Raw genomic sequence first — 56949 nt, 5'->3', positions numbered from 1 at the left:
CATGGCATTGGTTGTAAATGGCGCAGGTGCGGGCAGCGCATCGCCGTCTGTGTTGCCAAGCTTGTCGGCCACAAGGTAAGGCATCGGCGTGCGCATATGCACGATCAATCCATCTTGAACATGCTCAATGTGATAAATGCGGACATTGAGGTTTAGCAGGAAATGCGCACCGACCTTTGTTGTCATGCCAAAGGCCACCATTAGGGCGGTTGAAAGCACGAAAACCGCAAACCAACGGCGTGTCATGCGCATTTGTAGGAACTTAAGCATCTGGGAGTTTTGCCTCAAGGACTGTGATGCCGCTGAGGGACCAGAAGCCGTCAACGTCTTGAATTTCGATCAATGCGCGATACTCAATTGCGCGGTGATGAGTGTGCCCCCAATGCCCTGCTTTGGCACGGGCAGACCACTCAGCCAAGGCGCGGAAGCCAAATCCACTTTCAAGCGGGCCAATGTCGCTGAGGCGCACATCGTTTACATCTGTGACGCGCGCCACACCGCCGCCGGGCACGCGCACGGCAAGCGCCCGGTCGAGTTCCGCGGCAACCTCTGCCTGCGCTGCCTCGACAACAATTGGACTAAGCGCAATTTCACGTGAGGGGGCATCAACTTCGAGGTTGGCGGCATTTACTGCAGCCAAAACCAAGGAGAACGCTTCGGTGGCCTGAGCCGCCTCCGGCACGCGGCTCAAAGGGTTGCGCACATCAATTGTCATACGGTCCACACCAACAACTGCGCCGCCGATTGATACCACAGAGAAACCGACCGCCAAGAGCCGAGGCATTCCGTGTGTTCGCGTCGCGACAAAACCTGCCCCCAAAGCCGTTGCAACAAGCAGAATAGACAAGATTGGCAGCGCGACCTGACCAATCGCTCCAACCGGAAGCGGCGTGACCGTCGGATTTTGATAGGTCCGCAAATGGTTGCGCCACGCAATCTTCGGATCCTCAACTGTTGCACCGCTTAGGAAGGGCCCTGCCGGATCAGTTGACGTTGCCGGGACTTTGGCTATGACCTCGTTGAACATATCCCACTGCACCGAAACGTTCTCTGGCAACGTTTGCCAAGGGAAAGACAGGATAACCCCCAGAAAGGCTTCGTCTGCACCAATGTCTTGCTCTGGCCCAACGACCTGAAGGCCAGTTGTATTCAACGTTAGAAGTTCCGTGCGGTAACTTTCGGGGACGACGTTGTCGCCATCAATCGATACGGGATTGCGCCCCGCTAGAAACGATCCAGCTTTGGCTTTCAGCTCGGATTGCTGTTGTGGCGACAAATGTTGGCCCGACGTCAGGTTCAGGTCTAACCAAGGATCAATGTCGCGCACTCGAATGAGGGTCTCATGGCGCAATTCCCGAGGCTCAATGTAGAGGTAGGTGGTGACGCCCGATTTATGATGCCGGCGCAAGTTTACGCTGTCGAATTTTGAATACCATGGATCATCCCAATCCATGCCCAGACGCGCAGGGCCAGACAGATAAGCAAAATTGGCAACCGGCACACCGCGATCAAAAGTTATAAACCCAATGGTGGCACGGGGCGCCCCATGCGCGTCAACAGGCGGCGCGATTTCGATGACCTCGGGCTGCGCTGCCTCAAAGTCATAAAACAGCTCAACATAGACAACGCGCGGGTCATCCGGGGGGGATGGGAAAAATCGCCCGGTAATGGGCTCGCGCAATCCGGTTAAGGGTGTTGTACGATCCACCCGCATCCGCTGCTCAACGCGCGTTATGCGGACTGGCAACGCGCGTCCGCCCCCTCGCCGTACGGACAGACCCGTTTCGGAAAAATTTGAAAGCCTCTCCGCTGCGCTGGGACGGGCGGACACATCAGCCGCAAACCATTGATCCGGTATCAGGTCTTCAAATTGCTTCGCGTCGTCGATGAAGATCTCAAGCTGAACCCGCACTCCGTCATCGGTGATGTGGATTTCGGCAATGTTGTTAGCCACTTCCGCACCGTTCAAAGGCAGGTAGTCAGCCCAAGCATTTGACGAGAGAGAGAAGAGTAAGACAACGCAAAAACTCAGGGTTTTATGCCAAGCTAATAGCGACGCAGATGGTGTCACGCAGTTTCACTTCCAAAAAACGTTAAGGTGTATGTGCAGCCTACGATGAGTGCTGCAATCTAAGCATACAATCTTTGCACTCATCTGCTTGGTGAATTCGGCGACATCGTAGTAGGCCAACTGTCCCTTGTGAGAGGCTCAGAACAAACCGTAATTGGGATGGCTGTTCACCACCCCAATCAACCGTTTTGTTACTCGCTTGGTTCATACCAAGGCTTGGTTGGGCGCCAGTCAATCTCGCCAAGGTCATTTTCATCGCGGAAGTCGTCCAGCATCTCATTTTGTGCGTTAAATCCAGGCCCCCATTCACCGGAGCGAATAAAGTCGCTTGTCGGGTTGGGCACAGTTGGATCGGGCGGCGGTTGGCGATTTGGACCGGCTACAGCGCTGGCCCGATCCGGGGAAACGGCCATACGTTCGGTGACGCCATCCGCTGTGATGTTCCACGTCATCATATCAACGGCAATGGAAAGCGGACCGTCGTAAGTGGAGCGAATCTCGACCAAAAGCTCGTCATGTGCTTCTGCCATTGTGTGGTACCCCACTGCATGACCCGGATCGATTTCACTCATGATCTTCCCAAAAGCCGGGCCAGACGTGTGGAACTCACAACATGCGCGCCACGCAAGCTGCGCGGGCTGGCCGTAGTCGTTCATAAAATACTCAGGGTTGGCAAAGGCTTCGTGGATCACGAAATCCGCACCCTTGGCATATTCGGCAAACCATTTGTTGGGTGAACTGTCCCCACCAAACACCAGTTTCAGACCGGCGTATTCGATGATGTAGCTCACCGGACCATCGCCAGCGTGGATGGCCGGAATGGACCGAATGACAACCCCGTCTTGATCGTAGACCACGGCGTTTTCCGCTTTGTAGTCGAACTCATGCACTGTGATCCCGCCAGGGATCGGGCTGATGGCGAAGGATCGGGTTTCAAAATCCCAGTTGTAGGCGCGCTTGAAACCGTCGATGGCATAAGCAGTGCCCATGTCTTCTTCCCGACCGCTTGGCCCCCAGACCTCCAAAGGAACCGGGCGTCCAGCCGTCCACCCACCAGCCCAGAGCGCATCCAAATCGCCCCAGTGGTCTGTGTGTAGGTGGCTGATGAAGACTTTTGTCAAAAACTCTGAGGGGATCATCAGGGAATTGATGTTACGCATCGAGCCGGTACCAATGTCAAAGATGATTTTCTCGCCATTGCCAAACTCAAACAGGAAACATGCTGACGCCTGACCACGACGTTGGTCCGGCATACCTGTCCCACAGGCCACAACCCGAACTTCGCCTTCGGAAAGTGCTTCGGTACCTGGGTAATACACATACCGATCAGGAGCCGTTCCTGTCCGTTCCGTGACCACCCCGCCAGCGGCGGATGCCGACACCGGGCTTAGCGCAGCCCAAAGTCCAGCAGCTGCGACAACTGCAACTGAAGCTAACCTGCCCAACATGCAACGCGACAAATCTAAAGACATTATCTTGCCCCCAATCCACTTGATGTAATTGGGTCAATCGTAATTTGAGTGTACGGTAGCGTCCACTCAATTATTCGGAATTTTCATTTTTGTGCGCCGGTATTCGAGGTCTCTTCGCGATCAATCCCGGCGAATCAACATATTGACACGCAGCTCTCTAAGCCGTTTTCTTTCGGACACCTTCATATCCGTGAACAGCTGCGCCTCTGTTGTTGTGGTCGCCACAAAGGTGCGGGTGCGCATCTCTAGGTCATCGCCTTCAAAACCAAGGCTCTCAAAAATTCCGCGAATATGACTGACCCGTCGCCGCATTTCTTTTTGGTAGGCTTTGTGAACTTCAGCGTCTGACTTTGCCCATTGACGCATCGCGAAATCCAGCTTGCCAAGGTCAAATTTCTCAACAATATCAATAATTTGAATCAGAGCCTTGGTCGGACTTGAATTTCGCAACTTCTTTTGCACCGCAAACGGGATGGCATCTTCATTTACCCAGTGAGCGATCAAGGATCGCTGGAGGTGATCACGATCTTCGAAGTGATAATAGAAGCCACTTTTGGCAACCCTCAGATCCTTGGCGAGCCGTTCAACTCGTACTGCTTGGATCCCATGCTCTTTGAGCACATCCAAAGCGGCATTCAACCAATCTTGTTTGCTTCGTCTTGGACGCGCGCGGCTGTTGGGGCGGTTAGATTCATTCATGCCGTATATTTATAGCGCAACAGTTTTTGCTGCAATCGAGCATGGGCTCGGATTTTTGGTAGACGGCACCGTATACTTTTCTCTAAAAATCGAGGGGCGAAATTCAATCCGCGAGGCGCGCTTGGAGACCTCATCTTCACGTGCTGAGGTCAAGCGTAGCTTCTGCAGTGGGTAAAAAGCCGGGAGGGCAACCAGCATGCCAACAGACATTTTCCGACGCCTCGCCGTTGGCGCGACACTTCTTGCAGCAACTGTTGCAGGCGCCGCAGCAGAGCCGATTTCCCGCACGGGCCAGCCAGACGATGATTGGCGATACACAGCGGCGATCTATGCGTTTTTACCCGCTCGCACAAATGGGACGTCAACTGTGGCAGGCTCGAGCGTACCTCTGGACCTAAACCTGTCTGATGCAGCCGGACTACTCGAATACGCCGCTGCGGGCCGCTTTGAGGCCTGGCGCGGGGACTTTGGCGTTATCTTCGACGCCAACTATGTCCAACTTGATGCCAATGGCACGTTGCCGACTCCCGCGGGGGCAACATTCAATGCTGACATCCGGCAGAAATGGTTCGGGATATTGGGTGCCTACAAGGCCGTTGATACCATCAATGCCAATGGCCAACGCGTGGCTTTGGACCTTCAGGCTGGCGCGCGCTACAATAAGCTACGCCAAGAGATCACGCTCAACACGCCCGCACCGACGCCAACACTTGGTGGGGACCCCGGATGGTGGGAGCCTGTTGTTGGCGCGCGCGGCATGCTGGAGATCAATGACCGCTGGGCTGCAGTTGCCACAATTGACTTGGGTGGGTTCGGCGCGGGAGGAAACGACCTGCAAGTCGGCGCAAATATCGGATTTGATTGGAAACCCTGGGACAAAACGTCCCTCTTCTTTGGGTATCGCTACTACAGCATCGACTATAGCGCAACGTTGTCGACCGGCCCATTTGCTTATGACGTACGTCAGCATGGTCCTGTCTTTGGCGTCAAATTCCGCCTTTGATGAATCACCCGCCCCATTAGAAGTGATGGCCGTTTGGATGCGATTCCATACGGGCTTTAAAAATCGCCCCCTCCGTTAAGCGGATATTGGTTTGAAGCGCATCATAGGTCTGCTTTCCGCCCATTCTAACAGGCAGCACCGGCTAGTGACATCGATACAAGCAGGACGCGCTTGAAGTTTCCCGTATATTCCGGGCTGAAGTAGTCACGTGAAGTAAGTGAGCTTACCTCACTGCTCTCCATGCAGAGTTTACGCTTCACTTTGGCGGCTTACCTAGGACGAGGTTTGGCAGCTCAGAAGGCAATGGCTGCCAAAAACCTACAAGCCGGGCGGCAACGAGCATACCACTACCAATTTGAAGGTCCCAGATGTGGAGGGATTGTTTGAAGAAGCCTGATCCTAGCGAAAGCCGAGTGTGGGGTAAAATGTGGGGCAAAGTCGAAAGGCTTTGTCTTTTTTCTTTGTTTTAAAAATACTTAATGCGGATATGTGGTGCCCAAGGAGAGACTCGAACTCTCACGCCCGTGAAGGCGGGGGATTTTGAATCCCCTGCGTCTACCATTCCGCCACTTGGGCCACGGGTGTGATTTAGCCAAGGTTTTGAGGAAGGTCCAGACACAAAACGAATTCTTTTTCATTCGCGGAAATTTGCGGACCAAGACGTGATCACATTTTATTTGCTTGCACTCCAGAGGCAAATGCCTACGCAGGATGGAGCAAAACTATACGGCCACAGAGACACTTTATGCTGCATCGCCTCTACAATTGGACTATGCGCCTGGCGGATCATCCACGAGCGTTGTGGGCCCTCGCTATTGTCAGCTTTGCCGAAAGCTCCTTCTTTCCGATCCCGCCGGACGTGTTGATGATTCCAATGATTCTGGCCCGTCCCAACCGCGCCTGGTTGATCGCTCTTGTGGCGCTGGTGTCGTCGGTGGTCGGCGGGCTGTTTGGGTACGCCATTGGTTACTTTGCCTTTGAGCAAATTGGAGAGCCAATTCTGCAGTCGCTTGGAAAAGCTGATGCCGTGGCAGAGTTCTCCACACGCTTCAACGATTTTGGTTTCTGGGCGGTTTTGGGCGCTGGCGTGACGCCATTCCCGTACAAAGTCATCACCATCATGTCAGGCTTTACCCACATGCCACTTTTGACTTTTATGGCCACGTCTGTGCTGGCGCGCGGCATTCGTTTTTTCCTTGTCGCTGCCCTGCTGCGAAAGTTTGGCGAACCGGTGCGCGACTTCACTGAACAGCGCCTGGGCTTAGTCTCTGCTCTGTTCCTCATCCTGCTCTTTGGCGGCTTCCTTGCGGTGAAATACCTATGAAACTGACACAAAAATTGGCGTTTATCGCGCTGACCGGATTTTCCGTGGCCATGATTCTTGGCGCGTGGGGGTTTGAATTCATTGGCGAAATGCCACCTTGCAAGCTGTGTTACTACCAACGATACCCGCATTGGCTCGCCACTGGTGCGGGGCTGCTGGCCATCTTCACGGGCATCGGTGTGTTTGCCTATTTGGCCGCTGCGAGTGCAGTTACGTCCGGGATTGTTGGGCTGTACCACACCGGGGTGGAGCGCAAATGGTGGGAAGGTCCGTCGACTTGTACCAGCTCTGATGTGTCCAACATGAGCGCCGACGATCTGTTCAACCAAATCATGCAAGCCCCACTGGTTCGGTGTGATGAAATTCCTTGGGAATTGTTCGGCTTGTCGATGGCCAATTACAACGCGCTATTGTCCATCGGCGCAGGCCTGCTTTGGGTCTACGCGATCAAAAAACTGACCTGAAACACCATGCAGCGCGCAGATCTCTACCCGGATTTGCGCGTTGACAACAAAAGGTTGGTTTCACTGGTGGCAATCCCGTCCAACCGGCGGATTTGGGTCAGCACCTCATCCAAATGATCAAGGGTATCGGTGCCAAGTTCCAGAATCAGATCCCAGCGCCCATTGGTGCTGTGGATCGCCCGCACGGCGGTAAGGCCGGTCAGTTGGCGCACGATCCGATCCGTGCCACGGCCTTCAATGCCCAGCATCATCAAGCCGCGCACCGGGTCGCTTTTGGCATCCTCTTGAAGTACAACTGTAAAACCAACAATGTCACCACGTTGACGCAGGCGCTCGATCCGACCGCGCACTGTTGTGCGAGACACGCCTAGGTCAATCGCAAGGTCTGACAGCGACGCGCGTGCGTCATGGCGCAGAGCCGATATCAGCTTTCGATCAATATCGTCCATTTTGCTCACCCCTCATAGCCATTTTGTAAAGTCGCTGCTCGTTATGTGCAAATTGAGGGGTGTAAATCAACCCATTTCGGAAGGATTTTGCCTAAATAGCGGAACATGAGACATAACATGACACAGAAAAACTGCCTATTGGTGGGCGCTCCAGTCGACAGTGGGAAACGCCGTCGCGGTTGTTTAATGGGGCCGGATGCCTACCGGACCGCCCGGCTAGGTGAAACTTTACTTAACCTGGGCCATACCGTTCAGGATCTGGGCAATCTGCGCCCTGCCCCGTTTGAGCCAGATGCGCAAGACGATGAACTGCATGCGCTAAACGAAACCGTTGCCTGGACCGAAGCCCTGACGGAGGCTGCTGAATCTGCTATGGCGACGGGTTTTCCAATATTTCTCGGCGGCGACCACAGCTTGTCCGCTGGAACCGTGGCAGGGGTTGCCAACCACGCCGCCACTTTAGACCGGCCACAGTTTGTTCTGTGGCTCGACGCGCACACAGATTTTCACACGCCGCAGAGCACAGGCAGTGGCAACCTCCACGGGACACCGGTTGCGTATTTTGCCGGTCGCAGCGGATTTGACGCCTTCCCAGCAGTGCAAAACCCGGTCCCGGAAGAAAACATCTGTATGATTGGACTGCGCTCAGTCGACGATGCGGAACGGGAAACCCTGCAAGCCACTAAGATTCGACGCCACGACATGCGTGAGATCGATGAGAACGGCATTGCCCGCCCTTTGGCGGTCTTTCTGAAAGAAGTGGCCGCACAGAATGGGATGTTACATGTCTCGCTCGATGTCGACTTCCTGGACCCGTCCGTGGCGCCAGCCGTCGGCACCACTGTTCCAGGTGGCGCAACCGTCCGGGAAGCGCATCTGGTAATGGAGATGCTGCATGACAGCGGGCTGATGACATCGCTGGATCTGGTCGAACTCAACCCATTCCTGGATGAGCGCGGACGCACCGCAAAACTGATGGTCGACCTGGCCGCCTCTGCCCTGGGTCGCCGCGTATTTGACCGCCCAACCCGGAGCTTCTCATGAGCTTGGTTCAAGCGCCTGAAGCGGTAGTGATGATCCGTCCTCACCACTTCCACTCCAATCCGGAAACTCGCAGTGACAACGCGTTTCAAACGCAAGCGGACGGTCAAAACGTAGCCGAGCAGGCCCGAAACGAATTTGACGCGGCAGTGACAAAGCTGCTCAGTGTTGGCGTGCGGGTACATGTATTCGAAGACGAAACCGACCAAACACCGGACAGCATTTTCCCAAACAACTGGTTTTCCACCCATGCAGGCGGTCATGTTGCAATCTATCCGATGTTTGCCAAAAACCGGCAGGCGGAACGTCGTGCGGATGTGATCGAGATGCTTAAGCGCGACTATCGCGTGCAGGATGTCATCGATTTTTCCGGACTGGAAGAAGACGGGCTCGCACTGGAAGGGACTGGCGCCATGGTTCTCGATCACATCGAGCGCGTCGCCTACACGGTGGAATCCAATCGTGCTGATCCGGTTATACTCGAACGGTTCTGCACGCACTTTGGCTATGAGCCACTTGCCTTTGAGGCCCGCGACCGATTTGGAAAGCGCGTGTACCATACCAATGTTTTGATGGGGATCGGAACGCACTTTGCACTGGTGTGTTTGGATATGATTGTTGACCCCACCCGCCGGGCCATGGTTCGTGAGCGCTTGGAACTCTCCGGGCGGCAAGTGATTGAACTATCCGAAGCACAGATCGAGGCTTTTGCGGGAAACGCCATTGAATTGACCGGGACCACGCGAGTGTTGGCTTTGTCACAAACTGCAATCGACGCCCTTCAACCGGATCAAATCAAAGTCATCGAAAAGACGGCAAAGCTTGTGCCTCTCTCTATACCAACCATTGAGACAGCAGGTGGCTCGGTTCGCTGCATGCTGGCAGGCGTGCACCTGGCTCGCCGAAAATCTAGGATCAACTAAATGACACAACCCTCTGAAAAAGCTCTCGTTCCCTTCGTTTCAGTCGACAATATGATGCGGCTTGTGCATCACGTTGGTGTCGAGCAAATGCTGAAAGATTTGACCACTTATGTGGAAGAGGACTTCCGCCGTTGGGAGTTGTTTGACAAAACCCCACGGGTTGCAAGCCACTCAGATGTGGGCGTGATCGAACTGATGCCGACGTCCGATGGTGAAGCCTATGGTTTCAAATATGTAAACGGCCACCCAAAAAACACGGCAGAAGGGCTGCAGACCGTCACCGCTTTTGGTCTCTTAGCGGATGTTTATACCGGCTATCCTGTCCTGCTCACCGAGATGACCATTTTGACCGCGCTGCGCACGGCAGCAACATCTGCAATGGTCGCCAAATACTTGGCCCCAAAAAACGCAGACACGATGGCAATGATCGGAAACGGAGCCCAATCTGAGTTCCAAACCCTTGCGATGAAAGCCATCCTCGGGCTCAAGTCGGTGCGGTTGTATGACAAAGATCCGGCGGCCACTGCCAAATGCGCGGCCAACCTTGCAGGCTTAGGCATCGATTTGGTGATCTGTAAAACACCCGAAGAGGCCATCGAGGGTGCGCAGATTTTGACCACCTGCACCGCCGATAAGCAAAATGCCACCATCCTGAGCGACAACATGGTGGGAGCCGGTGTGCACATCAACGCAATAGGCGGCGACTGCCCTGGCAAAACCGAGCTGGCGAAAGCCATTCTGGAACGCTCCGACGTGTTTGTTGAGTTCCCGGAACAGACCCGCATTGAGGGTGAAATTCAGCAGATGGACCCCGACTTTGCTGTCACCGAACTCTGGCAGGTGATCACGGGCGAGAAACAAGGCCGTCGCGACGCGCGACAGATCACCCTGTTTGACAGTGTTGGCTTTGCCATCGAGGATTTCTCAGCACTGCGCTACATTCGCGACAAAGTGGCGGAAACCCCATTCCACGAAGATCTCGATATGCTGGCCGACCCGGACGATCCACGCGATCTGTTTGGCATGTTGCAGCGGGCCAAAGCCTAAATCTCTGTGTCGCCTGCTGCTCTATTGGGCTGCGGGCGCTTTCATTACCAGTTCTCTTCGCACCATGAATGTGTGGATCGAGAACACCACGGCATCTGTTTTCGGCAAGCGCAGTATGCATTGCTTTTCGGAACGCAAATACGCTCCGGTCATTGCGGGCACAGGATCACGTGGCGCATCTTCCGAGCGCGGTGTAAACAGCGATGGATTGTCGTACCAAAGCGCGTTTTTGCGCCACAGCGGGCGCCTTGCCCGCACGCCATCAAACAGCCGCTGGACACGTTTGGCGATGTTGTTGTCATACTCTGCAACGGGCACATGAATGCCGATCAAAGGCCGCATGAATTTCTCTGACAAGGTCCAACTGGCCGGAAAGCACAGCACGGCGCCTGTGAGCACATGTTCGTCGCCGACTTTTTGCATCAGGCAAATGTCTTCCTGAATGATTTGTCCGAGTGTCCGCAGCGGCTGTTCTCGATCGAGAACAACAACGCGGTTACCCGGACAGCGCACCGTTTGTGGCCCTACTTCAAAATCAGGCCGTGCCACCAACTGCATCAACGCCAAGTCCAACACTTCTTGCGCCGCAGGCAGCGCTTTTTCCGACAAGGCAGAAACCAGATCAGGAGTCTCCGATAACAACCTGAAGCGTAACAACATTTGCGCCTCGTAGGCGTCATCAACAATCAACCAGTCGTCGATATTGAGCGGCGCAATGCCTGGTAACGGTCGCTCTTCCAAGGCGTCGTATGGAATAGAGGTCTGCAAGATTTCTGTCATGACAACAGGCGTAACGCAGCCAATCCGCCATAGCATCAACAATTTCATGTGCCGCAGCGTTCCGCAGTTCTCTCATCAAGTCACCATACCGTGAGATTGTGTAGCAGTGGCTTTGCTCCCCCGCCTTTCCAGCCCACATTGAGACAGCCACGAAAGAGGAGCGCATTATGCCCACCAAACGCATCACCTTTGCCGGTCACGCCGGAGACAGTTTGGCCGCACGCCTGGACATGCCAGAAGGGCCACATCTGGCCACCGCCGTATTTGCCCATTGCTTCACCTGCTCCAAGGACATTCCCGCCGCGCGGCGGATTGCGGCGCGCCTGGCGACCATGGGTATTGCGGTCCTTAGGTTTGATTTCACGGGGCTTGGTCATTCCGAAGGGGAATTTGCCAACACACATTTTTCTAGCAACGTTGCGGATTTGGTGGCAGCCGCGAAGTACCTTGAGGGTGAGGGCATGGCCCCTGACCTGCTGATTGGGCATAGTCTCGGCGGTGCGGCGGTGTTGCGCGCGGCGAGGCACATCCCTTCCGCCAAAGCCGTGGTCACTTTAGGCGCGCCCTCAGATCCCGCCCACGTGGCGCATCAATTTCATGCGCACACCGACCAGATAGCTTCCGAAGGCCAAGCCACGGTGTCCCTTGGTGGGCGGCCGTTTGAGATCAGAAAGGCCTTTCTGGATGACATCTCCAATCAAAATCTGAGTAAGTGTATTGCCAATCTGAACAAAGCGCTCTTGGTGCTGCATGCACCACGTGACAGCACCGTTGGCATCGAAAATGCTGCGCAGATTTTTGAAGCCGCCAAACATCCCAAAAGCTTTGTCACGCTGGACGACGCAGACCACCTGATCACCAATCCCAAAGACGCAGAATACGCCGCCGAAGTGATCTCTGGCTGGGTAGGTCGATATCTCAACCTGACCCCACCTGCCCCACCGCCCGGTGCGCCAGAGGGGGTTATCCGCGTGTCAGAAGCCAATCCGAAAGGTTTCTTGCAAGACGTAAACGCAGGTCCATTTCATCATGCGGTTGCGGATGAGCCGCTCGCTTATGGAGGCAGCAACCGAGGCATGACGCCCTATGGGTTTCTGTCAGCAGGTTTGGGCGCCTGCACCTCCATGACAATACGCATGTATGCGCGGCGCAAAAACTGGCCACTGGAACATGTGTGGGTGGATGTGTGTCACGACAAGATCCACGCAGCAGATGCGGAGGCCCCAGCAGGACAAAAGGTGGATCAATTCCGCCGCAAGATCCACCTTGAAGGCGCGCTCACCCAGGAGCAGCGCGCCCGATTGTTGGAGATTGCCGACCGTTGTCCCGTGCATCGGACGTTGGAGCAATCAAGCGAAGTGGTCACGCAACTGGCGTGACCACTCCCCTTACCGTCGCGGCGACGGACGTGGCGCGGGCCGAGGTGTCGGTCGTGGCGCAGGCGTCGGGCGCGTAACCGGTGGGCGCGGTGCAATCGGGTGCACCGGACGTTCCGGCGGGCGTTCAATGGGGTGTTCCGGACGAGGCGGACGCTCCGGGCGCGGCGGATATGGACGGTAATAATAGTCGTTCCACATCATCGAGTCGTAATAGGCCGAAGAGCCACTGCCGCCTGGATTCTCACAGGCGCTCAGCAACGTCACACCAGTTGCCAAAGCGGCCAGAAGTTTTAAAGGTCTCTGAAAAGACATCATAATCCGGCCTCCCTAGCGCGCTTTGATCGAGGTGAGAATGGCGTTCACGTCAGCCAAGGCGCTATGGTCAAAGCCCTGCGACATGATGGTCAACGCCACCACCACCCGACCGTTTTTGATGTCGAGCAGAGTCACGTTGAACGACACAGGCCGGCCATCCCGCCGACCAGTTCCGGTGATCACCGTGGCCGCGTAGTTGCCAATGCGACGGTCTTCGGCACTCAGGATCTCGGTGGTTTTCGCCAGTTGCCCACTCAATCCACGCGCGTATTCTTTGGCATCCTCCAGAGTGCGGAATTTCGGCGGTGAAATAAGCCCAATCCAAACACCGTGGTCGCTTTCCGGTTCCAGCCCGAAAACCCGCTCAACCGCGCGAATTTCATCGCCATTTGTTGGCGCAAGGTCACGTGGGCCACCCACGCGCAACTTCCAAAAATCAGGCACATCCACCTGAAACACACTGCGGGATTGGTCGCGATAGACCACCTGTGTGTCGGCCTGCGCCAGCATGGGCGCTACACAGAGCGCTGCACTTAAGAGCAGGCTGCCAAGCCTCAACGTCTTTTTCATAAATGCCTCCTGTCAAAATTCCTAGTAATAGGACACGCAATCTAAGCGGTTGTATAGGGATTTCTGGGGGAAATCGCCGCATTGCAGCGTGAAAACCTTGCTGTTTTGGGTTGCACGGTCTAAACGGGCCGCGACCCCAATATCTAACAATGCAAGGCTGAGATTATGATCCCGCGCTATGCCCGCCCCGATATGGTTGCCGTTTGGTCGCCTGAAACCAAATTCAAAATCTGGTACGAGATCGAGGCGCACGCCTGTGACGCACAGGCCAAGTTGGGTGTCATCCCGCAGGAAAACGCAGACGCCGTCTGGAAAGCCAAAGACGTTGAGTTTGATGTGGCGCGCATCGACGAGATCGAAGCTGTGACCAAGCACGACGTGATCGCGTTCTTGACCCACCTGGCCGAGCATGTTGGCTCTGAGGAAGCGCGTTTTGTACACCAAGGCATGACCTCTTCTGATGTTCTGGACACCTGTCTGAACGTGCAGCTGGTTCGCGCGGCCGACATCCTTATGACTGGATTGGATCGCTTGCTTGCCGCGTTGAAAACACGCGCAATCGAACACAAAGACACCCTGCGTGTTGGCCGCTCCCACGGCATCCACGCGGAACCAACCACTATGGGCCTGACGTTTGCGCGCTTCTACGCGGAAATGGACCGCAACAAGACACGCCTGCAACAAGCTCGTGAAGAGATTGCAACGGGTGCTATCTCCGGCGCGGTTGGCACTTTTGCCAATATCGACCCAGCTGTTGAAGAACACGTGTGTGAGCAGCTTGGCCTGACTCCAGAACCGATCTCCACACAGGTGATCCCACGTGACCGCCATGCGATGTTCTTTGCCGTTTTGGGTGTGATTGCGTCCTCGATCGAAAACGTCGCCATCGAAATCCGCCACATGCAGCGCACCGAAGTGCTGGAAGGCGCAGAATTCTTCTCCATGGGCCAAAAAGGCTCTTCGGCGATGCCGCACAAGAAGAACCCGGTTCTGACCGAGAACCTGACCGGCCTCGCGCGCCTGGTGCGCATGACTGTGATCCCAGCGATGGAGAACGTCGCCCTATGGCACGAGCGCGATATCTCACACTCCTCCGTAGAGCGCGGCATTGGCCCAGACGCCACAGTGACGCTCGACTTCGCCCTGAACCGTCTGGCCGGTGTGGTCGAGAAAATGTTGATCTTCCCTGAGAACATGCTCGACAACATGAACAAGTTCCCGGGTTTGGTGATGTCGCAGCGTGTGCTGCTGTCCCTGACCCAAGCGGGTGTGTCACGCGAAGATGCTTATTCCATGGTGCAGCGCAATGCGCTGAAGGTCTGGGAAGAGCGCGTGGATTTTCAAGAACAGCTTCTGGCAGACGCGGACGTGGTCGCGGCATTGGGTGTTGATGGCATTAATGAAAAGTTCAACATGGATTACCACACCAAACACGTCGATACGATTTTTGCACGCGTCTTCAAAGACTAAGGCGCCGCAATGAAAGTAAAGGAAGGCGTGCCGAACCGGCGCGCCTTTTTTGTTATCTCCACTGACGGCTCCGTGATTTTTGCATTCGGCCTGCCCGTGATACTCTGCCACCAAAGAGTGTTCTTTTGGTGGAGTTCTTCATGACTATTACGCGCGGATTGATTTCAATTGCTTTGGCAACCTCCTTGGCCAGCCCCCTCTTTGCAGCGGGCAGCGGATCATCCGAACCCAAGCCGAAAACCGTGACCTGCACCAAGGGCAATGTCTTTAGCGAAAGCAAAGGCAAGTGTGTGCCACAGCAGGACAGCTCTTTGACGGATGAAGATCGTATCGAAGAGTTGCGCGCGCTGGCCTACGCTGGCCGCACAGCCGAAGCGCAGGCGTTGTTGGCCGCCCTGTCTGACCAAACCTCAGATCAGGCTTTGACTTACTGGGGCTTTACACACCGCAAGCTTGGCAACGTGGATGTCAGTTTGATTTTCTACGACAAGGCGTTGACACAAAACCCAAATAACCTTCTGGCGCGATCTTACCTTGGGCAAGCGCATGTGGAGTCAGGCCGCTTGGATTTGGCACGTTTGCAGCTCCAGGAAATTCGAGATCGCGGCGGTGACGGCGGATGGCCGGAACTGGCGCTGTCTGAAGCCATACGCACCGGCACAACTTTCAATTATTAACCATCTTATTCAGGGTTTCTTTAGGCTTGAGTGATTGATTGGCGCTTAAGACAAATGGAGACCTTAATGGACAATGCGATTCCTTTGGCGCCACTGGGTGGCGTCGATGACATGCCCAGTTTTGGTGGCATGGGCAAAACCACTCTCTCCCGCCCGCAGAAAGCGGCAATTATCGTGCGTTTCCTGTTGAACGAAGGAGCGGAACTGGCGCTTGCAGAGCTGTCTGACAACCATCAGGCAGACCTGACCTATATGATGGGTGACATGGGCTATATCGACCGGGAAACACTCGGCGATGTATTGATGGAATTTGCGCAAGAACTTGAGTCGATTGGACTTTCTTTCCCCAATGGCATTTCCGGCGCTCTCAGCGTGCTGCAAGGGCAGATCAGCCCAATGACCGAAGCACGGCTTCGAAAAGAAGCTGGTGTGCGCATGATCGGCAACCCATGGGCACGGATCAAAGAGCTTTCAACCCAAGAGCTAATCGAGATGGTTGATGGCGAAAGTATTGAAGTCTCCGCAGTCCTCATTTCCAAATTGCCCGTGGACAAGGCCGCCGAGGTTTTGGCCAAGCTGCCGGGAGACAAAGCGCGTCGCATCACCTTCGCCATGTCCATGACGGAAAGCATCACGCCTGAGGCGGTGGATCGTATTGGCCTGACTCTGGCCTGCCAAATTGAAGACCGACCACCAAAAGCCTTCAAGACCGGTCCGGAAGATCGATTGGGTGCCATCCTCAACAGCGCGTCCACAGCGACCCGAGAAGAAGTCCTTGGCTCATTGGATGAAAAAGACGCCGCCTTTGCTGATGCTGTGCGCCGCCGCATTTTCACCTATGCGCATATCGCAACCCGCGTGAAACCGCTGGATGTGCCAAAGCTGACCAAAGACATCGACGAAGCCGCTCTGGTCACGGCCATGGCATATGCCACCGAAGGCGACTTTGGCATGTCGACCGAGTTTATCTTGTCCAACATGTCCGGCCGTATGGCTGACCAGCTGCGCGAAGCTGTAACCGACCGTGGCAAAGTGAAGACCAAAGAGGCAGAAGCCGCCATGTCAGAAGTCACCAAAGCGGTGCGGGAATTGGTGGAACTTGGCGAGATCGAGCTTGTCTCCGAAGATGACGACGAAGACGAATAACTCCCGACTTCAGTTACTTAATACGCGCGGCGGTCTCGATGGGGCCGCCGTTTTTCTGTTGGATCAAGACCACAATAGGCGCATCACCTTTGACGCGTACGTTGGTTGAAAGATCGCCACGCCCGTTCCAGTCTTTCACCGTCTCCCATTCGGATACGATGTTGGCATAAGTGAGCAAACGGCCAGCATTTTCTCCGCGCTTGATCGATACTTTCTCAGCCTGCTTGTAGCGGATCACATGTACCTGCATCGGCTTGGGCTGAGCCGTCTTCGCGTTGATCCGCAGTTGGTTACCGTCTCGTGTTATGGCGAGCTCAACCAGCCCTGCGTTTTTCTTGTGAGCTTTGATAAAGCCCTCAACCTTGTCCGGATGGGCGCCGACCACATGATCCCTACCGTTAACGATCATCTGAGGCGTATAAACGGATCGATGTCCGGCGGCGCGGGCATAACTGTGCTGTCGCTGCGTATAGGCGGGATCGGCATGGATATCTTTCCAACCAATATAGTCCCAATAATCCACATGAAATGCCAAAGCGATCACGTCGTCCCGCCCGGCCAATTCCTTATGAAAGTAGTCATCCGCGGGCGGACAACTGGAACAGCCTTGAGACGTGTAAAGCTCCACCACCACAGGGGCTGTATCTGCAGCCAGCGGCGATGCCAGGCTAAGCCACAGCGCAGCAATTGCGCCCGTCATACGGATGCCCATCTGTCCGATCATTCTCTGGTCCATTCCATTGAGTGTGTCCCCGACACCGTTGTATTCGGATAGGATGTGACATGCCAATCAAGGTTTCGCGAGAAAGAGTGAGCGTCGCTTCACGATCACAGGCGTTGGGCGAAAGTGGCCAATTGCACTTGTGTCCCTTTGCCCCTATGGACGGGCCAACACTCACAAGAAGGTCTGCCACCTATGTCTGACACCAAACGCATCGTGCTTTCCAGCGACCACGCCGCCATTGACCTGCGCCAAGCGGTTGCCACCCATGTGGCTGCCAAAGGTTATGAGGTGATCGACATCGGCCCCACCACCACCGAGAGCACCCACTATCCGCTACACGGCAAGGCCGCTGCTGAGCGCGTGGCATCCGGCGATTGCGATCTGGGCATCATCCTGTGCGGCACCGGCCAGGGCATCATGATGGCGGCCAATAAGGTTCCAGGGATCCGCTGTGGCGTGTGTTCCGACACGTTTTCCGCTGCGATGATCCGCGCCCACAACAACGCCAACATGCTATCGATTGGGGCGCGTGTCGTGGGCGAAGGTGTCGCGCTGGAGATTGTGGACGCATATCTCGACGCAGAGTTCGAAGGGGGCCGCCACGGCACTCGTGTGGACATGATTGAGGGCTAAGCGTCAACCAGTCAAAAAAGGCCTCGGCGCATCGCTGAGCCGAGGCCATTTTGTTTCTGATATTTGAGCGCGTTAGTTGAGCGCTTCCAGCGCAGGGCGAATGCGGCCTTCCACTTCTCGCTCGGTCACCGGACCCGCAATGCGCAAAAGAATGTTGCCTTCGCCATCCACCAGGTAGGTTTCCGGCACGCCATAGACACCCCAGTTCAGCGCCATCCGTCCTGTGGTATCCGCCCCGCCAGCAGTATAGGGGTCGCCCAATTCACTAAGGAAACTCAATGCGTTGTTCGGTGAATCTTTATAGTTCACGCCAAGAATGGTCAGGCCTTCGGCTCGGAGATCCATCAAGTTTGGATGCTCCACACGGCATGGACCACACCAGCTTGCCCAAAAGTTCACCAGCGTTGGTTTGCCAGTGCGCAGCGCTGTGGCATCCCACATGTCTTTGTCACCCAACATGGTGATCTGCACGTCAGGGGCTTGTTCGCCCACAAGCGCGCTTGGCAATTCATTGGGGTTTTCTCGCTGCATTCCCAACAGGAACATTGCCGCCAACCCTGCGAATAGCAGTGGTGGCAGGAACATCAGCGGCGAGACCTTCTTTTTGGCTGGCGAGTCGCTCATTTGCGGCGCTCCTCAACATCGTCTAGGTCCGCGCGTGCTTTGCGCGCTGCCCGCAGGCTCCACCAAATCAAGCCGCCAATCAGCAGCAATGACACCGCGTAAGACGACAGAACCGTGTCGGCGTATTTTCCCAGATCAGGCATCATGCCAAACGCTCCCGTGCCAGCAACGCACGGGTGCGTCGCTTGTGAATTTCCGTGCGGGTGCGCAACAGCACCAACGCGACAAAAAACAAGACAAAGCCAATGATGCACATCATCAGTGGATAGAAGAACACGTTTGAAACCTTCTCTTCTGTGTCAGCGCCGGTCACGGCCCCTGCCCGCATGATGGAGGCACCTTGATGCAGGCCCTGGTTCCAGAAGTTCACCGCATAGCGGCTGAGCATGGCAAAGACCGAACCAACGATACAAAGCACGGCGGTAAGGTCCGCGGCGGTGTCCGGGTTATCAATCGCTTCCCAAAGCGCGATGTAGCCGAGATAAAATAGGAACAGGATCAGGAACGATGTCAGGCGCGGATCCCAGGCCCACCAAGTGCCCCACATCGGCTGGCCCCAGACCGCACCAGTCCAGAGTGCGATCAGGGTCATGACCACTCCCACTGGTGCCGCGGCTTTGGCGGCCAGAGCGCTCACATGATGGCGGCGTACAAGCCAGATCAGCGAGGTGACCAGCATCATGAACCAGATGTTGATCGCCATCAGGGCTGATGGCACGTGCAGATAGATGATTTTTACGGTGGAACCTTGGCGATAGTCATCCGGCGTGAAGAAAAACCCCCAGACCAACCCCACAATCGTTGCGATTGCGGCTAAAACGGCTACCGGCATCAGAAACCGCGAGACGGTTTGGCTGAACTTTACCGGATTGGCATATTCCCAGATCGATCCCATGAGGGTGTCCTATCTTGTCGTCGTTGTTTGTGCACTTCACTTCCATGAGAGCAACACAGGTGCCTTGATATGGATTAAGTCGGCCGCACGCTACCGCAGATTCATCCGCAACACCAAAGCACTGGCAAATGGCAAAAGCGCGATCACGCCAAAGGTTATGCCCGCGAGCATCAGCAGCGGTGTGGCCACATCCTGACCTTCCGCACCTCGACGGGCAAGCTCCGCGCCGAAGATCAGCGTTGGCACGTAAAGCGGTAAAATCAAAAGAGAAAGCAGCAATCCGCCGCGTTTGATCCCCACAGTCAAGGCTGCGCCAAAGGTGCCAATCACGCTGAGTGCAGGTGTGCCAAGCGCCAGCGATGTCACCAGCCAGACAAAGCCCTGCGGCGGCAGGTTGAGCAGCACACCAAAGACCGGAGCTGCGACCACAAGCGGCACGCCAGTGGTGAGCCAATGGGCCAGCGCTTTGACTGAGACGACGCCTTCGAGTGGCAGTGGCGATGTGGCGACCAAATCCAGTGTGCCATCTTCCCAATCCAGCGCCAGAATCCGGTCCAGCGACAGAAGACAAGCGAGCAGAGCACCGAGCCACAAAACACCGGGCGCAATCTTGGTCAGAAGGCCGCTTTCCGGCCCAACCGAGAACGGCACAAGTATCACAACAATAAGGAAAAATGCGATGCCAAGACCAAAGCCGCCACCAGCCCGGAAGGCGAGTTTCAAGTCGCGAAAGAGCAATGCTTTCATAGGAACGCCTCGTCATAGCCGCTGATCGGCGCGGCGCCTTGTTTAGCGCGGAACGGCCCAACATCAAGCACGGTCACGTCCAAGCCTAGGTCAATGTGCGTGGCCAGCAGCGCGCTGCCACCATCCGCCAAATGAGCCCGCACGGCGTCGGCAAAAAGCGCAACTGACGCCACATCCAGCGACACCGTAGGCTCGTCCAGGACCCAGATTGGGCGGCCCGTTACCAGCAGCCGCGCAAGGCCGAGACGGCGTTTTTGACCGGCCGACAAACTGCCCGCGAGACGGTTGCGCAAGTCAAAAAGATCAAAGGCTTGAATAGCTTCTTCGATGTCTGACTGACCAAAGACATCTGCCCAGAAGCGTAGGTTCTCCTCAACGCTCAGCATGGTTTTTAAGCCATCGCTGTGCGCGGCATAGGCCACGGCCTCTTCTGGGGCCTCAACGGCGCCTTTGAACGGCGGCTGAAGGCCAGCCACCGTGCGCAACAGTGTGGTTTTGCCAACCCCATTTGGACCTTTTACGATCAACGCCTGCCCCGGGTTGATCTCAAAGCTGAGCCCTTCCAGAACCGCTACGCCGCCGCGGGCCACGCTGACATCTTTGACACGTAAAATCATGTTCTGAGGCTTACCCCATCCCCTTGGCTGGCAAAAGGATTAACCTTTTGAACCCGCTGAATTTCGACGTCGGTATCACGTCTGTATTGTGGCTGTATCGCGGAGGTGGGGATGTGCACCTTAACCTAAATCAAACACTGTGATCGCACCGACCGTTGCGCAACACTTTTGCCTTAGCTTTCCTCTGGCACCGGTAACATCACCGCCGCCACTCGACGGCCTTCGCTGACCAGCACGTTGTAGGTGCGGCACGCCGTTGGCGATGCCATCGGCTCGACACCTATGCCCGCCGCTTCCAAAGCCTGTCGGAACGCAGATTGCACCGGAGCCATTTGTGCGCCCGTGCCCATCAGGATGAAGTCAATCTCGTCCTTAAGGGCCAACACGGCGTCCACATCCTCATATCCGGTCCAGCTGCGCGCGCCTTTGGCGTGGATGATCGCCGCGCCTTTTATGACGTCTCCACCAATGCGAAAAAAACCCGGACCGTAGCTATCGATGGGAATCGCGTCAGCATAGGTTACTTCGGTCATCTGCATGGGGTCATCCTCCGCCGCTTAGGAAAGGCAATCCGGACACCGCCGCGCAGGCGATGATCAGATAGGCCACACCTCGGTATAGCCGCTCATAACGCGGATGGAAGAGCCAGCCGCCCAAAAGATTGCCCGCCATGGCCGGGATCGAGAGCATGAGACCCAGAACAAAAGGCGCCGGATCAAATTGGCCGAGGATCAACAGGACAACCACCAGCAGTATGTCATAGAAAAACAGATAGGCAGAGGTGTTGGCACGGATCACGGACGGCCCATGGGGGCTGGCCATGTAGAATAGGATCACCGGCGGACCGGGCAGACCTGCGGCACCACCGAGCAAGCCACCTGCCCCGCCAATACCATAGACCATTGGGCCGGTGACAGTGCCGCGATAGCGAAACCCCAACAGCAGCACAGCCAACATGCCAATGGACAGCACAGACACGAGATAGCGAAAAATGCTGGGGTCCGTGCGCGTCAGCAGCCAAAGGCCCACGGGCAGCATGAGCACCACACCAATCATCAGACGCAGCAGGTCACGTTTGTGGCCATTGCGCAGGGCTGCGGGGATATGAACCGAGGGGGCAATGATGTCTAAGCCAGCCAAGGAAACAATCGCCCAGAGGGGCGGCATGACTTGTGCGGCGATGGGGAGATAGATCAGCGCGGTGCCAAATCCGGAGAAACCACGCACAATGCCAGCCACAAAGGCGGCCAAAGCAACCCAGGCAAGGCCATCAATAGCCAGTGCCTGGGTCAGGAGATCAGGCGTCGATATCGGCAAACTTGTTGCCGGCGGTGTTGGCCTGCTTGGACCAATCGCGTTTGACGCCAAATTTCAGAAGCGCTGCAGAGGCGATGAAGACCGAGGAATAGGTCCCGACAATCACACCCCAAATCATCGCAAAGACAAAGCCACGGATCACGTCGCCGCCCAGCACAAACAGGGAAATCAGCGCCAGCAATGTGGTGGCGGAGGTCATCACCGTCCGGCTCAAGGTTTCGTTGATCGAGAGGTTCAGCACCTCTTTCAGATCCATCTTTTTGTACTTGCGCAGGTTTTCGCGGACGCGGTCGAACACCACAACCGTATCGTTGAGCGAGTAGCCCACGATGGTCAGCAGCGCCGCGATAATGGCGAGGTCAAACTTGATCTGCAACTCGGAGAATACGCCAATGGTCAGCACCACATCGTGCACCAATGCCATCACAGCGCCCACAGCAAACTGCCACTCAAAGCGCAGCCAGATGTAGACAAGAACAGCGCCAATCGCCAGCAAAACCGCAATCACCGCAGTGTTGATCAACTCGCCGGACACCTTTGGACCAACCGACTCGACCGACACAAAGGTGATATCCGGTGCCACGGTTTGCAGCTGCACCTCCACCTTCTTGATCATGTCTGCGGTCACCGCCTCTTCGCCCTCTTGGGCCTGGATGCGGATCATGGTGACATGTTGGTCTTCTTCAAAGGTCACATCAAACACCTCGGTGATCGAAATGTCCCCCAGTTCCAGCGGCTCAATCGCTTGGCGGTAATCTGCGATCACCACCTCCTGCGCGCTTTCAGTCCGGATGGTTGTACCACCCCGGAAGTCGATGCCGAAGTTCAGACCCTGAATAAAGAAGCTCACCAGAGCCGCCACCATCAGTGCGCCAGAAATACCAAGCCACAGCGTTGGGCGGGCGAAGAAATCCCATTTGGTCTCTTGTGGAACAAGTCTCAAACGCATGGCTTATACCTCTACTGTCTTGGGACGGCGGCGTTCAAACCACATCACGATCAGCACACGCGTCACAAAGATCGCGGTAAAGACGGATGTGAGAATGCCAAGGCCGAGCGTGATGGCAAAGCCGCGCACTGGGCCGGAGCCCACGGCGAACAGGATCACAGCGGTGATGAAGGTGGTGATGTTGGCGTCAAGGATTGCAGAGAGAGCCTTTTCATAGCCAAGCTCAATTGCGCGGGCTGGTCCTTTGGCCGATTTCAGCTCTTCTCGGATGCGTTCAAACACCAGCACGTTGGCGTCCACCGCCATACCGATGGTCAAAACGATACCAGCAATACCCGGCAAAGTCAGCGTGGCACCGATTAGGCTCAACAGGCCAAAGATCAGGCCAACGTTGATGATCAGCGCAATGTTGGCAAAGACACCAAAAGTGCCGTAGCTCAGGAACATGAAGATCAGCACACCCACAAAAGCCACGATACAGGCAATGCGGCCGGCTTCGATGCTGTCCTGGCCCAGCTCTGGACCAATGGTGCGTTCTTCAAGGAAGGTCAGCTCCGCAGGCAGGGCACCAGCGCGCAGCAGAACAGCCAAGTTGGTGCTTTCCTCAACCGAGAAACGACCGGTGATGATGCCGGAGCCGCCCGCGATGTGGGCCTGAATAACCGGTGCGGAGATGACTTCGTCATCCAGCACAATGGCAAACGGGCTGCCGATGTTTTGCGCCGTGTAGTCGCCAAACTTGCGCGCACCAGTTGGGTTGAACCGGAAAGACACCGCAGGTCGGTTGTTTTGATCAAAGCTTGGCTGCGCGTCGACCAGTTCTTCGCCGGTCACAACAGGGGCCGCTTCAACGATGTAATACACACCTTCTTCATCTAGCGACGGCAGCACTTTGTTGCCAACACCTGCGGAGGCGTCTGGATCAGAGGCACGGCCAACAACCGGATTGAAGGTCAGCTGCGCCGTGGTGCCGATGATTTCCTTCAATTCCGACGCAGAGCCAATGCCCGGCACCTGAATAAGAATACGGTCCGCACCTTGACGTTGGATGGTTGGCTCACGTGTGCCCACTTCGTCGATCCGGCGACGGATGATTTCCAGCGCTTGCTGTACGGTGCGTTGATCAGAGGCGAGTTTCTCCGCGTCAGACAGTTCCACAATGATGGTGTCGCCATCGGTGCTAACCACAATGTCGCTGGCCCCTGCCCCGGTGATCGAGGTCACCGGACGCGACAGACCACGCACAAGGCTTGCAGCCTCCTGAATGGCCTCCGGCTTGGAGATTTTGAAGCGCAGTTCGGTGTCTGGACCCGGCTGCTGGCGGATGGTGCCAACGGTGGCCCGTTCGCCGCGTAGCAAGTCGCGCACCTCTGGCCACATTGATGTCATGCGCGCGGCATAGACATCTTCCACCTTCACTTCGGCCAGAAGATGTGCACCACCGCGCAGATCAAGACCAAGGTTCACCAAGCGCGACGGCAGGAAGGATGGCCATCCCGCAATCAGCGCCTCAGTGTTTTCGTTCACAATGCCAACCGCTTGGTCAGCAACAGCATCATTATGGGCCTCAACCCTCGGATAAAACGCGTTTGGCATGGCCAGAAGCAGGCCCACCACGCAGGTGAGCCAGATCAGGACCCGTTTCCAAAGGTCAATTTGCAGCATGTTAGATGCCCTGTTGGTCTTGTTGTTGGGTTTACTCGGCTTTGGCCGGTTCGGTCTTGGACGTCACGTTGGCAATGGTGGATTTCACCACGCGCACTTTCACGCCTTCGGCCAGCTCAACTTCAACTTCGTTGTCGTCTTTGACCTTGCTCACCTTACCAATCAGACCACCCTGGGTCACAACCTGGTCACCGCGACGCACAGCCGCCACCATGGCTTGGTGTTCTTTTACTTTTTTCTGCTGCGGACGGATCAGCAGGAAATACATGATCGCAAAGATCAGAATGAGCGGCAGAAACTGGCCGAGTTGGTCCATGATGTCAGGTCCTCTGTAAGTGCGGGATTGCCCCGTAAAAGTCGCAGGGAACCTATGGGGCCTTGGCGCCACTTGCAAGGTGTCAAAGCCCTTGACGGAGCGCCTTGTTCCCTTAAGAGGCTGTGGGACGCGCTGTTAACATCGGATGGTTACGATTAACCAAGATTTCCGGCATAAGCAGAGACGTGAAACGACTCATCTCAAGCATGAAGGATAAGAGAGATGCATGACATTAAAGCGATCCGCGAAAACCCGGCCGCTTTTGACGCCGCCTTGACCCGCCGTGGGGATGAGGCCATGTCATCCTCCCTGTTGGCTTTGGATGAAGAGCGGCGTGCCAAAATCGGTGCGGCTGAGGCGGCACAAGCGGCGCAAAAGGTCGCTGCCAAAGAGGTTGGCGCCGCCAAAGCCAAAGGCGACGAAGCAGAGTTTGAGCGTCTGCGCGCGCTGGTCGGCGAGAAAAAATCCGAAGTGGCGGCGATGCAAAACGAGGCCAAAGAGATTGACGCCAAGCTGACGGACGCGCTGGCGCGGATTGCCAACCTGCCAGCTGACGATGTGCCAAACGGTGCCGATGAGGATGACAACGTTGAGATCAAGCAGTGGGGCACGCCCAAAGCCTTTGATTTCACACCGGTTGAACACTTCGAAATTGGCGGCGTGGCTGCGAGCATGGATTTTGAGACCGCCGCCAAAATCTCTGGCGCGCGGTTTGTGATGCTGAAAGGCGCTGTGGCCCGCATCCACCGGGCGCTGGCGCAGTTCATGATCGATGTGCATGTTGATGAAAACGGGCTGACCGAGGTCAACACACCGGTTCTGGTGCGCGATGAGGCGATGTATGGCACCGACAAGCTGCCAAAATTTGCCGAGGACAGTTATCAGACCACCAACGGCTGGTGGTTGATCTCGACCTCTGAAATCCCGCTCACCTATTCGGTTGCTGCCGATATTCTCGAGGAAAGCGCCCTGCCGATCCGCATGACCGCGCATTCGCTGTGTTTCCGCAGCGAAGCCGGCAGCGCCGGCAAAGACACCTCCGGCATGCTGCGTCAGCACCAGTTTGAAAAGGTGGAGATGGTCTCAATCACCCACCCGGACGAGTCTGACACTGAGCAGAAACGCATGTTGGGCTGCGCCGAAGGCATTCTGGAAAAACTGGGCATTCCCTATCGCACTGTGGTGCTCTGCACCGGTGACATGGGCTTTGGCGCACGCCGCACCTTTGACATCGAGGCGTGGATTCCAGGCCAAGCCACCTATCGCGAGATCAGTTCTGTTTCCACCACCGGCGATTTCCAGGCACGGCGCATGAACGCACGCTTCCGTCCAACGGATGGCGGCAAGCCGGAATATGTACACACGTTAAATGGGTCCGGCCTGGCGGTGGGACGCTGCCTGATTGCGGTTCTGGAAAACGGTCAGCAAGCGGATGGGTCCGTGATGCTGCCAGAAGTGCTGGTGCCCTATCTGGGTGGCAAGTCCACGCTGACCGCAGATGGTAAGCTGGCCTAACCCCAGACCAAGACACAAAAACAAGCGCGGCCCAAATGGAGCCGCGCTTTTTCATTTGTCCACAAATATCCCGGGGGTCCGGGGGCTGGCCCCCGGCCTACTCCGCCGGCACCGCGCCTTGCGGTTGGTTCTTGGGAAACGGCACCAACCTCTCCTGCTCCTCATCCCAAAGCTTTAACGAAAACGAGCGGATCGCCTCCGGCCACTCGATGGTGGGCAGATCGTATTCAGCGCGGATCATCTGGTGACATTTTCGCAAGTTGTAATGCGGGATACGGGCGTTGAAGTGATGGATATCGTGATAAGCGATGTTCGCGGAGGCCAAATCCATCCACCAGCCAAGGTCCAAAGCGGAGGAGCCTTGCAGCGCCGCCAAACGCGGGTCCAAATCAGGACGTCGATCCCAATAGGTGTCCTCAAAATTATGCTGCAGGTAAACCATAAAAACGCCTACCATGCCGCCAAAGAAGGACGCCAAGAACCAGATCAACACGCCGTTCCAACCTGCCAGCCCATAGAGCACGCCCATGTATGCAAAGATCGCTAGATTGTGCAGCAGCACCGATTTCCACATGGTGTGGGCATTTTTGGGCCAGCGGTAGCGAATGAAATAGGTGAACAGGCTGCCCAACGGGATCAGCACAAAGGGGTTGCGGTAGAGCCGGTATTGCAGGCGCTGCCAGAACCCCGCCTCATTCCATTCCCGCACAGTCATGGTGTGGATTTCGCCGGTCTCACGGTGTTCCAAGTTGCCGAGGTGGCTGTGGTGCATGTTGTGATTGTGGCGCATGGCCGCGTAGGGCGCAAAAGTCACCACCGACAGCGCTTCGCCCGCCCAGTCGTTGTGTTTGCGGCTTTTGAACAGAGAGGCATGCCCGGTGTCATGCTGCAAAACATAAAGCCGCACCGCGGACAACCCATTCAGCACCATCATCGGGATCAGGATGTACCATGTGCTTTGATTGGCAACCGCCAAGGCAAGCGTGGCAAAATAGAAAGTAAAAGTGCCAAAAAAGCTGAGCGCACCAAGGCGGTCATCCTGCACTGTAAATTCTTTCAAGCGCTCGCGAATCTCCATCGCAAACCTCTCTGATTAAATCAATATTTCCGCCAGAGTCTTCACAGACCTGGGTATCTAGTCACACGCAGTCCCAGAATATTCGGACCACTCAACAAGACTATAGCGCGAATTTTTAAACCCACAATGCACAGTCGCCGCGCAGAAAACTACGCGGCGACCAAAATCAAAAAATGGATCCTGTGACAGCCTAGAAACCGGCGTCACGGCCTTTAATGTGTTTACGCAGGCGCGACGGCGTGGACTTCTTCTTACCCTTATAGGGGTTTTTGTCACCTTGCCCGCGCATTGTCAGACGAATGGGGGTGCCCGGCATGTCAAATGTGTCGCGCAGCCCGTTTACCAAATAGCGCGAGTAGCTCGCGGGCAATTTGTCCGGGTGGGAACACATCACCACAAATCCAGGCGGACGGGTCTTGGCTTGGGTCATATACCGCAGCTTAATCCGTTTGCCTTGCGGCGCGGGGGGCGGGTGTTGTTGCAGCATTTCCACCAGCCAGCGGTTTAGTGTGGCGGTTGGAATGCGACGGTTCCAGGTGTCATAAGCACTCAGGATGGCATCGTTTAACCGCTCCAACCCACGGCCGGTTTTGGCAGAAACCGTGATCAAAGGAGCACCACGCAACTGCGGCAACAGTCGGTTGAAGGCTTCCTTAAGCTCGCGCAGCTTTTCCTGCTTATGCTCCTCGATATCCCATTTATTCACGGCCACAACCACAGCTCGACCTTCGCGTTCCGCCAGATCGGCAATGCGCAAGTCTTGCTGCTCAAAGGGAATGGCTGCGTCCAGAAGCACAACAACCACCTCGGCAAATTTCACCGCACGTAAACCATCGCCAACGGACAGTTTTTCCAGCTTGTCCTGTACCTTGGCTTTCTTGCGCATCCCGGCGGTGTCAAAGATCCGCATATGGGTGCCGCTCCACTCGGTCCGGAGCGAAATTGCGTCTCGCGTGATACCCGCTTCCGGCCCAGTCAAAAGCCGGTCTTCCCCAATGATCTGATTGATCAGCGTTGACTTACCAGCATTTGGCCGTCCGACTACGGCAATCTGCAACGGCTTTTTTTCGGTGATGTTCTGGCTGGGGCGCAGACCATCTTCCTCAAACTCGTCGTCCCAATCACCATCTTCTTCAAGCTCAACATCGACTTCAACTTCATCATCCAACGCCTCCTGGCGTTTTGAAAATTCGTCTGCAATTGGCATGAGCTGCGCGTATAGATCGTTCAGACCCTCGCCATGTTCAGCGGAGAGGCGGATCGGTTCCCCCAAGCCCAAGGAGTAGGCTTCAATGACCCCTGAATCCGCTGCACGCCCTTCGCCTTTGTTGGCGGCCAAAAGCACATGGGCGGATTTTTTCCGCAGAATTTCGGCAAAGACCATATCGGTGGGCGTGACCCCGGCGCGCGCGTCGATCATAAAGAGACAGATATCTGCCATATCCACCGCGCGCTCGGTTAGGCGACGCATACGGCCTTCCAAGCTGTCATCCGTGGCATCTTCCAAACCGGCGGTGTCAACCACGGTAAACCGCAGATCGGCAAGCTTCCCTTCGCCTTCGCGCAGGTCACGCGTAACACCAGGCTGGTCGTCAACCAACGCCAGTTTTTTGCCCACAAGGCGATTGAACAATGTGGATTTGCCCACGTTTGGGCGGCCCACGATGGCGAGCGTAAAACTCATGACAGATCTCCGGAACGTCTGAAGTCGCTCCGATACATCATAAATGCGTCAACGGAAAGCGTACAATTCGCCTTTGCGATTTACGACATACAGAACTCCGCCCGCCACAACCGGGTTGGTGGCCGCACCATGCGGCAATTCCACCGTGTGGGTCAGCAAGCCGTTGCGCGGATTATAGAAGCGCACAACATCGTCAGAGGACGGCACAACCAATTGCCCGCCGGCCAGAATTGGTCCGTAATGCGCATGTACAGCGGACTGCTTCTTGGGTTTATCGCTGACAAACTGTGGCAAAGTCTGGCCCCAGACACGGGTGCCATCGCGAGCATCAAGACGCAGCAATTCATTGGTTTCTGACACCAGGAACAGGGAACCTCCTGCCGGGAAGACCGGGCTCAACGCGCCGTGATCGGCGGTCCATTTGCGCACCCCGGTTTCAGCTTCAATGGCTGCCATCCGACCGGAATGGTTGGCCACGTAGATTGTGTCACCAACAACAACCGGGTCAGCTGAGATATCGCCAACTGTGTTTACCGCACGACCTGGACGGGTGTCAGACAACCCTGCCGTCCAACGGGACACACCGCCACGCCGGAAAGCGGCCTGAATTTCGCCGGAGCCATATGGGAAAATCGCCAAACGGTCTGTCAGAGCCGGCGCTGCAGGGCTTTGCACGTTCTGAACATTGGGCAGCGATAGCAGTTGCCACGCAATCTTGCCGGTCTCAACCTCCAAAGCCCAGGCGGTTGCATCCCCGGAGATCACATAGACCAGATCGCCATAAACCGTGGGGGTGCCGCTGCCGACGGCCTGGAATTTCTGCTCCCAAAGGTCGGCACCGGTGGCAGGATCCAGCGCACGAATGCTACCAAACCCCGTTGTGACAAAAAGCTTGCCTTTGCCATAGGCCAATCCACCAGTAGAGGCTTGGCCGGCCTTGTCATTGGGCGGCGTGAGATCGCGGGACCAAAGAAGCTGACCGCTGGTGGTGGTCGCGGCGACGGTGGCCTCTGCGTCAACAGTGAAAATGCGGCCATCGGCAACAACGGGATCCGCAGTGATACGGGACTTGCGCGATTCACCTTCGCCAATGGAAGCCGACCACGCCAGAACCGGACGCTGCGACAGCGCCGCATTTGCGGTACGGGTGCTTGGAGAGCCAATGCGGCCGGTCCACTGCGCGTTTTTACTTTGTGCCGGCAGATTGATGGCAAGATCTTTGTTTTCGACCACTTCCTCGGAAGGAATGAGATCTTCACGGTCACCAACCAGGATGATTTCAGGCTCGGCACAAGCAGACAGCAATGCCGCCGAGGCAACGCCCGCGGCCAAAATCCATGACGTACGTTTCACTGCTGAGTCCCCCACCCTGCAAGTCTTATTGGTCGGCCAGAACTGGCGCGGTGTTCGCCGGTGTTCCGCCCAGAGCCACAATCAACTGAGAAGCGCGGTTACGCAAGCCTGAGGTGACGGCCGCATCTTGAATGAGGGCCTGTAGCTGCGTGATGGCACCTTCAACATCGCCTTCTTCCAAGCTTAGCAACGCCAATTGTTCTTGGGCCGGTAAGGCCAAAGGCATGCCCGCACCAGCCAATGCTTCGAGCGCAAGACGACGCTCTGCAATGGGGGTTTCTTTGGCATTGGCCAAAACGGCCTTAAATGCAGCGATCTGGCGATAGATTTCCGGAGTGTCGGGGGCGCTGGTGCTGATGCCGTTTAAGGTCTGAGCGGCATCAGCGCCGGATCCAACTTCAATTTGATGTGTGGCCAGCAGCATGTCGGCAACAACCTGGGCATCCGGCGACTCAGTTGTCAGCGCGCTGAGGTCAGACACGCGGGTTTCCGCGTCGCTGGCAGACACGGCGCCAATTAATGCGTCACCGGTGTTTTGTGCGGCTGCGCGGGCCTTGCTTTTCTGATATTCATTAAAAGCGGCTGCGCCCACAATGGCAATCACGGCAACCACAGCAATCCAGCCATAACGGCGGATCAGGCCAAAAAGGCGATCGCGGCGCACTTCTTCGGTGACTTCTTCGATGAAACTGTCGGTATTGCTCACGCCTGCTCTCCTGTCGGTTTGCCTTGTCTTATCGTTTTGTTTTCAAAGTGCCAAGTACTGTGGCAAAGGCACATCGGCGACACAGGTTTTTTCTTGAATTCACGCGCATTTTGAACCGATGAGTCCAAATTTTCTCTTCTGAGGTTGTTTCTCGGCGCGCGAACGCCAATATGTCGACCAATATTTGTGCGCGGGAGGGCGCACGTTAAAGCAACAGGGGCCATTCAATGCGGCTTATTCCGGTCTTGACCGCACTTCTTGTGACGGCAATTTTGTATTTTGTTGTGGTGGAGCGTGATCGCTTGGCGGCTTTTGCCGGCAATGGCGCGTCCGAGGAGGCGACTGAAGAAGTCGCCGAGGCAAGCACTGAACCGACGGAAACACCGTCTGATGACGCGGGATTGATCCGTGTTGTCGCCGTGCGCAGCGCAGCAACCACAATCGACAGCGCGGTGGTGCTACGTGGTCAAACCGAGGCGGATCGCCAGGTTGAAGTTCGCGCCGAAACCAGCGGTCTGGTGATCACAGAGCCGCTGCGGCGCGGCTCTCACGTCACCGCCGGCCAAGAGCTGTGTCGTTTGGATGTCGGCACCAGCGCAGCAGTTTTGGCGGAAGCCAAAGCCCGATTGCTGGAAGCTCAGGCGCGCATTCCAAGCGCACAGGCCACCGTGGCCGAAGCTGAGGCGCGGCTCGAAGAGGCCAAAATCAACGACAACGCGGCTCGTAAACTGTCCGAAGGCGGCTTTGCTTCCTCGACCCGTGTGGCAAGCACAGCCGCCAGCGTGCGCGCCGCAGAGGCGTCGATCCAGTCAGCCACATCCGGGTTGGAAAGCACTCAAGCAGGCATCGAATCGGCTCAGGCCTTGGTGGCCGCCGCTGAACGCGAGGTTGAACGCCTGACCATGACCGCGCCATTTGATGGCCTGCTGGAAAGTCGCACAGCCGAACTGGGCAGCTTGATGCAGCCCGGCAGCCTGTGTGGCACGGTTCTGCGCCTTGATCCAATCCGCATCGTAGGCTTTGTGCCCGAGACCGATATCAGCCGTGTGAACGAAGGCTCGCTGGCAGGTGCGCGTCTGACAACTGGTCAGGAAGTCACCGGCCAGGTGACCTTTGTGTCCCGCTCTGCAGATCCGCAGACCCGCACGTTCCGCGTGGAAGTCACTGTCCCTAACGAAGATCTGGTGATCCGCGACGGCCAAACCGCAGAAATCATGATCTCCGCAGATGGCGCGGCCGCGCATTTCCTGCCGCAATCCTCTTTGACATTGAACGACGAAGGCACGCTGGGTGTCCGCATTGTGGAAGACGGCGGCATCGTTGCCTTCAAGGCGATTGAGCTGATGCGCGACGGCACCGACGGCATTTGGGTTGGCGGCTTGCCGGAGAAAGCAGACGTGATTGTGGTGGGGCAAGAATTTGTCGTCGAAGGTGTTCAGGTGGCTCCGACCTATCGGGAGCTTGACCAATGACCGGCGCCATCACCTGGGCCGCCGAACGGGCCCGAATGATCCTGGCGTTTATCGCAATCTCACTTGTGATTGGCGCCTTTTCATACGCGAGCCTGCCCAAAGAAGGTGAGCCGGACATCGACATTCCGATCCTGTATGTTTCGGTGAACTATCCCGGGATCTCCGCCGAAGACGCGGAAAGCCTTCTTGTGAAACCGATGGAAACCGAGTCGGTGGACCTTGATGGTCTCGACAAAATGACCGGCATCGCCTCGGAAAACCACGCTTCTCTGCTTCTGGAATTCGACTTCGGCTGGGATAAGAGCGCAACCATCGCGGACGTGCGCGACGCCATGAACACGGCGCAGGCCAACTTCCCTGAAGGTGCGGATCAATACACTATTTCGGAGATCAACTTCTCCGAGTTCCCAATTGTGATTGTGAACCTGTCTGGCGATGTGCCGGAACGCACCATGGCGCGTTTGGCCAAAGATCTGCAGGATGACTTTGAAGCCATCGACGCGGTACTGGAAGCGCCGATCGCGGGCAACCGCGATGAGATGGTGGAAGTGGTGATCGATCCACTTCGGTTGGAATCTTACAACGTCACCGCGCCGGAGCTGATCAGTGTTGTGCAAAACAACAACCAACTGATTGCTGCCGGTGAAGTGGAAACCAACCAGGGTACTTTCTCGGTCAAAATTCCTTCGTCGTTTAGCGATGTCAGCGACATCTATGAGCTGCCGGTGAAAACCAACGGCGAGCGGATTGTGACTTTGGGCGACCTGGCAGAGATCAACTTCACCTTCGAGGACCGCGCGGGCACCGCGCGGTTTGACGGCGAAAACACCGTTGCACTTCAGGTGGTGAAGGGCAAAGGCTACAACATCATCGACACCGTGGAGCAGATCAAAACCACGCTGGCGGCCGCTCAGGAAAAATGGCCTGAAGAGTTGCAGGCGGCGGTGCATGTCGGCACGTCCAACGATCAGAGCCGCGTTGTTGGTTCCATGGTGCGTCAGCTTGAGGGCTCGGTTCTGACCGCGATTGCGCTGGTGATGATTGTGGTTTTGGCCTCCCTTGGTAGCCGCGCAGCGATGCTGGTGGGCTTTGCCATTCCGGCGTCCTTCCTGCTGTGTTTTGCCTTCCTTGCGCTGATGGGCGTGACCATTTCCAACATGGTGATGTTTGGTCTGATCCTTGCGGTGGGCATGCTGGTGGATGGTGCGATTGTTGTGGTGGAATATGCCGACAAGCGCATCAAAGAGGGCGTGGGCCCGATGCACGCCTATGTTGAAGCGGCGCAGCGGATGTTCTGGCCGATTGTCAGCTCCACCGCGACCACTCTGTGTGCCTTCCTGCCGATGCTGTTCTGGCCGGGTGTGCCGGGTGAGTTCATGGGCATGTTGCCGGTCACAATGATCTTTGTTCTGTCCGCCTCGCTTCTGGTCGCGTTGATCTATCTGCCTGTGGTGGGTGGTATCTCCGGCCGCCTGAGCCGGGTGTTTGACCACATTTCACAAGGCATGAAGTCCCGCCTGCCGTGGGTGGTGCGCGCCCTGTTGGTGCCAATCCCGCTTTATGGCATGTTTGTCGGTCTGATGCAGATGCTGACCGTGACCTACCAGTCCGGTGACGAAGGCTCGACCGGCACTGTGATGGTTGGCGCAGTGCTGTTTGTAGCGTCTGCTTTTGCAGCGTCTATAACCATGAGCGCCGCAGAAATCAGCCGCAAACGCAAAGCGATCAAATCCGGTTTCCGCCACAATGGTTTCGGCTACTTCATGCGGTTCATCGTGGGCAACCCTGTGATGCCATTGATCACAATCGCAGCGGTTGTTTTCACTGTTATCTCCATCATTGGCTATTTTGGCGAAAACAACAAAGGCGTTGAGTTCTTTGTGGCCACGGAACCGGAACAGGCCACCGCTTACGTGCGGGCGCGCGGCAACATCTCTCTGACAGAGAAAGACGAGATGGTGCGTGCGGCTGAAAACATCATCATGCAGCACCCTGCAGTGATCAATGTCTTCTCCTTTGCCGGCAAAGGTGGTTTGGACACAGGTGGCCCAGGTGGCGGGAACTCTCCGCCCGACACGGTTGGCCAGGTTCAGTTTGAAATCATCCCATGGGAAGATCGCCCGACAGCGCGTGAAACATGGTTCTTTGGACTGCTGGAACGCGACGTGAGCTCTCCGGAATTTGGCGGCAACCGCGTGTTGGAAGAACTGAACGCCGAGCTGGCAAAATTGCCTGGCTTCTATGTCGAAACCAGCCCGATTGAACAGGGTCCGGGGTCCGGCAAGCCAATCCATCTGCGCCTCCGTGGCGACGGCTGGGACGACCTCAACGCCGCTGCCATAAGCGCCAGGGAGACGTTTGAAGCGACCGCAGGCTTGACCTTGGTGGAAGACACCCTGCCCCTGCCCGGTATCGATTGGCAGATCGACGTGGACGTGGCCAAAGCGGGTCGCTATGGCGCCGATGTGGCCACCGTAGGCGCGATGGTTCAGCTTGTGACACGGGGTATTCTGCTCGACACCATGCGAGTCGACAGCTCTGATGAAGAGATCGAAATCCGCCTGCGTTTGCCAGATCAGGACCGTGTCCTGTCTACTCTCGACACATTAAAAGTGCGCACCAATGACGGGCTTGTGCCTCTGTCCAACTTTGTCACACGCTTTCCGGTGCCAAAGAGGGCGTCTATCAGCCGTGTTGATCAGGAACGTTACTACGACGTGAAAGCGGATGTGGAACCAGGTTTGGTCAAAGTTGTGACCGGCGAAGGCGATGACCTGAAAACCCTTGCTTTCTTGAAGGCTCTACCAGATGGCGGTTTCACAGGCGAAACCGTGATCACCACGCCAAACGGCGAGGACTTCACAATCTTCACACTGGAAGAAGCCGCTTCGGCAGGCGAGCTGCAATCCGCAGTGGAGGACGGTGCTCGCCGTGTTCCGGTGACCGCAACAGAACGCATCGAAGTGCTGACAGAGTGGCTCGAAACCAATCCATTTGGCCCCTCGATCGGCTGGGAATGGACCGGTGATCAGGAAGAGCAGGCGGAATCCGGAGCCTTCTTGATGAGCGCGTTCTCGGCTGCCTTGGGACTGATGTTTGTGATCCTGTTGGCGCAGTTCAACAGCTTCTACAACTCGGTGCTGGTGCTGCTGGCGGTGGTTCTGTCTACCGCAGGTGTTCTGGTCGGTATGTTGGTGATGGATCAGACCTTCTCGATCATCATGACCGGCACCGGCATTGTGGCGCTGGCAGGGATTGTGGTGAACAACAACATTGTTCTGATCGATACCTATCAGGAATACAGCCAGTACATGCCCCGGATCGATGCAATTGTGCGTACCGCGCAGAGCCGTATCCGTCCGGTGTTGCTGACCACAATCACCACGATGGCGGGCCTTGCGCCAATGATGTTTGGCCTGAGTCTGGACTTCATCAATGGTGGCTACTCGATCGACAGCCCAACCTCGCTGTGGTGGAAACAGCTGGCGACTGCTGTAGTCTTTGGTCTTGGTATCGCAACAGTTCTGACACTGGTGTTCACACCATCGATGTTGGCAGCGCGGGTCTGGGCCAGCACCTACTTCAACTGGATGATGCGCCTGCTCGCGCGCATGTCCTTTGGTCGCACCTCGCGCGCCGGTCAGGATTGGGCGTTGCGCCGCGCAGCCCGCAAGGTGAAACATCCGGTGCTGATGTGGGATGACACCACGGAGGTGGTGATGGAAAGCTCCAAGCCATCCAACCGGTCGTCCGTGCCACCCACCCGTTCCACCAAGGTCGACCCAAATGATCTGGCGCCAGAGGTTGAGGCACCGCGCAGCGGAAAAGCCGCCAACGATCCTGATCCAGGTGGCATTCAAGCCGCTGAGTAGGCCCTCAGCATCACGCACAAAAAACGCGCTCCTTCGGGGGCGCGTTTTTCATTCATCCAGAATGTTCTTTTTTTGCAACGCATTTCGCCTTATACGTGTCGCACCAAACTTTTTAAGCGAACGCATACAGGCAACTTCATGTTCAATATCGCAGTTGGCACTTCTATGTCCCCTGCCCTCCCGGCGCTTATTTTGACTGGGTTGGTACTGGTGTTTTGGTTGGCTCTTAACATGGTCACCTACACCTACTTTCATGCCGACAAAGAGCGCGCCATTCACGGCGAACCCCGCATTTCCGAGCGCACTCTATTGTTCCTGGCGCTGGCCGGTGGCTCGCTGGGTGCCAAATTTGCCCAAAAGCGTTTCTATCATAAGACACAGAAACAACCCTTTGGACGACGCCTAAACGCCATTGTTGTCCTGCATCTTGGATTGATTTCTCTGGGCACGTATTTGGCGCTTCTTGGTCCATCAGGGATTTGGATGTCCGGGAACTACCAAGCAGCCCTACCCAGCTGATCAAACACCCGCACCGGGAAAGCACGGGTGTATTGCAACCACTATCTCCGCTTAAGCGGCGTCTTCATCCGCTTGCTGTCGGGTCCAAAGCTGCGCATAGCGGCCTTTTTTCTCCAAAAGCGCGTTGTGCGTGCCCTTTTCGACCACCTCACCTTGCTCCAGCACCACAATCTGATCAGCTTCGGCAATGGTGGACAGCCGGTGGGCGATGGTGATCACGGTGCGGCCTTCACCAGCCCGTGCCAGCGCCTCCTTGATGCCCTGCTCGGTTTCGGTATCCAAGGCAGAGGTTGCCTCATCCAGCAACAATATTGGCGGGTTCTTCAGCAAGGTGCGGGCGATGCCGACGCGTTGCTTTTCACCGCCTGACAGCTTAAGCCCGCGCTCTCCTACAGCCGTGTCATAGCCGTCCGGCAACGCTGCGATGAAATCGTGGATTTGTGCCGCTTTGGCGGCTTCGATCACATCATCCTCTGTGGCCCCGTCGCGACCATAGGCAATGTTGTAACGAATGGTGTCGTTGAACAGCACCGTGTCTTGCGGCACCACGCCAATGGCGTCATGTAGGCTTTCCTGCTGCACATCGCGCACGTCTTGGCCGTCAATCCGGAGTGCCCCGCCCTGCACATCATAAAACCTGAACAGCAACCGTCCGATGGTGGATTTCCCGGAACCAGACGCACCAACAATGGCCACGGTCTGCCCCCCCGATACTTCCAGACTCACACCCTTCAAAATGGCGCGATCCGCTTCATAGCCAAACGCCACGTTGTCGAGTGTGATAGAACCGTCTTTGATGGCCAGCGGCTTGGCGTCCGGCTTGTCCGCCACTTCCGCCGGCTGTTCCAACAGGTCAAACATTTCGCCCATATCCACAAGGCTCTGACGGATTTCACGGTAGACCGTGCCCAGGAAATTCAGCGGCATGGTGATCTGCACCATATAGGCGTTGACCATGACAAAATCGCCCACCGTCAGGTCACCATTTTGCACGCCAATCGCCGCCATGACCATGACAATCACAAGACCGGAGGTGATCAGGAAGGACTGACCAAAGTTCAAAAAAGCCAAGGAATATGAAGTCTTTAGCGCCGCTTCTTCATAGCCAGCCATGGCGCTATCGTACCGCGCGGCCTCACGTTTTTCGGCGCCAAAGTACTTTACGGTTTCAAAGTTCAGCAGGCTGTCGATGGCCTTCTGGTTGGCGTCTGTGTCCTGATCGTTCATCTGGCGGCGCAGCTTCACGCGCCATTCGGTGACCTTGAAGGTGAACCAGATGTAGATCGAAATGGTCACGCCCACGACGGCCAGATAGCGCGCGTCAAACAGCCAGTAGAAGATCGCGGAGATCATCAACAACTCAAGCACCAGCGGGCCGATGGAGAACAGCAGAAAACGTAGGAGGAACTCCACCCCCTTCACGCCCCGCTCAATTATGCGGCTCAACCCGCCAGTTTTGCGGGTGATGTGATAGCGCATCGACAGGCGGTGGATGTGCTCAAAGGTCTCTAAGGCCAATTGGCGCAAGGCCCGCTGTGCCACCTTGGCAAAGACCGCATCGCGCAACTGCTGAAAGCCATTGGTCATCAAACGCGCCATGCCATAGGCCACGGTCAGCCCCACTGCGCCAAGCGCAAGCGGCGGCACGCCTTCATTGGCAAGCGCGTCTACGGCAGCTTTGTAAAGCATCGGGGAATAGACCGCGATCATTTTGGAGGCCAGCAGCATACACAGCGCCAGCACCACGCGGTGTTTCACCCACGGTTTGTCGTCAGGCCAGAGGTATGGCGACACCTTACGAATGGTACGCCAACCGGAGCGTTGTTCGTTGCGCGCGAGTTCCTCAGCCGTAGCCGTGTGCCATTTGGTCATGCCTGCCTGCCTGTCAGTTGGTGAGCCTGACAAACCTAATCATAGGTTGCAGGACTTGCCAGCCCTGCGCGCGTTATTCTTCTGGCACCGAAAAGACCTGCCCCGGATAGATCAGATCCGGGTCGCGGATTTTGTCTTTGTTGGCTTCAAACACCTGCAAATACAATTGGCCTTCGCCATAACGGTCCCGCGCAATGGCCCAGAGGGTGGCGCCTGGCTGTACGGTCACAATGCGAACTGGTGGTTGTGCGGTTACAGGCTCCGGCTCCCCAGCTGGTTCCAATTCTGCTTCGCTGGTTGCCGTGGTTTGTTCTGGTGAGGTGACTTCCTCGGGTTGCGCCTGTGCTGTCTCCGACGGTACGGACGTTGGTTCGGTGGCAGCTGCATCCGCCTGCGCGACTTCTTCAGCAGGTTGCTCTTGCACTGCCTCCGCGGCTTTTTCGGATGCTATCTCTGCCTGGTTTGCGGCCACTGACACACCTGTGCCCGAGACATCCGCAACCACAGGTGCAGACTCTGGCGCTGCCTCATCCTCATCAGTGCCTTCTGCGCTTTTTACCGCAATTGTTTCACTTGCGGTGCCAACCGACACGTCATTGTCCTCCGACGCCACACTTGCAGGCGTTTCTGGCGCCTGCGCTGAGGTCTCTGCCTCAGCTACAGCTTCCGCCTGAGCACGGGCCTTTGCGACAGTTTCCGGGGTTTCGCGTTTGAACGGCGTCACCACGCGGGAGAGCACGTTGGCGGTTTCATCGACCTCATCCGCGCGCAATTCGTACAACCCGCCGGCCACGTCTTCCAGTTGGGTAGACCACAGGCCCGCGTCGTCAATCTTTGTGGTCGCAGCCAAGGCGTTGTCCAAATACAGCCGCACAAAAGCACTTGGGTTGCCACGTCCGGAGACCATCACCGCACCGGCATCGGTGTAGCTGATTGAGTCAATCGACACGGCAGCCAGAACCTCGGGTGTGGCCTCTTTCGGCGCGGCCGGTTGTACCACGCGCACACCTTCGGAATCCGACACGATTACCGCTGGCGCCTTGGGTTTCGGCGCAGGTACTGCCGTAGTTGTCTCTTCTTTGGCTTCAGGTTTCGGCGCTTCTTCAACTGGCTCTTCACTTACGCTTTCAACAACCTCTTCAATGGGTTGCTCATCGCTGTTCACCTGAAGTGCAGTTTCTTCGGTCTCAGCAACAACATCATCTGTTGCCGCGTCTTTCACCTCGGTAGTGACGACCTCCGACTCAGCATTCGCTTGTGTGACCTTTGGCTCCGCTACGTCCGTCGCGACAGGATCTTCCACCACCTCGGGCGCCACAACAGCCTCAGCAACGGCCACAACAGGCGCCACGATCACCGTGGCGTCCGACGGCACATCACCGTCCGCGCGACGCTCCACAAGGCTCAGCACGCGTGGTGCCTCACTTGGTTCAATGGCCAGAATGGCGGCAAATTTACCCGCTGTGTCCACAGGCGCCAAAGCGACCTCAGCACCGTCCAGCAGAATGCCCAACATGGCACCTGGCGCAGCCGCTCCAGCCACCACCGTGTTGCCTTCGGCGTCTACACGCACCAGATCAAAACTTGGGGCGATGGTAGGCGCGGGCTCTTCCTCAACCGGCGCAAGTGCGGCAGCCACCTGCTCTTGATTTGGCTCGGGTTCCGCAACTGGTGCAGCGCCTTCAGCCCCCTCAGCGACTTGCGCCTGCGTTTCCGATGGTGCCGGCCGCGCCTCAGGCTCAGAAACGGCCTCAGCAGTCTGTTCTGATACATCTGGCGTTGCTTCAGGTGCAACAGCGGTTGTTTCGCTTGCGGTGGTGTCATCGACGATTTGATCGCTGCCATCCAACACACCCGTCGACACCAGCGCAAAGACAGAGACGCCCATCGCCACCACAACTCCGGCCACCCAGACCACATTGCCGCTGAAAATTGATGCTTTGTCACTCATCGCCGAATATCCCCCGAAGTCGGCTGTCATTTGGTTGAGAGACCCTAACAACCCAGATATTGCTGGTCAAAAGAGCTTTGAACATATTGGAGAATTTCATGACCACACGCTCGATCTGTGTCTTTTGTGGATCACGTTTTGGCGGCGATGTCGCCTATAAGGAAGCGGCGGAAGCCTTTGGGGCACGATTTGGTGACAAAAACTGGCGTCTGGTCTATGGCGCGGGCGATGTTGGGCTGATGGGTGCGGTGGCCAATGCCGCTCAAGCGGCGGGCGCAGACACCTTTGGCGTGATCCCTACCCACCTGCTGGAATGGGAGGTCGGCAAACGCGATCTGACCAATTTCATCGTGACCGAGAACATGCACGAGCGCAAAAAGGTTATGTTCATGAACTGCGACGCCATTGTGGTGCTGCCGGGCGGTGCGGGCTCGCTCGACGAGTTCTTTGAGGTGCTGACTTGGCGCCAGCTGGGCCTGCACGAAAAGCCGATTGTGGTGCTGAACGTGAACGGCTTCTGGGACCCACTGGTTGGATTGCTGGATCACGTCATTGCACAAGGCTTTGCCGAGCAGAGCTTGAAGGATTTCATCCATGTGGCGGATGATGTGGCTCAGATGGAAGCGATCCTGGATCGGGCGTTTAGCTAGGCCATGCCCTTGTCGGTTCCGGAGATTTCCACAACGGTGATCTCTGGGACCACACCAAAACGCACGGGCATAATCGAGCAGCCGATGCCGCCTGAGACTACGAGGTCACGGCCTTCCTCACGCACATGACCGTAGGCAAACCGGTTGCCAAAGCGTGAGGGCACTATCGGAGACCATCCAAATAGTCTCACTTGCCCACCGTGTGTATGACCTGAAAGTGTTAGGCTGACGCGACTGGGCATTTTAGAAAAAATGTCAGGTTCATGCGCCATCATCACAACTGGCGCGCCGTCATCCGCTATTTGCGACAAAGTCCCTGGCAAGTCATCCAATCCTTGCCACTTTCCATTCCGACGGATTGCAATTTGATCCTCCAGACCAGCCAGCCAAATCCCATGTGTTTCAAGCTTTAGCGCCTGATTAGACAACATAGTAATTCCATGCGACTGCAGCGCTTCGCTGTACAAATTTGGGCCGCCGCCTCGTTTCTGCGCGCTAAGGTCATCCCACCAATCGTGATTGCCCAAAACGCCAAACACCCCTTGCTTAGCTTTTAGCTTGCCGAGGATTGGTGCAACATCGCGGATTTTTACAGGTTTGGTGATGAAGTGATGCCCTGCCGCATAGTCCCCCAGGAGCAACACAAGATCAGCGTCCAGCGCGTTAACACGCGCCACCAGTTGCTCAATGCGCCCTAACCCGACATAAGGTTCCCCCACATGCAGGTCGGACAACACCGCAATTCTCAGCGGTGGCGCGGTCCAGTCATCACGTTTGATACGCCACTTTTTCACCCGCAGACGCAGCGCCGGTTCAATAAAGAAGCCATAAGTGGCCGCAAAAAAGCCTGCCAGGATCACTCCCAGCAGGCCTTTGATAAAACCACGTCGGGTCACGGATTACATCCGGGATGCAACGTTTTCCCAGTTTACCAGGTTGTCCAGGAAGTTGGTCAGGTAGACCGGACGCTTGTTGCGGAAGTCGATGTAGTAGGAGTGCTCCCATACGTCACAGCCCAAGAGCGCGGTCTGGTTGAAGCACAGTGGGTTCACGCCGTTTTCGGTCTTGGTCACTGCCAGGGAGCCGTCTGCGTTTTTCACCAACCAGCACCAGCCGGAGCCAAACTGACCTGCGCCTGCGGCAGAGAACTGGGATTTGAATTCGTCAACCGAGCCAAAGGACTCAACCAGCGCTTTTTCCAGCTCACCTGGCATGGCGTTTGCGCCCGGGCCCATCATTTCCCAGAACTGGTTGTGGTTCCACAGCTGGGAGATGTTGTTGAAGATGCCGTTTTGCGCAACGGATTTGGCGTCGTAGGTGCCAACGATGATCTCTTCGAGAGACTTGTTTTCCCACTCTGTGCCTGCGATGGCGGCATTGCCGTTGGTCACGTAAGCATTGTGGTGCAGGTCGTGGTGGAATTCCAGCGTCTCTGCGGACATGCCCTTGTCGGCCAGTGCGTCGTGGGCATATGGAAGATCGGGAAGTTCAAAAGCCATGGGGGTGCTCCCTGTTCGTAAGCAAGTTTCCGTTGGCATTAGATGTGACAATTCACAGCCAAAGGTCAAGCGCCACCAAGTTGTTTTTCTGCACAGAATTTGTGGATTTATGCGCGTGGAACGCCGTTGGGGCCTACCGACGATCCAGATACCGCAGGCAGTCATCAGCCTGCAAAACGGTGCGAAATTCGCCGTCATTTGCGATGTAAAGCGTTTCCATGCGCTCAACTGCTGTGCTGCGCAGCAAGGCTTCGTGTGTGGCACAAATCTGAGGCCCGATCTCGGTGTCCATGAGATCGACGTAACGCCCAACAAGGCCTGCCCCCTGCAATTGAACGGTCATTTCATAAGTGGTTCCGATGAGGTCAACAGCGACAAGTGTTGCATCCGCTTCAATGTTGCGTGGCAGCGTCAGACGCATCGCATCAATTTCATGTAGCACGGCGGCACGTGACATGGGCAGGCCGGTGCCAAACACCGAAACAAGCCCGTATCCGCAGCGCCCCAACAGAGCCACAACCAGTAGCAGCCCAGCAATCGAGAGGGTGTTTACAAAGCCGTGCCGCCACATGCTGCGCCAAAGGGCGCGAAAAATCATTAGCGTGTAAGCTATGCAGCCCAGCAGCCAGACCACCGAAAAGGACTTAGCGGCCCATGCGCCAACAGTCAGACTAAGAGTGGTTAGAGGACCGGCAAGCACCAAGGTCAGCAGGTTGAGGATGAGGCTGACACCAACAAAGCCAAACCAAAACGTATCGGAAACGGACAGGTGCCCACCCATCAAGTTTCGGAAAATCGCCGTACTAAGAACTCTGCTGCGCATGGCGCGACGCTCCCATACGCAGCAGAATTTGACAAGGCAGGAGTTTATCCTAAGTGATTGACTTCACCGCCAACTTCGGCGGAGACTTTGAGCACATCAAACACATATTGCGCCACAGAACGGAAGCAGATGACTTCAAAGCTGCCGTCCGCATTGCCCCAAACAGCCGCAGGCACCTGCGCAATCCGGGAGCGACGGATGTCATCCGCACCAAAGGCCTCATGAGCAAAATCAACAGGCGCAAGTTTGGCCAACACGTCACGATTGCCATCACCAGTCAGCCGGAACACCGCACGGGCGTCGGACACGTTGGCCACCAGCGCATGGCTGCCTTTTAGTGCCTCATTCATCTGGGCAACGGCGGCCTCAGCTTGATCATAGTCTACGACAACCAGTAGTTCGTCCGGCGACATCCACGCCACGGCACCTTTGTCTCCAGTCACAACTTTGCGCTGCGCAGGCACCGCCGCGCCGGTTGTCGCTTTCACCGCCGCTGCCATCTCTTTGGACGCCAGATCGCCACGCACCGTGATCATGCCGCGCAGGCCGGTCTCAGCGACTTTGGCAAACCCTTCAAAAGTCGCGCCATCCAGGGCGCTCACAGCCTTAGACATTCTGCTTCTCCCCGTCTTTGTCATAGAACACCGGATCAACCACTTTGGCCTTCACGGTGCTGCCGTTCACTTTGTTGAACTCCACCACATCACCCAAACGCTTCATGCCGCCGTGAATGAGGCCCATGGCAATGCCGCGATCCAATGTCGGGGAATAGTAAGTCGAGGTCACGCGGCCTTGTGTGTTACGCTGCCCATTGGCATTGGTGCCATGATCGACAATGTAAGACCCATCAGGAATGACCGAGCCGTCTTCGGTTTCAAAGCCCGCCAGTTTCCAGCGGTCCTCAGAGGCCATGTGGTCGCGCATCTGCGCGCGTTTGCCCAGGAAGTCTTCTTTCTTCTTGGAGATCGCCCACTGCATGTTGAGATCCTGCGGGATCACCGTGCCGTCGGTCTCATCGCCAATCATGATGAAACCTTTTTCGGCCCGCATCACGTGCAGCGCTTCGGTGCCATAGGGCATGATACTAAATTCTTTGCCGGCCTCCAGCAGCGCATCCCAGAACGCGCGGCCTTGGCTCGCAGGAACGGCAATTTCGTAGGACAGCTCACCGGAGAAGGAGATACGGTACGCGCGGGCGTCAAAGTCGCCAATCTTGCCGTCTTTCCACTCCATAAAGGCGAGGCCTTCTTTGGAGACATCCATCTCACCGCCAAGCTTCTCGATCACCTTGCGGGCATTCGGACCCACGACGGCGATTTGCGCGTATTGCTCGGTGACGTTGGCAGTATAGACCTGCCAGTCCCACCATTCGCATTGCAGCCAGTCTTCCATCCAGCCGTGGATGCGCTCGGCCCCGCCGGTGGTGGTGTGACACAGGAAGGTGTCCTCATCGATGCGGGCCACAACCCCGTCATCGATCAGGAAGCCGTTTTCGTTGCACATCAGGCCATAGCGGCATTTGCCCGGCTTCAGCGTCGACATCATGTTTGTGTACATCATGTCGAGGAATTTGCCGGCATCCGGGCCTTTGACGATGATCTTACCCAGCGTGGATGCATCCAGAAGCCCAACACTGTCGCGGGTCTGGCGGATTTCACGGCTCACTGCATCAGCATGGCTTTCGCTCCCCCGTGGGAAGCAATACGGACGCCGCCAATGGCCAACCGGTTCAAAGAAGGCACCGTTGGCCTCATGCCACTCGTGGATTGGCGTGCGGCGCAGCGGTTGGAACACCTCGTCGCGCGCTTCGCCCGCAATCGCGCCCATGGAGATCGGCGTGTACGGCGGACGGAATGTTGTCGTACCCGTGGCCGGAATGGGCTGATTGAGCGCATTAGAAAGTACCGCCAATCCATTGATATTACTCAATTTACCCTGATCAGTGGCCATGCCGAGCGTGGTGTAGCGCTTGGTGTGCTCCACGCTTTCATAGCCTTCCTGCGCGGCCAGTTTCACGTCTGACACTTTCACATCGTTCTGATAGTCCAGCCAGGCTTTCATGCGCAGTTTTGGCCCCGCGCCCTGCGGCATCAACCAACAGGCTTGCAGCGGCGCTTCGTCGTGCACCTCGCCTTTGGGCGCGTCAGCCACGGTCACAGCGAAGCCAGCCGCTTCGGCCGCAGCTTCACCCGCTTTCAGACCGTCCACCAGAACCTCATCCAGTTTGAGTGGACCACTTGCGGTACCAGCGGTGGCGACAAACGGCTTGCCATCATGGCTGGTGGGCGCACGGTCCGGATCAGGACGGAAATGCGCCTGCGCCTCATCCCAGATCAGCTTACCGCCGCAATGAGACCAGAGGTGCACCACTGGCGACCAACCGCCGGACATGGCCACCGCGTCACAGGCGATCTCTTCCAGCACGGCGCCCTCGCCCGCTTGTGCACAGATCGCCACGCCAGTCACGCGCTTGCCGCCTTTGACCTTGGCAATGCCCTTGCCGTTTTCGACGTGGAAGCCCTGCTCCCGTGCCGCATCGGCCAGCGGTCCACCGCCATTTGGACGGGAGTCCAAGATCACCGGCACATCGAGACCGTGGATTTTAAGCGTAAAGGCCGTGCGATAGGCGTCATCATTGTTGGCCACAACCACCACGCGGTCGCCGGAGCTCACACCATGGTTGACGATGTAATCGCGCATCGCGCTGGCCAGCATCACGCCGGGGATGTCGTTACCTGCAAAGGACAGCGGACGCTCGATGGCGCCTGTGGCCGTCACAATCTGCTTGGCACGGATGCGCCACAGGCGATGGCGCGGACCATCCATCAGAGGCGCGTGATCGGTCAGACGCTCGTAGCCGAGGATATAACCGTGGTCATAGACCCCCGCCCCCATCATGCGGTTGCGCAGAGTGACGTTGTCCATCGCCTGAAGCTCGGCCACGGTGGCGTCGATGAAGTCATCCACCTTCACGCCATCGACCTTGCCGCCATCCACCGGCGCGCGGCCGCCCCAATGGGCGGTTTGCTCCATCAGAAGGACTTTGGCACCGGATTGCCCCGCCGCTTTGGCCGCCATCAGGCCAGCGACACCGCCGCCCACAACAACCACGTCAAAGAAGGCATAGAAATGCTCATACCGATCCGCATCGCGGTCCTTCGGCGCTTTACCCAAGCCAGCCGAGTGGCGCACGATTGGTTCAAACACATGTTTCCAAGCCGCCGCGGGCGCCATGAATGTTTTGTAGTAGAAACCAGCCGGCAGTGCGCGGGCGGCGTAGTTGTTGACCACGCCCACGTCGAATTCGAGGCTGGGCCAGTGGTTCTGGCTGGTGCAGGTCAGCCCGTCATATAACTCGGTGGTGGTGGCGCGTTGGTTAGGCTCAAACTTGCCGCCTTTGCCAAGATTTACCAGCGCGTTGGGCTCTTCGGCGCCCGAGGCGACTACGCCGCGTGGCCGGTGGTATTTGAACGAGCGGCCCATCAGCATCTGGTCATTTGCCAGCAATGCAGAGGCCAGCGTGTCGCCGTCAAAGCCGGTGAACTGCTTGCCGTTAAAGGAGAATGTCACCTGCTTGGATTTGTCCAACAGGCGCCCGCCAGTGGTCAGACGTGTGCTCATGAGAACTCCCTCCAGGTCCAGCCGGGATATTTGGCCGTGATCTTGTCTTTGATGTCTTGCGGCGGCTCCAGCGTTTGCGCCGGATAGGTGCCAAAGACCTCAAGTGTCATGGTACAGCGCGCGGCGTGGAAGAACTTGCCGCAGCCCGATGCGTGCCGCCAGCGCTCAAAATGCACGCCTTTGGGGTTTTCGCGCATGAAGAGGTAGCTCTCGAAGTCATGATCTGCGGAGCCGGGTCCGTGCCGCTTGAGGTGAGCCTCGCCTTCGGCGTGAAGCTCGGTTTCCTCGGCCCAGACGCCGCAATAGGGGCATTGAAGGGTTAGCATGGTGCGAACTCCTTGGAATTGATGGTTTGCGCGCTTAGGCTGAAGCCATGAAACCGATTTTTCAGATACTTCCAGCAGCTTTGCTGATTGTCGGAGCGTTTTACATTGGTTGGCGCGGCACACGTCGCAAAGACAGCGGTGAACGCCAAGGCTCGCCACCAGATTAAGATCGCAACTCCGGCAGTCATTGGGATTAGCCTAGACCGAAGGGTCGCGCCTGACCCTGGGTGGGTGCTGAAAGCGCCCTCCCGTGGGGAGGGTCGGGCGCGGCCCGGCTTTGCCGGGCGAACGAGACTGAGAGGGAGAAGAAAATCCATCATGAACCTCCCATTCGAGCTTGGCGCAAAGCGGCTTCAAACGCCGCGAACGGCAAAGTTACTTCGTCTTCGCCTCCGTTGAAGGTCGCAAAAACGCTCACTGTATCGCTGTCCGCCGAGTACTCAAAACCAAGAGTATTGCTTTCATAATTCGCGTCACGCCCAGCTCTTCTCCCTTTCTCAAGTTCGGAAAGGACGGCACCGCAAGGTGTTCGCTCATTCGACAAAAGCTCCAAATGCAGCTCAGAAAGCGAGTTATCTTTGCGGGTCGCCATCAGTGTGCCACCCCTGCTGCGACGCTTTCATCAATAAACCGACCTTCGATAAACCGCTCCATGCCAAACTCTGCTGCCAACGGCCCAGGCTCGCCTTTGGCGATCAGCTCGGCTGTGGCCCAGCCGCCGCCCGGAATGGCTTTGAAGCCGCCGGTGCCCCAGCCGGCGTTGATAAAGCAGTTGCCCAGAGGCGTTTTGCCAATCACCGGAGAGCGATCGCCGGTCACATCCACGATGCCACCCCACTGGCGCAGCATCTTGAGGCGGCTGACCATTGGGAAGGTTTCACAAAGTGCGCGCACGGTTTCTTCTACGTGGTGAAACGATCCACGCTGAGTGTAGTTGTTGAACCCGTCAGTGCCACCGCCGATCACCATCTCGCCCTTGTCGGACTGAGACATATAGCCGTGCACGGTGTTGGCCATGACCACCACATCCATGCAAGGTTTGATCGGCTCGGACACCAGCGCCTGCAGCGCCACAGATTCCATCGGCAGACGGAAGCCTGCCATATTGGCGAGGTCGCCGGAGTTGCCCGCCACCACAAGGCCAAGCTTGTCACAGTCGATCGGGCCCTTAGTGGTGTCCACACCCACCACATTTCCACCTTCAGACCGCACGCCAACCACTTCACATTTCTGAATAATATCCATTCCCATATCGGAACAGGCACGGGCATATCCCCAGGCCACCGCATCATGGCGGCCAGTGCCACCACGCGCTTGCCAGAGGCCACCCAACACCGGATAACGTGGGCCGTCGATGTTGATGATCGGCACCAGTTCTTTCACACGCTCAGGCCCGATGAATTCGGTGGTCACGCCCTGCAGAGCGTTGGCGTGCGCGGTGCGCTGATAGCCGCGCACCTCATGTTCGGTCTGTGCCAGCATGATCACGCCGCGCGGGGAGAACATGACGTTGTAGTTCAAGTCCTGGCTCATGGTCTCATAAAGAGAGCGCGCTTTCTCATAGAGCGCGGCGGAGCTGTCCTGCAGATAGTTGGAGCGGATGATCGTCGTGTTACGCCCCGTGTTGCCGCCGCCAAGCCAGCCTTTTTCGATAATGGCAACATTGGTAATGCCAAAATTCTTACCCAGGTAGAAAGCAGTCGCGAGGCCGTGGCCACCGGCGCCCACAATGATCACGTCATACTTCTTCTTAGGTTCCGGAGAGCGCCACGCACGTTCCCAACCCGTATGGAACCGGGCGGCTTCGCGAGCGATGGCAAAGGCTGAATATTTTCTCATGAGCGTGATTCCGAATAGGAGGCAACTTCTCTCAGTTTATGAACTTTTTGCTAAGCCGGTCACGGGGGTTAAAGCGCCTATTTGCGCTCCGGTTGCGACATGTCGCGTCAGAATGCCGATTTTGCTTTCAGCCACCTGCCAGCGGCACTACATGTGGTCCAGCACTTAGGAGGCCACATGATTTTCTGGATTGTTGCAGCTGCCCTCGCCCTTGTGACCGTTGGCTTGTTTGCGCTCGCATTGACGCGCCGCGCCGAGGACGAAGACCACCCCGCCGCATATGATTTGCAGGTCTATCGCGACCAGCTCAAAGAGGTCGATAAGGATCAAGCCCGTGGCGTGATTGGCGCAGAAGACGCGACACGCATGAAAACCGAAATTTCCCGTCGCATTCTGGCCGCAGATGCACAGATGCAAAAAGCAGAAAACGGCGAAACCGGTGGCCGTCGGCACGCCGCCGTAGCTGCAGCCGTGCTTGGGCTTGCGGTTCTGGGCGGCAGCTTTGGGCTTTACTATAAGCTGGGGGCGCCGGGCTACCGTGACATGCCGCTGCAAGACCGCGCGGCTGAAGCACAAACACGCCGTGACAACCGCGACAGCCAGTCCGTAGCGGAAACCAAAGTCCCGGCGCGCCCTGCACCAGACGCCGGTGAAGAGTTTATGGAGCTGATGACCAAACTGCGTGCGGCTGTGGAGGAGAACCCTGAGGACTTGCGCGGGCAAGAGCTTCTGGCGCGCAACGAGGCCAATCTGGGCAACCTGCCCGCCGCCTACGCAGCACAAGCCAAAGTCATTGAACTCAAAGGCGCAGCTGTTACCGCCGGTGATTATGTGTTGCACGCCAACCTGCTGATCTCGGCAGCGGGTGATTACGTCTCGCCCGAGGCGGAAGCCAGCTTAAAGCAGGCGCTGGAGCTGGACCCATTTAACAATCTGGCACGATACTACATGGGCTTGATGATGTGGCAAACCGGCCGTCCAGATGCAACTTTCCGCATTTGGGATCAAGTGCTACGCCAAAGCCCCAACGATGCGCCTTGGGTGCCATCCATCCGCGCCACCATTACAGAATTGGCCTGGTATGCGGGCATCGACTACAAAATGCCCGCTCCTGTTCCGGCACATAGTCCGGACGGGCTGTCCGGCCCAACAGCCGAAGACATGGAAGCCGCTGGTGAGTTGGATATTGAAGACCGTCAGGCGATGATTCAGGGCATGGTCGACCAACTGTCGGATCGTTTGGCCACCGAAGGCGGCACGCCACAGGAATGGGCTCGGTTGATCGGGGCCTATGGTGTCTTGGGCAATACAGAACGCGCACAGGCCATCTGGACCGAAGCACAGCAAGTGTTTGCCCAGGCTCCGGAAGCGCTGGAAATTGTCCGTGCTGGGGCAGCACAGGCCGGGGTTCTACAGTGAGCGAAATCTTCCAAAGCATCGAAGAAATGGCGCCGAACCTGCCGCCAATGCAGGCACTCATGGGCCTAGACCTGGGCACAAAAACCATAGGTGTGGCGGTGAGTGACAGTTTTCGTTCTGTGGCAACGCCCATTGAAACAGTGAAGCGCAAGAAATTTGGCGTCGATGCCCAACGGCTCATTGAAATCATCAAGGACCGGAGCATTGGCGGGATCATCCTTGGGTTGCCAATGAATATGGACGGCAGTGAAGGTCCGCGGGCGCAATCCACCCGCGCCTTTGCCCGCAACCTCTCCGCCCTGGTGGAGGTGCCTATTGGCTTCTGGGACGAACGATTGTCCACCGTAGCCGCCGAACGGGCGCTGTTGGAGGCGGATACGTCACGCAAGCGTCGCGCAGAGGTGATCGACCACGTGGCAGCCTCCTATATCCTGCAAGGAGTTCTGGACCGTTTGAACCATCTTGGGAGCCCATCGTGAGCAAAGACACCGTGTGGAAACGCGCCGAAGTGGAAAGCCCCTGCATACAAGTCTGCGTTGTGCATCCTGAGGAGCGGATCTGCACCGGCTGTCTGCGAAGCATTGATGAAATCACCCGCTGGTCCAAGATGCCACCCGAAGAGCGCAGCGAGATCATGCAAGAGCTGCCCACCCGCGCGCCGCGGTTGAAGAAACGCCGAGGCGGCCGGACCGCACGCCTGAAGCGTTAAATTCAAACACCAGCCCAAACAAAAAGCGCGCCCGAATGAGCGCGCTTTTCTCGTTTAATACCTATGGTCTTATGGCGTTGCGACCGGCGTTGCAGATTCCACCACGTCCGTTTCCACAACCGACACATTGGCCGGTGTCATGCCCGCGCCAAAGACGGTGGCAACCGGGACGCCGTCATACGAGACCGTGAACCAGCCCTCGCCCGCATCCGCATCGGCATCAACAGTCACTGTGCCTGTGCCTTCGCCTTCCGGCACCAGCAGTGCGAAGACGTCTTCGGCCACGTCAAAGTCTTCGATGACCGGCAGGTTGTCCGCATCCACCCAGGTCCCGGAGGCAAAGGTGTCTACGCCAGCGCCGCCCTCGGCAACATCGCCGGAACCGAGAACAAAGGTGTCGTTGCCGTCACCACCGCGCATGGTGTCTGCATCCAATTCGTCGCTGGCCGCAATCGACTCGTCATCAGAGCCATCTTCGATGCCAACAAAGACGTCATCACCAAGGCCACCTTCCATGCTGTCCTCGCCAACGCCACCAATCAGCGTGTCATTGCCGCGACCACCCAGAAGCGTATCCGCGCCTGCGCCACCGTTCAGGCTGTCGTCAGAGGTTTGGCCGGAGAGGTGATCATCCCCCTCGCCGCCTTCCAGCGTGTCATCGCTGTTGCCGCCCCAAAGCGAGTCATTGCCTTCGCCGCCGGTCAGGCTGTCATTGCCGTCACCGCCCAGCAGGCTGTCATCACCTTCGCCACCATCCAGTGTGTCGTTTCCGTCTTCGCCAGCCAGAGCGTCGTTGCCCAATCCGCCGGACAGGGAATCTAGGCCCAGACCACCCAAAAGGCTGTCGTCGTCGTCGCCACCGTCGAGCGTGTCATCACCCCACCCGCCAAACAGCGTATCAGCCCCGGCATCACCGGTCAGGCTGTCATCGGAGGTGCCGCCGCCCATCAGGTCATCGCCAGCACCACCGGTCAAGGTGTCCGCGTCGTTACCACCAGCGATCTTGTCGTTGCCTTCGCCGCCATCGATGGCGTCTTCACCGTCACCACCAATAATGGTGTCATCCCCGCCAAGCCCCGTGACAGCGTCACCGCCTGCATCGCCTTCAATCCGCTCGCCTTCCTCGGTGCCGGCCAGTGTATCCGCTTCGTCAGTGCCCGTGATCGGATCAGCGGTTGTCACGGTAGGCTCTTCTGGATCTGAGGGATCTGTAGGATCGTCCGGGTCCGTGGGATCTATCGGATCACCACCGGTTGTTGTGGGATCACCCGTTGTCGGATCATCGTTTGTTTCCGGATCTGCAGTGTTGTCGTCATCATCCGAAGTCACCTCGTAGATAACAGCCAAGCCAAGCGCAACGCCCAAAATCCAAAGTAATTGCATCACTTACACCCATATTCTGAAAAGAATTTCCTCAACTCTATACAAAATTTACTGGAATATTAAGCAAACATTTTGCGGCGGTTCCGAGATCGAAACAATGCAACTGCGGCCAACTCAAAGTTTCCAAGACAGAAACGCCAGCTCGGGAAATGCCTACTTTTAGATGAAAAATCTGCGGCTTAATCGCCACGATTGCCGCAGGCCATCTTGCGCATTGCGTGAGATACAGAGCTCAAGACAGGTATCACTCTGCCGTGTGAGGCGATGACACACCCGCAATCCGAATCGTCCTATTGAGAATAGCCGGCTTCGGTCTCCACCTATAGTAGAGCATTCCTGACCTCGCGCAGCCAAATGTAGGACGCCGAAACAGCTTTGGAATTAAAGCCCTGCCGCCTTGCGCAACATGTTCAACGCTACCAAAGTCAAGAACACAGCAAACACCCGCTTGAGCGGTTTTGGGTCCATCGCATGAGCCAGCTTGACCCCAAGCGGCGCGGTCAGCAACGTCATCGCAATAATCAATCCAAAAGCGACCATGTTCACTGCGCCTACGGTAAATGGCGGCCGCGTCGCGGGATCGATCTCCATAAACAAAAATCCGATAACCGCGGGCACAGCGATGGTCACCCCGAACCCGGCAGCGGTTGCCACTGCGCGGTGGATCGGCACATTAAACAAGGTCATCAACGGCACGCCAAAACTGCCACCGCCAATGCCCATCAGAACCGATAAAAATCCAACACAGGGGCTCACAATGAGCCGAGGCAGACCAGCGGGCATCGTCTGTCCCAACCGCCAATGCGCTTTGCCAAACCCCATGTAGGCCCCGATCACCAGCGCCAAAGATCCAAAGACTATTTGCAGCGTCACGGAACGCAGATTGGCCGCCACCAACACGCCAATGAAGGCGCCCACGACAATGCCGGGAGCCCATGTCCGCAGGATGCCCCAGTCCACCGCGCCCTTTTTGTTATGACTCGCCACAGAGCGCAGCGATGTCACGATGATGGTCGCCAGCGAGGTCGCCAGACAGACCTGCATCAACTGCGGGCCATCATAGCCAAGCGCTTGGAAGGCATAGAAAAATGCAGGCACCAAGACAATGCCGCCGCCCACTCCCAACAGGCCAGCCAAAACACCGGCCACGCCGCCAATCGCCAGCAAAAGTAACAGCATTTGAATCAGCAAAGCGGGATCTTGGGCCATAGGTTTCTCCGGGCGTGCGTTTCGCGGCGAGGTAAAGCGCAAATCCTGTTGATCTGCAAGCAGACCTGGCGCGGCAGCTTAGGCGGCGGCCCGGGTCACGTGCTGCAGCGCGGCCACAACAGTCTCTGGCCCGGCGGCGGGTTTGGTGGCGTGTTCCGACAGATATCGGCGCCACGCCCGCGCCCCGGGCTTCCCTGCAAACAGACCCAGCATGTGACGGGTGACTTGATTGAGTTTGCCGCCCTGCGTCAAATGTATCTCAATATAGGGCAACATCTGCTGGACCACCTGTACAGGGTCAGCGTCAGTGTCAGCCCCAAAAATCTCGCGATCTGCTGTGCTCAAGATATCAGTGGGGTTGTGGTACGCCGCCCGCCCGATCATCACCCCATCCATACCTTCTGCCAGATGGTTATGAGCCTCCGCCAAACTGGCCACCCCGCCATTGATAGAGAGGTGCAGCGCGGGAAAGTCGCGTTTCATTTGATAAACCAGGGGATAATCCAGCGGCGGAATATCACGATTTTCTTTCGGACTCAGCCCCTTCAGCCACGCTTTACGCGCATGGATGGAAATTCTTTTGATTCCAACATCCTGCAACTCGTTGATAAAGTTGGGAAGCACGTCTTTGGGTTCTTGATCATCCACCCCGATGCGACATTTCACAGTGACGTCTACATCCGTAACCTCTTGCATGGCCTTCACACACTCAGAAACCAGTGTCGGGGATTTCATCAAAACCGCGCCAAAGGTTCCGGATTGCACCCGGTCTGATGGGCATCCGACATTAAGGTTGATTTCGTCGTAGCCCGCATCTGCCCCCAGCTTGGTCGCCGCTGCCAGCTCCACAGGGTCACTACCGCCAAGCTGCAATGCAACCGGATGTTCGGCGACATTATGCTCCAGCAAATGCACCGCTCCCCCACGCACAAGCGCCGGCGCCGTGACCATCTCGGTATAAAGCAAGGTGTCACGGGACAGCAGTCGATGCAGATAGCGACAATGCCGATCCGTCCAGTCCATCATGGGTGCCACGCTCAAACGCGCTGCTTTTTGTGCGTTATTTTTCAAAGCGTTAGCTCCAATTCACCTTAGACTCCGCGTAACACGATTCCCCCTGTTTCCACCGTATTTCAGGGGTTTTTCCGAGGTTTTCGATTCGAGCGTGCTACGGTGTAGCACATCTCAAAGGCGCAGACAGGGGTCCGAAAACGGACCAATCCACTGCCGAGGTCCCCCCCCCCTTTTCTTTCCACCAATCGCTGCGCACAGGGATTCAAACCTCCGATGCGGTTTCCGAATTTTGTGCCCAGGTCATCCATGAAGATTATCAGAGAAGAGAAATTCAAATGAAACGAATGGAAAAGAGCACTCAGGAAATGCTGAGTAAGATGACGTTGGCGAACTCAAGGGCGACCATCATGCCTCCGGCACCGCAGGGTAGTGAAACGCTTCGCGCACCTCAGAAATCATCTTTACAAGCTTCAACAACAAAAAAAAGGCTACCAGCGCGAAGCCAAGCGAACCTGCGAAAGAAGAGGTTTTCAGCGAACCGAACATCAACCGACGCCCTGTTGGTGACGGGAAATTCTCCTACACAGTCCAAATTCGGCGGCGAATTGATGGCAAACAACACAGCCTGAGCAAGACTTTCACTCGGCTCCCTGCGGCCAAGAGTTGGCGCAACAATAGACTGCTGGAAATTGAGGAACGTGGGTTTCCTCTGCATGTAGTCGCAAAAACTACAATTGCTGATGTCATCAAAGATCGACTGCAGCGTGGGGCAGAACTTGCCCGAACCTCAGAACAAACGCTGAAGTTCATTGCCAACCATGAGTTTGGCCAAACCAAGGTGGGCACACTCAATCAGTAACAACTGTATGATTTTGCCGACCTTTTGTCATCCGAGGAACGAACCCCGCAAACCGTAGCAGGCTACATGTCCCATCTCGCAAGAACGCTTAACTGGGCGAATGATCGAGGAACTGTCATCCCAGTCGAAGCTGTAGCAATCGCGATGCGGACGATGTGGGAAGACGAAGTGCACGCACGTTCTGTGTGCGTCGTCAGAGTTTTTGGAACCAAGGGCGGCCTAAACTAAGAGAGAGTTCGGCTCATCTGGTTGGTTTGAT

The 56949-nt window shown here is 56.7% G+C and carries 56 protein-coding genes and 1 tRNA gene (1 of these 57 only partly in view); 20 read left to right on the top strand and 37 right to left on the bottom strand.

All coding sequences use genetic code 11. From position 1 onward, the window contains the following. The 4 genes from Q0955_RS20295 to Q0955_RS20280 form a co-directional block, all read right to left on the bottom strand. Positions 1-270 carry the beginning of a HupE/UreJ family protein gene (locus Q0955_RS20295; RefSeq protein WP_299428548.1) on the bottom strand. The gene continues 1038 nt to the left of window position 1, outside the view, so 270 of the gene's 1308 nt are visible here — the first part of the coding sequence; the start codon lies at positions 268-270; the stop codon falls past the left edge of the window. After that, a complete protein-coding gene (locus Q0955_RS20290; protein WP_299428546.1) occupies positions 263-1954 on the bottom strand; it encodes a hypothetical protein in 1692 nt (563 codons plus the stop codon). Before Q0955_RS20290 ends, Q0955_RS20295 begins: the two co-directional genes overlap by 8 nt. A 308-nt stretch (positions 1955-2262) precedes the next feature. Then, the gene (gene gntH / locus Q0955_RS20285; protein WP_299428544.1) at positions 2263-3543 is read right to left on the bottom strand and encodes a guanitoxin biosynthesis MBL fold metallo-hydrolase GntH; all 1281 of its coding nucleotides are present in this window, start codon (positions 3541-3543) and stop codon (positions 2263-2265) included. A gap of 120 nt (positions 3544-3663) precedes the next feature. Next, complete coding sequence (locus tag Q0955_RS20280; RefSeq protein ID WP_299428542.1) at positions 3664-4242, bottom strand: TetR/AcrR family transcriptional regulator; 579 nt, start codon at positions 4240-4242, stop codon at positions 3664-3666. 196 nt (positions 4243-4438) lie between these two features. Here Q0955_RS20280 and Q0955_RS20275 point away from each other — a divergent pair, with 196 nt between their 5' ends. After that, positions 4439-5245 (top strand): hypothetical protein, encoded by an 807-nt coding sequence (locus Q0955_RS20275; RefSeq protein ID WP_299428540.1) that lies wholly within the window; start codon positions 4439-4441, stop codon positions 5243-5245. A 490-nt stretch (positions 5246-5735) separates the two neighbouring features. Here Q0955_RS20275 and Q0955_RS20270 read toward each other — a convergent pair. Further along, positions 5736-5821: transfer RNA gene (locus Q0955_RS20270), tRNA-Leu, on the bottom strand. A gap of 169 nt (positions 5822-5990) precedes the next feature. Between Q0955_RS20270 and Q0955_RS20265 the strand changes: the two genes are divergently transcribed. Then, entirely contained in the window at positions 5991-6569 is a 579-nt protein-coding gene (locus Q0955_RS20265) for a YqaA family protein (RefSeq protein WP_299428539.1), read from the top strand. Then, positions 6566-7033 (top strand): disulfide bond formation protein B, encoded by a 468-nt coding sequence (locus tag Q0955_RS20260; RefSeq protein WP_299428537.1) that lies wholly within the window; start codon positions 6566-6568, stop codon positions 7031-7033. The genes Q0955_RS20265 and Q0955_RS20260 overlap by 4 nt, the downstream gene beginning before the upstream one ends. Before the next feature lie 23 nt (positions 7034-7056). Here Q0955_RS20260 and Q0955_RS20255 read toward each other — a convergent pair whose 3' ends face one another. Further along, positions 7057-7482, bottom strand: coding sequence for an Lrp/AsnC family transcriptional regulator (locus Q0955_RS20255; RefSeq protein ID WP_299428535.1), 426 nt, complete (start codon positions 7480-7482; stop codon positions 7057-7059). 117 nt (positions 7483-7599) lie between these two features. Here Q0955_RS20255 and rocF point away from each other — a divergent pair, with 117 nt between their 5' ends. Genes rocF through Q0955_RS20240 form a run of 3 tightly spaced genes read left to right on the top strand, consistent with a single transcriptional unit; the run spans position 7600 to position 10493 of the window. Next, on the top strand, positions 7600-8526 hold the full coding sequence (rocF, locus tag Q0955_RS20250) for an arginase (RefSeq protein WP_299428533.1): 927 nt from the start codon (positions 7600-7602) through the stop codon (positions 8524-8526). Beyond that, on the top strand, positions 8523-9446 hold the full coding sequence (gene ctlX, locus Q0955_RS20245; RefSeq protein WP_299428532.1) for a citrulline utilization hydrolase CtlX: 924 nt from the start codon (positions 8523-8525) through the stop codon (positions 9444-9446). The genes rocF and ctlX overlap by 4 nt, the downstream gene beginning before the upstream one ends. Continuing rightward, entirely contained in the window at positions 9447-10493 is a 1047-nt protein-coding gene (locus Q0955_RS20240) for an ornithine cyclodeaminase (RefSeq protein ID WP_299428531.1), read from the top strand. A gap of 21 nt (positions 10494-10514) precedes the next feature. Here Q0955_RS20240 and Q0955_RS20235 read toward each other — a convergent pair whose 3' ends face one another. Then, positions 10515-11321 (bottom strand): DUF3445 domain-containing protein, encoded by an 807-nt coding sequence (locus Q0955_RS20235; RefSeq protein WP_299428530.1) that lies wholly within the window; start codon positions 11319-11321, stop codon positions 10515-10517. Between the two features lie 119 nt (positions 11322-11440). Between Q0955_RS20235 and Q0955_RS20230 the strand changes: the two genes are divergently transcribed. Then, the gene (locus Q0955_RS20230) at positions 11441-12652 is read left to right on the top strand and encodes a bifunctional alpha/beta hydrolase/OsmC family protein (protein WP_299428529.1); all 1212 of its coding nucleotides are present in this window, start codon (positions 11441-11443) and stop codon (positions 12650-12652) included. A 9-nt stretch (positions 12653-12661) separates the two neighbouring features. Here the strand turns inward: Q0955_RS20230 and Q0955_RS20225 are convergent, their stop codons facing one another. Then, complete coding sequence (locus tag Q0955_RS20225; RefSeq protein ID WP_299428528.1) at positions 12662-12964, bottom strand: hypothetical protein; 303 nt, start codon at positions 12962-12964, stop codon at positions 12662-12664. 15 nt (positions 12965-12979) lie between these two features. Next, entirely contained in the window at positions 12980-13537 is a 558-nt protein-coding gene (locus tag Q0955_RS20220) for a hypothetical protein (protein ID WP_299428527.1), read from the bottom strand. Between the two features lie 165 nt (positions 13538-13702). Between Q0955_RS20220 and purB the strand changes: the two genes are divergently transcribed. The 3 genes from purB to Q0955_RS20205 all read left to right on the top strand — a co-directional run bounded on the left by purB (position 13703) and on the right by Q0955_RS20205 (position 16830). Then, a complete protein-coding gene (purB, locus tag Q0955_RS20215; protein WP_299428526.1) occupies positions 13703-15007 on the top strand; it encodes an adenylosuccinate lyase in 1305 nt (434 codons plus the stop codon). A 140-nt stretch (positions 15008-15147) separates the two neighbouring features. Continuing rightward, positions 15148-15684 (top strand): tetratricopeptide repeat protein, encoded by a 537-nt coding sequence (locus tag Q0955_RS20210; protein WP_299428525.1) that lies wholly within the window; start codon positions 15148-15150, stop codon positions 15682-15684. A gap of 66 nt (positions 15685-15750) precedes the next feature. Beyond that, positions 15751-16830, top strand: a complete 1080-nt coding sequence (locus tag Q0955_RS20205; RefSeq protein WP_299428524.1) for a FliG C-terminal domain-containing protein — start codon at positions 15751-15753, stop codon at positions 16828-16830. Positions 16831-16843: 13 nt separating this feature from the next. On the opposite strand, the gene Q0955_RS20200 is transcribed toward Q0955_RS20205, so the two are convergent. Further along, the gene (locus tag Q0955_RS20200) at positions 16844-17554 is read right to left on the bottom strand and encodes a thioredoxin family protein (protein WP_299428522.1); all 711 of its coding nucleotides are present in this window, start codon (positions 17552-17554) and stop codon (positions 16844-16846) included. 192 nt (positions 17555-17746) lie between these two features. Between Q0955_RS20200 and rpiB the strand changes: the two genes are divergently transcribed. Beyond that, a complete protein-coding gene (rpiB, locus tag Q0955_RS20195; RefSeq protein WP_299428519.1) occupies positions 17747-18187 on the top strand; it encodes a ribose 5-phosphate isomerase B in 441 nt (146 codons plus the stop codon). Between the two features lie 72 nt (positions 18188-18259). On the opposite strand, the gene Q0955_RS20190 is transcribed toward rpiB, so the two are convergent. The 10 genes from Q0955_RS20190 to yajC all read right to left on the bottom strand — a co-directional run bounded on the left by Q0955_RS20190 (position 18260) and on the right by yajC (position 25317). Continuing rightward, positions 18260-18772, bottom strand: coding sequence for a DsbE family thiol:disulfide interchange protein (locus Q0955_RS20190; RefSeq protein ID WP_299428583.1), 513 nt, complete (start codon positions 18770-18772; stop codon positions 18260-18262). 35 nt (positions 18773-18807) lie between these two features. Then, positions 18808-18957, bottom strand: a complete 150-nt coding sequence (ccmD, locus tag Q0955_RS20185; RefSeq protein WP_299428516.1) for a heme exporter protein CcmD — start codon at positions 18955-18957, stop codon at positions 18808-18810. Next, on the bottom strand, positions 18954-19706 hold the full coding sequence (locus Q0955_RS20180; protein WP_299428513.1) for a heme ABC transporter permease: 753 nt from the start codon (positions 19704-19706) through the stop codon (positions 18954-18956). Before Q0955_RS20180 ends, ccmD begins: the two co-directional genes overlap by 4 nt. 90 nt (positions 19707-19796) lie before the next feature. Next, positions 19797-20453: a heme exporter protein CcmB gene (gene ccmB / locus Q0955_RS20175; RefSeq protein WP_299428510.1), complete on the bottom strand. Its 657-nt coding sequence runs from the start codon at positions 20451-20453 to the stop codon at positions 19797-19799. Continuing rightward, a complete protein-coding gene (gene ccmA, locus Q0955_RS20170; RefSeq protein ID WP_299428507.1) occupies positions 20450-21070 on the bottom strand; it encodes a heme ABC exporter ATP-binding protein CcmA in 621 nt (206 codons plus the stop codon). Before ccmA ends, ccmB begins: the two co-directional genes overlap by 4 nt. Positions 21071-21243: 173 nt before the next feature. Then, on the bottom strand, positions 21244-21609 hold the full coding sequence (locus Q0955_RS20165) for an Mth938-like domain-containing protein (protein WP_299428504.1): 366 nt from the start codon (positions 21607-21609) through the stop codon (positions 21244-21246). A gap of 4 nt (positions 21610-21613) precedes the next feature. Then, a complete protein-coding gene (locus Q0955_RS20160; RefSeq protein WP_299428501.1) occupies positions 21614-22387 on the bottom strand; it encodes a sulfite exporter TauE/SafE family protein in 774 nt (257 codons plus the stop codon). Continuing rightward, entirely contained in the window at positions 22368-23336 is a 969-nt protein-coding gene (gene secF / locus Q0955_RS20155; protein ID WP_299428498.1) for a protein translocase subunit SecF, read from the bottom strand. Before secF ends, Q0955_RS20160 begins: the two co-directional genes overlap by 20 nt. Positions 23337-23339: 3 nt before the next feature. Beyond that, on the bottom strand, positions 23340-25001 hold the full coding sequence (secD, locus tag Q0955_RS20150; protein ID WP_299428495.1) for a protein translocase subunit SecD: 1662 nt from the start codon (positions 24999-25001) through the stop codon (positions 23340-23342). A 31-nt stretch (positions 25002-25032) separates the two neighbouring features. After that, positions 25033-25317 (bottom strand): preprotein translocase subunit YajC, encoded by a 285-nt coding sequence (gene yajC, locus Q0955_RS20145; RefSeq protein ID WP_299428492.1) that lies wholly within the window; start codon positions 25315-25317, stop codon positions 25033-25035. Positions 25318-25539: 222 nt separating this feature from the next. Between yajC and serS the strand changes: the two genes are divergently transcribed. Next, complete coding sequence (gene serS / locus Q0955_RS20140; RefSeq protein ID WP_299428489.1) at positions 25540-26832, top strand: serine--tRNA ligase; 1293 nt, start codon at positions 25540-25542, stop codon at positions 26830-26832. A gap of 97 nt (positions 26833-26929) precedes the next feature. Here serS and Q0955_RS20135 read toward each other — a convergent pair whose 3' ends face one another. From Q0955_RS20135 to Q0955_RS20120, 4 genes are all read right to left on the bottom strand, one after another. Then, positions 26930-27910 (bottom strand): fatty acid desaturase, encoded by a 981-nt coding sequence (locus Q0955_RS20135; protein ID WP_299428486.1) that lies wholly within the window; start codon positions 27908-27910, stop codon positions 26930-26932. A 190-nt stretch (positions 27911-28100) separates the two neighbouring features. After that, the gene (gene der / locus Q0955_RS20130) at positions 28101-29594 is read right to left on the bottom strand and encodes a ribosome biogenesis GTPase Der (protein ID WP_299428483.1); all 1494 of its coding nucleotides are present in this window, start codon (positions 29592-29594) and stop codon (positions 28101-28103) included. 48 nt (positions 29595-29642) lie between these two features. Further along, positions 29643-30947, bottom strand: coding sequence for a PQQ-like beta-propeller repeat protein (locus Q0955_RS20125; RefSeq protein ID WP_299428480.1), 1305 nt, complete (start codon positions 30945-30947; stop codon positions 29643-29645). A gap of 25 nt (positions 30948-30972) precedes the next feature. After that, entirely contained in the window at positions 30973-31653 is a 681-nt protein-coding gene (locus Q0955_RS20120) for a hypothetical protein (protein WP_299428477.1), read from the bottom strand. Between the two features lie 227 nt (positions 31654-31880). Between Q0955_RS20120 and Q0955_RS20115 the strand changes: the two genes are divergently transcribed. The 3 genes from Q0955_RS20115 to Q0955_RS20105 all read left to right on the top strand — a co-directional run bounded on the left by Q0955_RS20115 (position 31881) and on the right by Q0955_RS20105 (position 37516). After that, positions 31881-33125: an efflux RND transporter periplasmic adaptor subunit gene (locus tag Q0955_RS20115; protein WP_299428474.1), complete on the top strand. Its 1245-nt coding sequence runs from the start codon at positions 31881-31883 to the stop codon at positions 33123-33125. Beyond that, on the top strand, positions 33122-36997 hold the full coding sequence (locus Q0955_RS20110; protein WP_299428471.1) for an efflux RND transporter permease subunit: 3876 nt from the start codon (positions 33122-33124) through the stop codon (positions 36995-36997). The genes Q0955_RS20115 and Q0955_RS20110 overlap by 4 nt, the downstream gene beginning before the upstream one ends. Before the next feature lie 138 nt (positions 36998-37135). Next, positions 37136-37516: a DUF1294 domain-containing protein gene (locus Q0955_RS20105; protein ID WP_299428468.1), complete on the top strand. Its 381-nt coding sequence runs from the start codon at positions 37136-37138 to the stop codon at positions 37514-37516. Positions 37517-37567: 51 nt separating this feature from the next. On the opposite strand, the gene Q0955_RS20100 is transcribed toward Q0955_RS20105, so the two are convergent. Further along, positions 37568-39388 (bottom strand): ABC transporter ATP-binding protein/permease, encoded by a 1821-nt coding sequence (locus Q0955_RS20100; protein ID WP_299428465.1) that lies wholly within the window; start codon positions 39386-39388, stop codon positions 37568-37570. Positions 39389-39461: 73 nt separating this feature from the next. Beyond that, the gene (locus Q0955_RS20095) at positions 39462-41339 is read right to left on the bottom strand and encodes a LysM peptidoglycan-binding domain-containing protein (protein ID WP_299428462.1); all 1878 of its coding nucleotides are present in this window, start codon (positions 41337-41339) and stop codon (positions 39462-39464) included. A gap of 98 nt (positions 41340-41437) precedes the next feature. On the opposite strand from Q0955_RS20095, the gene Q0955_RS20090 reads away from it, so the two are divergent. Continuing rightward, a complete protein-coding gene (locus Q0955_RS20090) occupies positions 41438-41989 on the top strand; it encodes a TIGR00730 family Rossman fold protein (RefSeq protein ID WP_299428459.1) in 552 nt (183 codons plus the stop codon). On the opposite strand, the gene Q0955_RS20085 is transcribed toward Q0955_RS20090, so the two are convergent. From Q0955_RS20085 to Q0955_RS20050, 8 genes are all read right to left on the bottom strand, one after another. After that, complete coding sequence (locus Q0955_RS20085) at positions 41986-42885, bottom strand: metallophosphoesterase (RefSeq protein WP_299428456.1); 900 nt, start codon at positions 42883-42885, stop codon at positions 41986-41988. The two genes, Q0955_RS20090 and Q0955_RS20085, sit on opposite strands and share 4 nt — an antisense overlap. Before the next feature lie 3 nt (positions 42886-42888). After that, on the bottom strand, positions 42889-43488 hold the full coding sequence (locus Q0955_RS20080; protein ID WP_299428453.1) for a superoxide dismutase: 600 nt from the start codon (positions 43486-43488) through the stop codon (positions 42889-42891). A 133-nt stretch (positions 43489-43621) separates the two neighbouring features. Next, complete coding sequence (locus tag Q0955_RS20075) at positions 43622-44311, bottom strand: hypothetical protein (RefSeq protein ID WP_299428450.1); 690 nt, start codon at positions 44309-44311, stop codon at positions 43622-43624. Positions 44312-44355: 44 nt separating this feature from the next. After that, on the bottom strand, positions 44356-44925 hold the full coding sequence (locus Q0955_RS20070) for a sarcosine oxidase subunit gamma family protein (RefSeq protein ID WP_299428448.1): 570 nt from the start codon (positions 44923-44925) through the stop codon (positions 44356-44358). Then, entirely contained in the window at positions 44918-47932 is a 3015-nt protein-coding gene (locus Q0955_RS20065) for a sarcosine oxidase subunit alpha family protein (RefSeq protein ID WP_299428445.1), read from the bottom strand. The genes Q0955_RS20070 and Q0955_RS20065 overlap by 8 nt, the downstream gene beginning before the upstream one ends. Next, complete coding sequence (locus Q0955_RS20060) at positions 47929-48258, bottom strand: sarcosine oxidase subunit delta (RefSeq protein WP_299428442.1); 330 nt, start codon at positions 48256-48258, stop codon at positions 47929-47931. Before Q0955_RS20060 ends, Q0955_RS20065 begins: the two co-directional genes overlap by 4 nt. A 316-nt stretch (positions 48259-48574) precedes the next feature. Continuing rightward, a complete protein-coding gene (locus Q0955_RS20055; RefSeq protein ID WP_299428439.1) occupies positions 48575-48850 on the bottom strand; it encodes a hypothetical protein in 276 nt (91 codons plus the stop codon). Next, entirely contained in the window at positions 48850-50097 is a 1248-nt protein-coding gene (locus Q0955_RS20050; protein WP_299428436.1) for a sarcosine oxidase subunit beta family protein, read from the bottom strand. Before Q0955_RS20050 ends, Q0955_RS20055 begins: the two co-directional genes overlap by 1 nt. A 177-nt stretch (positions 50098-50274) precedes the next feature. On the opposite strand from Q0955_RS20050, the gene ccmI reads away from it, so the two are divergent. The 3 genes from ccmI to Q0955_RS20035 are packed head-to-tail and all read left to right on the top strand — an operon-like array spanning position 50275 to position 52225. Continuing rightward, on the top strand, positions 50275-51516 hold the full coding sequence (gene ccmI / locus Q0955_RS20045; protein ID WP_299428433.1) for a c-type cytochrome biogenesis protein CcmI: 1242 nt from the start codon (positions 50275-50277) through the stop codon (positions 51514-51516). Positions 51517-51542: 26 nt separating this feature from the next. After that, on the top strand, positions 51543-51995 hold the full coding sequence (gene ruvX, locus Q0955_RS20040; RefSeq protein WP_299428580.1) for a Holliday junction resolvase RuvX: 453 nt from the start codon (positions 51543-51545) through the stop codon (positions 51993-51995). Beyond that, positions 51992-52225, top strand: coding sequence for a DUF1289 domain-containing protein (locus tag Q0955_RS20035; RefSeq protein ID WP_299428430.1), 234 nt, complete (start codon positions 51992-51994; stop codon positions 52223-52225). Before ruvX ends, Q0955_RS20035 begins: the two co-directional genes overlap by 4 nt. Positions 52226-52294: 69 nt before the next feature. Here Q0955_RS20035 and Q0955_RS20030 read toward each other — a convergent pair whose 3' ends face one another. The 3 genes from Q0955_RS20030 to dusA form a co-directional block, all read right to left on the bottom strand. Then, positions 52295-53608, bottom strand: a complete 1314-nt coding sequence (locus Q0955_RS20030) for a calcium-binding protein (protein ID WP_299428427.1) — start codon at positions 53606-53608, stop codon at positions 52295-52297. A 381-nt stretch (positions 53609-53989) separates the two neighbouring features. Next, positions 53990-54817, bottom strand: a complete 828-nt coding sequence (locus Q0955_RS20025; protein WP_299428424.1) for a sulfite exporter TauE/SafE family protein — start codon at positions 54815-54817, stop codon at positions 53990-53992. 78 nt (positions 54818-54895) lie between these two features. Further along, complete coding sequence (gene dusA / locus Q0955_RS20020; RefSeq protein ID WP_299428422.1) at positions 54896-55888, bottom strand: tRNA dihydrouridine(20/20a) synthase DusA; 993 nt, start codon at positions 55886-55888, stop codon at positions 54896-54898. Positions 55889-56166: 278 nt separating this feature from the next. Here dusA and Q0955_RS20015 point away from each other — a divergent pair, with 278 nt between their 5' ends. Continuing rightward, positions 56167-56460 (top strand): hypothetical protein, encoded by a 294-nt coding sequence (locus tag Q0955_RS20015; protein ID WP_299428419.1) that lies wholly within the window; start codon positions 56167-56169, stop codon positions 56458-56460. Positions 56461-56949 lie beyond the last annotated feature (489 nt).

Origin of the sequence: uncultured Shimia sp. (genome assembly GCF_947493595.1) — a bacterium.
Taxonomy (GTDB): Bacteria; Pseudomonadota; Alphaproteobacteria; order Rhodobacterales; family Rhodobacteraceae; genus Shimia.
The sequence above is the reverse complement of the archived record's forward strand: the minus strand, read 5'-3'. Positions and strand labels throughout refer to the sequence as shown.

Bases quoted from the DNA above. Each gene is read 5' to 3' on its own strand.
- gntH (WP_299428544.1), bottom strand. From the start codon at position 3,543: ATGTCTTTAGATTTGTCGCGTTGCATGTTGGGCAGGTTAGCTTCAGTT.
- Q0955_RS20280 (WP_299428542.1), bottom strand. From the start codon at position 4,242: ATGAATGAATCTAACCGCCCCAACAGCCGCGCGCGTCCAAGACGAAGC.
- Q0955_RS20275 (WP_299428540.1), top strand. From the start codon at position 4,439: ATGCCAACAGACATTTTCCGACGCCTCGCCGTTGGCGCGACACTTCTT.
- Q0955_RS20265 (WP_299428539.1), top strand. From the start codon at position 5,991: ATGCTGCATCGCCTCTACAATTGGACTATGCGCCTGGCGGATCATCCA.
- Q0955_RS20260 (WP_299428537.1), top strand. From the start codon at position 6,566: ATGAAACTGACACAAAAATTGGCGTTTATCGCGCTGACCGGATTTTCC.
- Q0955_RS20255 (WP_299428535.1), bottom strand. From the start codon at position 7,482: ATGGACGATATTGATCGAAAGCTGATATCGGCTCTGCGCCATGACGCA.
- rocF (WP_299428533.1), top strand. From the start codon at position 7,600: ATGACACAGAAAAACTGCCTATTGGTGGGCGCTCCAGTCGACAGTGGG.
- ctlX (WP_299428532.1), top strand. From the start codon at position 8,523: ATGAGCTTGGTTCAAGCGCCTGAAGCGGTAGTGATGATCCGTCCTCAC.
- Q0955_RS20240 (WP_299428531.1), top strand. From the start codon at position 9,447: ATGACACAACCCTCTGAAAAAGCTCTCGTTCCCTTCGTTTCAGTCGAC.
- Q0955_RS20235 (WP_299428530.1), bottom strand. From the start codon at position 11,321: ATGAAATTGTTGATGCTATGGCGGATTGGCTGCGTTACGCCTGTTGTC.
- Q0955_RS20230 (WP_299428529.1), top strand. From the start codon at position 11,441: ATGCCCACCAAACGCATCACCTTTGCCGGTCACGCCGGAGACAGTTTG.
- Q0955_RS20225 (WP_299428528.1), bottom strand. From the start codon at position 12,964: ATGTCTTTTCAGAGACCTTTAAAACTTCTGGCCGCTTTGGCAACTGGT.
- Q0955_RS20220 (WP_299428527.1), bottom strand. From the start codon at position 13,537: ATGAAAAAGACGTTGAGGCTTGGCAGCCTGCTCTTAAGTGCAGCGCTC.
- purB (WP_299428526.1), top strand. From the start codon at position 13,703: ATGATCCCGCGCTATGCCCGCCCCGATATGGTTGCCGTTTGGTCGCCT.
- Q0955_RS20210 (WP_299428525.1), top strand. From the start codon at position 15,148: ATGACTATTACGCGCGGATTGATTTCAATTGCTTTGGCAACCTCCTTG.
- Q0955_RS20205 (WP_299428524.1), top strand. From the start codon at position 15,751: ATGGACAATGCGATTCCTTTGGCGCCACTGGGTGGCGTCGATGACATG.
- Q0955_RS20200 (WP_299428522.1), bottom strand. From the start codon at position 17,554: ATGATCGGACAGATGGGCATCCGTATGACGGGCGCAATTGCTGCGCTG.
- rpiB (WP_299428519.1), top strand. From the start codon at position 17,747: ATGTCTGACACCAAACGCATCGTGCTTTCCAGCGACCACGCCGCCATT.
- Q0955_RS20190 (WP_299428583.1), bottom strand. From the start codon at position 18,772: ATGTTCCTGCCACCACTGCTATTCGCAGGGTTGGCGGCAATGTTCCTG.
- ccmD (WP_299428516.1), bottom strand. From the start codon at position 18,957: ATGATGCCTGATCTGGGAAAATACGCCGACACGGTTCTGTCGTCTTAC.
- Q0955_RS20180 (WP_299428513.1), bottom strand. From the start codon at position 19,706: ATGGGATCGATCTGGGAATATGCCAATCCGGTAAAGTTCAGCCAAACC.
- ccmB (WP_299428510.1), bottom strand. From the start codon at position 20,453: ATGAAAGCATTGCTCTTTCGCGACTTGAAACTCGCCTTCCGGGCTGGT.
- ccmA (WP_299428507.1), bottom strand. From the start codon at position 21,070: ATGATTTTACGTGTCAAAGATGTCAGCGTGGCCCGCGGCGGCGTAGCG.
- Q0955_RS20165 (WP_299428504.1), bottom strand. From the start codon at position 21,609: ATGCAGATGACCGAAGTAACCTATGCTGACGCGATTCCCATCGATAGC.
- secF (WP_299428498.1), bottom strand. From the start codon at position 23,336: ATGCGTTTGAGACTTGTTCCACAAGAGACCAAATGGGATTTCTTCGCC.
- secD (WP_299428495.1), bottom strand. From the start codon at position 25,001: ATGCTGCAAATTGACCTTTGGAAACGGGTCCTGATCTGGCTCACCTGC.
- yajC (WP_299428492.1), bottom strand. From the start codon at position 25,317: ATGGACCAACTCGGCCAGTTTCTGCCGCTCATTCTGATCTTTGCGATC.
- serS (WP_299428489.1), top strand. From the start codon at position 25,540: ATGCATGACATTAAAGCGATCCGCGAAAACCCGGCCGCTTTTGACGCC.
- Q0955_RS20135 (WP_299428486.1), bottom strand. From the start codon at position 27,910: ATGGAGATTCGCGAGCGCTTGAAAGAATTTACAGTGCAGGATGACCGC.
- der (WP_299428483.1), bottom strand. From the start codon at position 29,594: ATGAGTTTTACGCTCGCCATCGTGGGCCGCCCAAACGTGGGCAAATCC.
- Q0955_RS20115 (WP_299428474.1), top strand. From the start codon at position 31,881: ATGCGGCTTATTCCGGTCTTGACCGCACTTCTTGTGACGGCAATTTTG.
- Q0955_RS20110 (WP_299428471.1), top strand. From the start codon at position 33,122: ATGACCGGCGCCATCACCTGGGCCGCCGAACGGGCCCGAATGATCCTG.
- Q0955_RS20105 (WP_299428468.1), top strand. From the start codon at position 37,136: ATGTTCAATATCGCAGTTGGCACTTCTATGTCCCCTGCCCTCCCGGCG.
- Q0955_RS20100 (WP_299428465.1), bottom strand. From the start codon at position 39,388: ATGACCAAATGGCACACGGCTACGGCTGAGGAACTCGCGCGCAACGAA.
- Q0955_RS20095 (WP_299428462.1), bottom strand. From the start codon at position 41,339: ATGAGTGACAAAGCATCAATTTTCAGCGGCAATGTGGTCTGGGTGGCC.
- Q0955_RS20090 (WP_299428459.1), top strand. From the start codon at position 41,438: ATGACCACACGCTCGATCTGTGTCTTTTGTGGATCACGTTTTGGCGGC.
- Q0955_RS20080 (WP_299428453.1), bottom strand. From the start codon at position 43,488: ATGGCTTTTGAACTTCCCGATCTTCCATATGCCCACGACGCACTGGCC.
- Q0955_RS20075 (WP_299428450.1), bottom strand. From the start codon at position 44,311: ATGCGCAGCAGAGTTCTTAGTACGGCGATTTTCCGAAACTTGATGGGT.
- Q0955_RS20070 (WP_299428448.1), bottom strand. From the start codon at position 44,925: ATGTCTAAGGCTGTGAGCGCCCTGGATGGCGCGACTTTTGAAGGGTTT.
- Q0955_RS20065 (WP_299428445.1), bottom strand. From the start codon at position 47,932: ATGAGCACACGTCTGACCACTGGCGGGCGCCTGTTGGACAAATCCAAG.
- Q0955_RS20060 (WP_299428442.1), bottom strand. From the start codon at position 48,258: ATGCTAACCCTTCAATGCCCCTATTGCGGCGTCTGGGCCGAGGAAACC.
- Q0955_RS20055 (WP_299428439.1), bottom strand. From the start codon at position 48,850: ATGGCGACCCGCAAAGATAACTCGCTTTCTGAGCTGCATTTGGAGCTT.
- Q0955_RS20050 (WP_299428436.1), bottom strand. From the start codon at position 50,097: ATGAGAAAATATTCAGCCTTTGCCATCGCTCGCGAAGCCGCCCGGTTC.
- ccmI (WP_299428433.1), top strand. From the start codon at position 50,275: ATGATTTTCTGGATTGTTGCAGCTGCCCTCGCCCTTGTGACCGTTGGC.
- ruvX (WP_299428580.1), top strand. From the start codon at position 51,543: ATGGCGCCGAACCTGCCGCCAATGCAGGCACTCATGGGCCTAGACCTG.
- Q0955_RS20030 (WP_299428427.1), bottom strand. From the start codon at position 53,608: ATGCAATTACTTTGGATTTTGGGCGTTGCGCTTGGCTTGGCTGTTATC.
- Q0955_RS20025 (WP_299428424.1), bottom strand. From the start codon at position 54,817: ATGGCCCAAGATCCCGCTTTGCTGATTCAAATGCTGTTACTTTTGCTG.
- Q0955_RS20015 (WP_299428419.1), top strand. From the start codon at position 56,167: ATGAAACGAATGGAAAAGAGCACTCAGGAAATGCTGAGTAAGATGACG.